Below are 46,044 nucleotides of genomic sequence, written 5' to 3' on the forward strand. Positions count from 1 at the left end.
AGAACAGACACCGCAAACGCAATGTCGTGGCCCGCTTCGCTTTTGGCTCCGGGGCCGTCCGAGTGTCGCTCACGCGGCTCTCTTGAATTCCTGCAGAGGGCAAACCTAGAAGCGAACTTCTCTGCCGCCAGCGGCGCACCGCCCTCGTTCGTGGGCCGTATATAGTCGGACCTCCCTCGACGCGTCAACACCGATTTCGAACTTTTTTGAATTTTTTGCGACGAATTTCTTGGTCGCCATTTTCAGTAGCCGACTGCCCTTGCGGCAGCCCCTGGGTCATCCACAGCGAGGCCCTATTGCCGCCGTATTGAGGCGTGAAACCGGCCCACATAAGGAAGGCGCGCGCGTGCACGTAAGGGCGCCCTCGCAGCTGACGGAATAGAGCGGTTCACGCCCAGCGTATGATTGGGGATATCGGCCCCGGCCTGCCGTTTCGTTGACTTCAACCGCCGTGACAGGCAAATGTCATGGCCACAACGAAAACGACAAGCCGTTCGCCCGGGGAAGAAGCAGCCTTTCTGGATGCCAGACACGGAAGATGTCATAGCCGAACTCGGCAACGAGCCGCCGCTGATCGCGGACGGCCGCAGCGGCCCGCCCGACCGCCGCGAGGTCTCGGCGCGCTGGCTGTCGGGCACATTCCTTACGGGCGTCACATCGAGTGTTTTGATGGGCGTGGCCTTGTTCGCCGCCCTTGATGGCCGTCAGCAATTGGCGACTCCGCCGGAAATCGCCGAGCTCATCAGCCTTGCCGGCGGCAGCGATGATTCCGGCGAGCAGGCAAAGACCACAAGGCTGGTCGCGCCGCGCCAGATCGCGCGTGCAAAGGACCGGCGGCGCATGGAAGTGTCGATGGTCACCAAGGTCGGCGACCGCGACGTTATCCACACCATGCCTTTCGTTCAGATCAAGATGGCGCTCGCCGCCGGCCACACCACCAACCGTCCCTACCCGCCATTCGACCCCATGCAGGTCTTCGGCGACGACGGCGACGACAATGCCCAGCCGGCAACGGCAGCCGCAGCGGCCGGACAGATCTACGGCGCCAAGGTCGAAAGCGAGATGAGCCTGAAGACGGTCGATTTTCCGATCGAGACGGCTTCCTTCGACGAAAAGAGCGACCTTTCCGCCGACGAGGTGGAAAAGGTGGTGCGCGACGCCGGCAGCGGCTTGAGCGACGGCGCCATCCAGGTGGCCGCTTTGCACTATATCGATCCGCAGCGGTTCGGCGACGCCTTCGCCGAATCGATGGCCGGCTCCTACGACGTGAAGATCACGCAGGAAAATGTTTCGGTGGCGGCGCGCGCCACGCCCGACGACCAGACGCCGGCCTTCGCCGAGGAAATCATCCCCTTCACCAAGGATACCGATATCGCCGAGGCCTACGCCGATTCGGGCTACACCGGCGATGACGCCACCGGCATGGCGGAGGCGATCAGCAAGCTCTTGAACGCCCCGGCGCTGAAGGCCGGAACGGTGCTGCGCGTCGGTCTCGAGGTGCGCGGCGACATCGCCAAGGTCGTGCGCACCAGCGTCTATGACAAGACCACCCACATCGTCACCATCGCGCTCGACGACCGCGGCCAGTATGTGCCGGCACAGGAGCCGGAGCCCAATCCCGAGCTTTTGACGGCGTTCGACGATTCGCAGCCGGTCGTGGTGCGCGGCAACCTGCCCAATGTCTATGACGGTATCTACCGCGCCGCTTATTCCTACGGCATGTCGAAAGCGATGACGCAGAAGCTGATCAAGCTTCTCGCCTCCGACGTCGATTTCCAGTCGCGGATCTCGCCGGCCGACCGGCTCGAGGTCCTGTTCTCGCAGCCCGACAACGACGACCAGACCTCCGACAATTCCGACCTCCTTTATGTCTCGGCGACCTTCGGCGGCCAGACGCGCAATTTCTACCGCTTCCAGATGCAGGACGGCAGCACCGACTATTTCGACGAAAATGGCTCGAGCGCCGAGCAGTTCCTGCTGCGCAATCCGCTGCCGGCCGGCAAGTTCCGCTCCGGCTTCGGCGCCCGTCGGCACCCGATCCTCGGCTATGTACGCATGCATACCGGCGTCGACTGGGCAGCACCCATCGGCACGCCGATCATCGCCGCCGGCAACGGCGTCATCGAAAAGGTCGGCTGGGCCGGCGGCTACGGCAAGCAGATCATCATCCGTCACGCCAATGGCTACGAGACCTCCTACAACCACCAGAGCGCCTTCGCCAAAGGCATCGAGCCCGGCATACGCGTCCGCCAGGGCCAGACGATCGGCTATCTCGGCCAGACCGGCCTCGCCACCGGCCCGCACCTTCACTACGAGCTGATCGTCAACGGCACCAAGGTCGACCCGATGCGGGTGCGCCTGCCGGTCGGCAAGGTGCTGAAGGGCGACGATCTCGTCGCCTTCAAGCGCGAGCGTGAGCGCATAGACGATCTTTTGAAGCAGGAAGACGGCAACTCGCTGAAGGTTGCCAGCGCCAAGACTGATTCGCAGCTTCCGAACTAATCCTGCGAATCGTCTGCCTGCCGCGGCCAGGGCGATGCCTGTCCGGGAACCGTGAACCAGGCGGTGAGTGAGGCGAGCACGCAAAGCAGCGTCGTGATCGCCGCGACCGCGGCGAAAGCCGAATCGCTTGCCGCGACCCTGACCGCATCGATGTTGGCGGCAAGACCGGACGCGGGCGGCTCGCCGAAACCCGGCACCCCGGAAGCGTCACCGACGATGCGTGCGTAGACCCAGGCCGCCAGCGAGCCCATCGCCGCCACGGCGATCAGGCCGCCGACGCGCGAGACCGCATTGTTGATGCCGGACGCTGCCCCGGTATCCTTGTCCTCGACGGACGTCATGACTGCGGTCGACAGCGGCGATACGACCTGCGCCATGCCAAGTCCCATCAGCGCCATCAGCGGAAAGGTTCCGATCCAGAAATCATGGATGCCGAAGTGGGTGAGCAAGGCAAGGCCGGCGAAGGCGACAGCCACGACCATGCTGCCGCTGGCAATCGGGAAACGCGGACCGATCCTGTCCGACCACTGGCCGACCGGTCCGGACAAAAGCGCGATCGACGCCGACAGCGGCAGGAAGATGAAGCCGACCTCGGCCTCGCTCAGCCTCCAGCCGGCGATCAGCAGCATCGGCAGGTAGAACAAATTGGCCGACAGCGCGAAATAAAGGAAGAACGTCGCCAGATTGGCGCCGGCGAAGGCCCTGATCCGAAACAGGCCGAGATCGATCATCGGGTCGCGCCGCCTGCGCTCGTAAAAGATGAAGGCAAAAAGCAGCGCCACGCCGGTGGCGATCGCCGGGCCCGACATCGATCCTGCGCCTTCGGCATTCATCGCCGTCAACCCGTAGGCGAGCAAACCGAAGGCAAGCGTCGCCAACGCGGCGCCGCCGAGATCGAGGTTGCGCTTTTCGGTCGGTCTGTCGGCCGGAACCTTGGCCAAAAGCAGATAGATCGAGATCAGCCCAAGCGGCAGGTTGATGGCGAAGATCGCCCGCCAGACTCCATTGCCGAAAGCCGACAGGACAAAACCACCCAGCACAGGCCCAAGCGCCGTGGTCAGCGCCGACGCCGCGGCCCAGATGCCGATTGCCCGGCCGCGCTCCTTCTTCGGATAGGCTTTGGCGATGATGGCGAGGCTGCCCGGCACCATGATCGCCGCACCGATGCCTTGGATGGCGCGGAAGGCGATCAAAACAGCCGGATCGGGCGCCACCGCGCAGGCGAGCGAAGCCGCGACGAACAGCGCGATGCCGATGACGAAGGCGCGCCGCAGGCCAAACCGGTCGCCGGCAGCGCCCCCCGCCAGGATGAGCGCCGACAGCGTCAGCGCATAGGCATTGGAAATCCACTGCGCCTGCGCCAGGCTGGCGCCGAGATCCGCGCGCAGCGCCGGCATGGCGATCGCCAGGATCGACCCATCGATGAAGCCGAGCGCCGAGGCGAGGATCGCAGCGACCAGCACGAATTTTCGCTGCGTCTGCGGACAGAACGTACCATTCGCCCGCGCGGGCGAATGCGAATCGGCATTGGTTTCGTTCGCGGATGACATGGACCCCTGCTTAGCCCCCTCGCATGGGCGCAACAACAAGCCAGAGCATCGCTGTTCTTGAAACCAGATGGCTAGGGCATGATGCCGAAAAGTGTGAAGCGGTTTTCGGGCGACATCATGCTCCACCTCTTCAATCCGGCCCTGGCCGGATGGCGAGGTCGGCTCAATCCTGATGCAAACCACCGGTGGCGTGCTAGGTTCCGCCATCATGCGTGGAGGGGAAGCCATGAAGCGGCCGCTCGAACCGTCGGCGGAGGGACGTGGACGCATCGTCGGCATAACCGACGGCGTCTTCGCCATCGCGCTGACCTTGATCGTGCTGGAGATCAGGGTGCCATCGCATGAGGCGGTGCATTCGGAAGGCGAATTGCTTGGAGCGATCCTGGCGCTGGCGCCGCGCTTCCTGACCTATGCGCTGAGCTTCCTGACGCTGACCATTTTCTGGTTCGGCCAGCAGGCGCAGCATGGCCTGATCGCGAAGTCGGACCGCAGGCTCGCGACATTGAACCTGTGCTTTCTCGCCTTCATCGCGCTGCTGCCCTTCTCGACCGACCTTCTTGCCGATTTTCTGGAGTTCAGGATCGCGATCGTCGTCTATTGGCTGAACCTGCTGATGCTGGGCGCAACGTTGTTCGCCAGTTGGTGGTATGCCGACAGGAACGGCATGATCGCCGAGGACGTGGACGCTGAAACGCGGCGCACCGTCTACAATCGTATCGTCAAGGCACAGATTCTGTGGGCGGTCGGCGCAGCGCTGTGCCTGATCACGCCGCTGCTCAGCATAGGCTTCATCCTGCTGGTGCAGCTCATCTATGCCGCCGCGCCGCGCGCCTCACTGCTGCGTAAACTCATCGGCTGAGGTCCCGCCGACATCCGCGATTGTTGGTCCGCCGACAAATTCCACCGTGACGCCCGGCGACACCAGCTTGGCGAGTTCGCGCGCATCCCAATTGGTCAGGCGCACACAACCATGGCTTTCGGTCTTGCCGATCTTGGAGGGTTCGGGCGTGCCGTGGATGCCGTAGGTCGGCTTATCGAGCGCGATCCACACCGAGCCGACCGGCCCGTTCGGACCCGGCGGGACGGTCAGGATCTTGTCGTTCTGGCCCTGTTTGAAATTGATGTTCGGATTGTAGGTGTAGTTCGGATCGAGCGCGATGCGCGAGACGGCATGAATGCCGGTTGGCGATGGCGTGTCGGCCGATCCGATCGTGGCCGGATAGGCCGCGACCAGCTTGCCGCTGCCGTCGTAAGCGTAGACTTCCTTCTTGGTCTTGTCCGCGACGATGCGCGCCACCGGCGTCGACACCAGCTTGCCGAAATTGGCGACCTTGATCATCGTGCCGGGGCGATTGAAGTCGACGCCTTTGTTGATCGACTTCAGATAGGTCTCGTCCATGTGGAAGCGTTCGGCCAGCGCCTCGGTGACGGAGGTATAGCACATGCAGTCGAGCTTGGCCTTCTGGCTGTAGTCTTCCGGGATCGAGGCGACGTAAGGGCCGGCGACATCTTCCGGCGTGATCGTGTAGGAGGCGAAGGGATCGCCGCCCGACTGGGCGAGCGCCGCCTGGATGCCGACCGCATCGGTCGATTTCAAATTGGTGCCGTTTATTTCGTTATAGGCGGCCAGCGCCTTGTCGACATTCGAGCCGAAGCGTCCGTCGATCACGCCCGGCGAAGCGCCGCCGCGATCGAGCAGCACCTGCAGCGCCGCAACGTCCTGGCGCACCCCGAGCGACAGCGATGGATCGACCGTGGCCTTGCCGCCTGTGCTCGGCAAGGACGGCTGGGCGTCCGGATTGGTCTGCAGCACTTCGCCTTGGCCCGGCTGCTCCGGATCGATCGACGCCTCGTTCAGCGGCTGGCGCTTGATGGTGTTGGACTTCGGCGCCTCCGGATAGGTGCTGGCAGAGCCCTCATCATTGTTCGGCGCCGGCGGATAGGCATCGACGGAATTATCGCCGTTGGGGTCATATTCGTCGACCGGCGGCGGGATGACCCGGCCGTTCTCTTCCAGCTGCCGGCGGCGGAAGCGCGCCATATCTTCGGAATTGTCGAGATAATAGCGGTCGTCGTCCTCAGGCTGCGCGCGGCCGAGCTCCTGCATGCGCATCTGTCGGCGAAGCGCGCGGCGATCGAGCCTGCTCCCCGGCGGTTGGATGGCGATCACCTTGCCGGTGTCGGCATCGACCAGCACGCGGTTGCCCCTGGCATCGTAATAGATGTCGATATTGCCTTCCTGGGCCAGCACCAGCGCGCCGCGCTCAGTCGGGCGGGCGCTCTGCGTGCCATCCACGCTCGGCGTGGCGAACGCACTTGATGACACCAGCCCGGCCGCGAGTGCCGAAAGGGAAAAGATCAAGCGCAGCATGGGGGTCTAGCTCTCCGGTCGACTGGGCTTCTGGCGGGCGAACCCTTCGCCAGCAAACCAGTCACCCAAGTTAAGGTTCCAATATGAACCGGGCATGAAGATGGCGGTTTTCCGTGCTTTGAGGAATATCGGCCAATGCATGTCGTGCAAAAGTATGCTGCGGTTTTACGAGAGCGACATGCGTAGGATCCTTAGGTCGCGGCAAACCCCAATTCCTTGCGTGCCTGTTTGGTCAGCTTGAGGACGACCAGTCGATGGCTCTCGCGCAGATAGTCCTCGAGCGCCGCATCATCCATGCTTTGGCTTGTCTGACGCTGGATCCATTTCATGCCCCGCGAGGCAAGATAGGGCGCTGGCCGGCAGCCCGGCTGATCCTTTAGAACGTCGAAAGCCATCTCCGAACATTTGAAGGTGACGAAAAGCTGTCCGCCCTCGTTCCAGCCGCCAATGGCGAACACCTTGCCGCCGACCTTCCAGACATGGGCGCCGCCCCATTGGACGACATGCGTCGTCGCCGGGAGCGAAGCGCAAAAGCCGTTATAATCGTCGAGCGTCAACGAGCCCCTCCTCAGCCATTTCGAATCGGCGGCTGATTATGCGCGGTCGCCATAAATAACAAAGCGCGCCGCATCTCCAGATGCGGCGCGCTCGTATTCATTCCAATCGCCCCGGTCAGGCGGCGGCTTCCGTCGCCACCACGGTCGGCTTCGAACGAAAGTTCAACCGATCGGAGCCCGCGGTGACCTTGACGGTCGAACCGTCGAGGATTTCGCCGAGCAGGATCTTTTCCGCCAACGGATCCTGCAACTCCTTCTGCATCACCCGCTTCAGCGGCCTGGCGCCATAGGCCGGGTCGTAGCCCTTCGAGGCCAGCCACTCGATCGCGTCATGATCCAGCGACAGCGTGATCTTGCGGTCGGTAAGCAGGTTCTCCAGCCGTTTGAGCTGGATTTCGACGATGCGGTCCATGTCCTGCCGGCGCAGCCGGTGGAACAGGATCACCTCGTCGACGCGGTTGAGGAACTCCGGCCGGAACGAGGCTTTCACCACGGCCATCACCTCGTCGCGCACGGCATCGACATCCTGGTCGTCGCTGAGACCGACCAGATATTCGGCGCCGAGGTTGGACGTCATGATGATCAGCGTGTTGCGGAAGTCGACGGTGCGGCCCTGGCCATCGGTGAGCCGGCCGTCGTCGAGCACCTGCAAGAGCACGTTGAACACGTCCGGATGCGCCTTCTCGATCTCGTCGAACAGCACGACCTGATAGGGCCTGCGCCGCACCGCTTCGGTGAGAGCGCCGCCTTCCTCATAGCCGACATAGCCGGGAGGCGCGCCGATCAGCCGGGCGACGGAGTGCTTCTCCATGAACTCCGACATGTCGATGCGCACCAGCGCTGTCTCGTCGTCGAACAGGAAGTTGGCCAGCGCCTTGGTGAGCTCGGTCTTGCCGACGCCTGTGGGCCCGAGGAACATGAACGAGCCGATCGGCCGGTTCGGATCCTGCAGCCCGGCACGGGCGCGCCGCACGGCCTTGGACACCGCCTGCACGGCTTCGCCCTGGCCGACGACGCGCTTGCCGACCTCGTCTTCCATGCGCAAGAGCTTCTCGCGCTCGCCTTCCAGCATCTTGTCGACCGGAATGCCGGTCCAGCGCGACACGATATGGGCGACGTGGTCGGGTGTGACCACCTCTTCCACCATGCCGGCCTTGCCGTCCTGCGCTTCGGCTTCCTTGAGCTTCTTCTCCAGCTCCGGGATCTTGCCATAGGCAAGCTCGCCGGCGCGCTGGAACTCGCCCTTGCGCTGCGCGATCGCCAGTTCGTTGCGCGTCTCGTCGAGCTGCTTCTTCAGGTCGGCGGCAAGGCCAAGCTTCTGCTTTTCGGCCTGCCACTTCGTGGTCAGCGCGGTCGATTCCTCCTCGAGACCGGCGAGTTCCTTCTCCAGCCGGGCAAGCCGGTCCTTCGAGGCCTCGTCTTTCTCGACCTTCAGCGCCTCGCGCTCGATCTTGAGCTGCATGATGCGGCGGTCGATCTCGTCCAAAGCCTCTGGCTTGGAATCGACCTGCATCCTGAGCCTGGACGCCGCCTCGTCGACCAGGTCGATCGCCTTGTCGGGCAGGAAGCGGTCGGCGATGTAGCGGTTGGAAAGCGTCGCCGCCGACACGAGCGCGGAATCGGAGATGCGCACCTTGTGGTGCTGCTCGTACTTCTCCTTCAGGCCGCGCAGGATCGAAACCGTGTCTTCCACCGTCGGCTCGTCGACGAAGACCGGCTGGAAACGGCGGGCAAGCGCGGGATCCTTTTCGACATGCTTGCGGTATTCGTCGAGCGTGGTCGCGCCGACGCAGTGCAGCTCGCCGCGCGCCAGCGCCGGCTTCAGCAGGTTCGACGCGTCCATCGCGCCGTCCGCCTTGCCGGCGCCGACCAGCGTGTGCATCTCGTCGATGAACAGGATGATGTTGCCGTTGGCCGACGTGACTTCGTTGAGCACGGCCTTCAGCCGCTCCTCGAACTCGCCGCGATATTTGGCGCCGGCAATCAGCGCGCCCATGTCGAGCGCCATCAACTGCTTGTCCTTCAACGATTCCGGCACGTCGCCATTAACGATGCGCAGCGCCAGGCCCTCGGCGATCGCCGTCTTGCCGACGCCCGGCTCGCCGATCAGGACCGGGTTGTTCTTGGTGCGCCGCGACAGCACCTGGATGGTGCGGCGGATCTCGTCGTCGCGCCCAATCACGGGATCCAGCTTGCCCGCCCGGGCGTCGGCCGTGAGGTCGCGCGCGTATTTCTTCAGCGCGTCATAGCTCTGCTCGGCGCTGGCCGAGTCGGCGGTGCGGCCCTTGCGGATATCGTTGATGGCCTGGTTGAGCGCCTGCGCGGTGACGCCAGCCTTGGACAGGATGTCGGCGGTCTTGGCCGACTTCTCCATGACGAGCGCCTGCAGCAGCCGCTCGACGGTGACGAAGCTGTCGCCGGCCTTCTTGGCTAGGTCCTCGGCAGTCGAGAACACCTTGGCGAGCGGCTGGGCCAGATAGAGCTGGCCATTGCCGCCTTCGACCTTGGGCATGGCCTCGAGCGCCGCCTCGATGCCGAGCTTCACGTCGCGGACGCTGCCGCCGGCACGCTCGATCAGGGACGCGGCAAGGCCCTCGTCGTCGTCGACGAGCACCTTCAGCATATGTTCGGGCGTGAATTGCTGGTGGTTGCGAGAGAGCGCCATGGTCTGCGCGGACTGGATGAAGCCGCGCACGCGCTCCGAGTATTTCTCAAGATTCATTTCTGTCTCCTTCCATCACCGGCCCGCTTTGCGGCACCGGATCAGATTGCGGTGACGGACCCGCCCATAAGGGCCGAGCCCAGTTTCCTGGCGAGATATGGTGCGCGGGCGGCAGGCTCTCAAGACGTCTGGCTAACGCAGTTCCAGGAAAAATGTGACGCGGTTAGGCTCGACGCCTTCCGTCCGGAATTGCGTAAAACAAAAAGATAGAGCAGTTCGCCGTTTTCGTGAAACGGTGAAATGCTCTATCGGCGCGCCATATTGTTCTACAGTCCGAAAAAACAAAAACGGCGGAGATGCATCTCCGCCGTTTGCAATGCCTGGAATGGCGTCCAGATCAGTTGTTCGCGTCGGCGGCAACAGGCTCGCCGGGAGCTTCGCTGGCAACCGGCGCCGGCTCGCTGGCGACGGTCTCGCCCGCCGGCCTCGCCTCTTCGACGGGCTTGGCGCCGGCCACATCGCCATTGTTTGCCGCCTTGTGCTCTTCGCCTGAAGGTACGGCATTCGAACCTTCGGGGCGAGAGCCCTCCGGCTGGTCGCCCTGCTCGCCATTGCTCGCCTGGTCGGCATAGCTGCCGCGCGGCCGGCGCGGACGCCGAGGTCGGCGAGCGCCATTGTCCATGGCGGCTTCGTTTAGCTCAGCCTGGGCGGCAAGGGCTGCCGGAGAGAAATTATCGAACTGCGGCGCGGCCTGCTCGGCCTGGGGCTCAGCTTCGCCGGCGGCCTCGGGCTGCGCCTGCGTCTCATTGCGGCGGTTCTGGTCGAACTGCTGGCCGCCCTGCTCGCCGCGCTGGCCATTTTCGCCACGCTGACCGTTCTGGCCGTAGCCGCCGTTGCGGCGGTCGCGATGCCGGTCGCGGCCATTGTTGTCGCGCTGTCCGCCATCGCGCTGACCACCGTCGCGACGATTGTTGTTGTCGCGGCCGTTTTCCTGGTTGTAGGCGAGTTCCGCCGGCGTGCCTTCGATCACCGGCTGCGGTCCGGAGCCGTTCGCCGCGGCCGGCGCATCGGCGCCATTGCCGGCATTATCGAACTCGTCGCGGTCATCATCGAGATCGTCCTCGAAGTCGTCGCGGTTCTGCTGGACGTTCTGGATCGGCATCTGCGCCTGGGCGGCGGCAATGATGCGATTGTAATGTTCGGCGTGCTGGAGATAGTTCTCCGCCATCACCCTGTCGCCGGAGCTTTGCGCGTCACGGGCGAGTGTGGCGTATTTTTCGGCGATCTGCTGAGCCGATCCGCGGATCTTCACGTCCGGGCCGTTGCTCTCGTAGGTGCGGGTCAGGGGGTTCGGCCCCTTGCGGTTGTTGTTGTTATTGCCACCGCCGCCGCCATTATTGTTGCGACCGCGCATGCGCCTGTTCTGCTGTTGTGGCCTCATTAGACTCTCTTCATAGTGAATTTTCGAAAAACTCTTCACGAACGGAGGCGCTCATGCAGCCAGCCGTTTCGTTTCTTCACCGGCGTTCGCCCGCATCAATTGCGTTGGCGCCACGTGCCATCCTGTTCCGGTTACATCACTTGCCGGATGATTCCCGCACGAAGCTTGGGCGTCGTTTGCGCAAGAAGGCAGCTATTTCCAAGGAAAACCGAATCGCTGGGAGCACTGCCTGCTTCGTCTCATCCGGTTGAGCCGGACCCTAACTGCATTCCCCGGTATTGCCAAGCGGTTTTTTCGCACTGCATCAGGGCTTTCGCCGCTCGAACACCAGAACTCTGTCATTCTTGCCGAGGTCGCGATGTGTCCCGGTTAACACATAGCCGGCTGCCGCGAATACCCCGGTGACCTCGATTTTCTGCGTGTGGCCGATCTCGACCGCTACCTTGCCTTGCGTTTCCAGAAATCCTGCCGCTTCGGCGGCGATGACCCTATAAGGGTCCAAACCATCCACACCGCCATCAAGGGCCCGGTGCGGGTCGAAATCGCGAACCTCGTCCTGCAGATTTCCAATGTCTCGCCTAGGTATATAGGGAGGGTTCGAGGCAATTACATGGTAATGGCCGGAAACTTTTTCGAACCAATTGGAATGCAAGGCTTTGAAGCGCTCGCCTAGCCCCAGGTCACGGGCGTTTCCGGCCGCGGTCGCCAGCGCCTCGGGCGAAACATCGACGCCCGTCGCTGTGGCCGCCGGGACAGCGCTGAGCAGGGCCAGCGCGATGGCGCCGGTGCCGGTGCCGAGATCGAGAATACGGCATTCGCCAAGCCGTTCGGCCGTTGCCCGGGCGAAGGGCAGGACGGCGTCGACCAGCGTCTCGGTGTCCGACCGCGGCTCGAGCGTCTCCGGCGAAAGCGCCAGGCGCAAACCGTAGAATTCGCGGTAGCCGAGGATGCGATGCACCGGCTCGCCTGCGACGCGACGCCTCAGGGCCGCTTCGATGGCTGAAAGTGCCGTGGAACCAACCTTTTGTCCCGGCTCGGCAATGGCCTGGGTACGCGTAGTGCCGGAGAAATGCTCGACGATCAGCCGGGAATCGAGCGCCGGATCGGCAATGCCGGCGGCGGCCAGGCGTTCGCGCGCCGCCCTGAGCAGCAGCCCGAGCGCGGCGGGCAGTTGATCAGCCATCGAGGCTCATATCGGCAAGCAGCTTTGATTGGTGGTCGGCGATCAGCGCGTCGACCACCTCGTCCAGTTCGCCCATCATGACCCGGTCGAGCTTGTAGAGGGTGAGATTGATGCGGTGGTCGGTGACGCGCCCTTGCGGGAAATTATAGGTGCGGATGCGCTCCGACCGGTCGCCCGAGCCGACCTGTGATTTGCGTGATTCCGAACGCTCCTCGTCGGCCCGGCTGCGCTCCAGGTCGTAGAGCCGCGCGCGCAGGATCTGCATGGCCTTTGCCCGGTTCTGGTGCTGCGACTTTTCCGCCTGCACCACCATGATGCCGGTAGGTAAATGGGTGATGCGCACCGCCGAATCGGTCGTGTTGACGTGCTGGCCGCCGGAACCCGAGGCGCGCATCGTGTCGATGCGGATGTCTTCGGCCCGGATATCGATGTCGACCTCTTCGGCCTCCGGCAACACCGCAACCGTGGCGGCCGAGGTGTGGATACGTCCGCTGGCTTCGGTCGCCGGAACGCGCTGCACACGATGCACACCGGACTCGAATTTCAGATGGGCAAAGACGCCCCTGCCCGACACCGTGGCGATAATTTCCTTGAAGCCGCCGGCGTCGCCGTCACTGGCCGACACCGTCTCGAAACGCCAGCCGCGCGAGGCGGCATAGCGCTCATACATGCGGAAGAGATCGCCGGCGAACAGCGCCGCCTCGTCACCGCCGGTGCCGGCTCGGATTTCAAGGATGGCGTTTCTTTCGTCGGCGGCGTCCTTGGGCAGCAGCAGGATCTGGATGTCCTTCTGCAGCGCCTCGATGCGCTCCTCGACATCCGGCAGGTCCGCCTCGGCCAGCGCTCGCATGTCGGCATCGGTCGCCTTGTCGGCGAGCATCGCCTCGAGGTCCGCCTGCTCCTGTTCGGCGGCGCGCAGCGCCCGGATCTTGCCTACCATCTCCTGGATATCGGCATATTCCGAAGCCATCTTCACATAGGCGTCGGCGGCGGGACCGGCCGACATCTGCGCTTCGAGCATGTCGAAACGCTTGACGACTTGATCCATACGGTCGCGGGGCAGGGAGATCATGATCTTGGAACTTCGATGGAATTCACGTCAGGGCGAGTCGAAAATGGCGAGTTTCGAGAACCGGAGCGGAATGTACATTTAGGTACATGAGCACAGGAAGCGCAGAAAATCGCCATTTGCAGACCGCCCTCACGTGAATCTAGAGGGGAATGGAGCGATCGTCTGCAAAGGCTTGCAGCAGCGCGCGCATCGGCAATTTCTGGCTGGGAGCCATCAGATTGTCGTCGAAAAAGGCCTTCAGCTCCTGCAGCGGCAGTTCGGTCAGCATCGCCTTGACCGGACCGATGGAGGCCGGCGACATCGAGATCGAGCGGAAACCGAGGCCGATCAGCGCCATGGCGGATATGGGTTTTCCGGCAAGCTCGCCGCACAGCGTCACCGGCGTATGGTTGCGCGAGCCGGCATCGGCGATCGTCTTCAGCACCCTGAGGAACGGCGTCGATAGGTTGTCGAAGCGGTCGGCCAACTGGGTGTTGCCGCGGTCGACCGCCATGACGAACTGGAAGAGGTCGTTGGAGCCGACCGAGACGAAATCCACCGCCTTCATCAATTCGTCGAGTTGGAACAGGAGCGACGGCACTTCCAGCATCGCGCCGAGCTTGAGGCTGGTGGGCAGGTGATGCGCGAAGCGCGACAGATGCCGGACCTCGCGGTCGATGATCTCGCGCGCCTGCGTGATTTCCGACAGCTCGGTCACCATCGGCAGCATCAGCTTCAATTCGCGGCCGCCGCTGGCCTTCAGCAGCGCGCGGATCTGGGTCCTGAGCAGGCCGGGACGGTCGAGCGTCAGCCGGATCGCCCGCCAGCCGAGCGCCGGGTTCTCTTCCTGGATGGCGCCCTTGAAGTAAGGCAGCACCTTGTCGCCGCCGATGTCGATGGTGCGGAAGGTGACCGGCTTGCCGCGCGCCGCGTCGAGCACGTCGCGGTAAAGCCGCTCCTGCGCCTCGGCGCGCGGGAAGGTCGAGGCGACCATGAATTGCAGCTCGGTGCGGAACAGGCCGATGCCGGCGGCGCCGGACTCGGTCAGCTGCGGCAGGTCGACGGCAAGGCCCGCATTCATCAGGAGATCGACCGGAACTCCGTCCCTGGTCAGAGAGGGCTTCTTGCGCAGCTCGCGATAGACTTCCTGCCGCCGCGCCCGGAAGCGGACCTTTTCGGCATAGGCGGCTTCCAGGTCGGATTGCGGTCTGAGATGGATGGTGCCTTCCTCGCCGTCGACGATGATGGCATCGCCATTTTCCGCCATGGAAACGGCGCCTTTAACCTGTCCGGCGACGGGAATGCCCATGGCGCGCGCGACGATGACGACATGGCTGGTCGCCGCGCCGTCCTCCAGCACCAGGCCGCGCAGCTTGTCGCGCGGATAGTCGAGCAATTCGGCGGCACCCATCGAGCGGGCGACGATGATGGCGTCCTTGGGCAGCGCGGCCGCCACATCCTCCGGGCCGCGCCCCATCAGCTGGCGCAGGAGCCGGTTGGCGAGATCGTCGAAATCGCTCATCCGCTCGCGCAGATAGGGGTCAGTCATGTGCAGCATGCGTGCGCGCATGTCGCTCTGCACCTTTTCGACCGCAGCTTCCGCCGTCAGGCCGTTGCGGATCGCCTCTTCCAGCCGCCGCACCCAGCCGCGGTCATTGGCGAACATGCGGTAGGCTTCGAGCACCTCGCGATGCTCGCCTTCGAAGGCGACGTCGCGGCGCTCCAGCATGTCGTCGATCGAAAGCCTGAGCGAGCCCAGCGAGCGGTCGAGCCGGCGCACCTCCTCCTCGCTGTCCTCGTTGAACAGGTTGGTGACGACGATGCGCGGCTCGTGCAGCACGACATGGCCGAGGCCGACGCCGTCGTTGAAGGAGAGGCCGGTGAAGCTTGCCGGGCGGCTGAGGTCGAGCTCCAGCCCCGGCTTGGTCAGGCGAGCGAGATCGCCGGTGGCGATCATCTCGGCGATCACCATCGCCGTCGTTTCAAGCGCTTCCACCTCGTCGTCGCGGTAGTGGCGCATGGTCTTGTTCTGCACCACCAGCACGCCCAGCGTGCGCCCTGCCCTCAGCACCGGCACGCCGAGGAAGGAATTGTAGATCTCCTCGCCCGTCTCCGGCAGGTAGGCGAAGGCCGGATGCTCCTGGGCGTTGGAGAGATTGAGCGGCCGCGCGCTGGCGGCGATCGTGCCGACCAGGCCCTGCCCGAGCCTGAGTTGCGCCAGGTGGACGGCGTTGGGGTTCAGACCCTCGGTGGCGTAGAGTTCGAGCACCGAGTCCGCGCGCAGCACATAGAGCGAGCAGACTTCGGCGACCATGTTGGAGGCGATGTCGCGCACGATGCGGTCGAGCCGCTCCTGCGGCTCCAGCGGCTCCTGCATGAGCTCGCGAAGCCGTTTGAGCAGAACGCGCGGGCCACTGGCCGTATCACGCATCGCGGCTTGTTCTCCAATGGGCATTTCGCCCGCCGCAGTTTCTCCCGCGGCCGGCGCTCACGCAACAACTGACTCAGTTCTTGCTATTGCTTATCCAGACCGTAGACGGAATGCAAAGTGCGAACCGCCAGTTCGGTATAGGGACCGTCGATCAGTATCGAGATTTTGATCTCGGAAGTGGTGATGGCGCGGATGTTGATCGCCTTGTCGGCCAGCGCCTTGAAGGCGGTGGCGGCGACGCCGGCGTGACTCCTCATGCCGATGCCGATGACCGAGACCTTCGACATGCCGGCTTCCGACTGCACGACGTCGTAGCCGACTTCCGGCTTCAATCTCTCCAGCACCGCAAGCGCCTTGTCGACGTCGCCCGAGGGCACGGTGAAGGTCATGTCGGTGAACTTGCCGTCCTCGGAGATGTTCTGGACGATCATGTCGACATTGATGTTGGCCTCGGCCAGTGGGCCGAAGATGCCGGCGGCGACGCCTGGACGGTCGCCGACGCGGCGCAGCGAAATCTGCGCTTCGTCCTTGGCGTAGGCAATTCCGGTCACGACCTGCTGTTCCACGATCTCTTCCTCGTCGCAAATGAGCGTTCCGGGCGGATTGAGCAAATCCCCCATTCCGGGCGCATCGGGATCGTCGAAGGACGACCGCACGAAGGTACGCACCCTGTGTACCATGGCAAGCTCGACCGAGCGCACTTGCAGCACCTTGGCGCCGAGCGAGGCCATTTCGAGCATTTCCTCGAAGGAAATCTTGGCCAGGCGGCGGGCTTTCGGCTCGATGCGCGGATCGGTCGTGTAGACGCCGTCGACGTCGGTATAGATGTCGCAGCGGTCCGCCTTGACCGCCGCGGCGATCGCCACGGCGCTGGTGTCGGAGCCGCCGCGGCCGAGCGTGGCGATGCGGTTGTCCGGCCCGATGCCCTGGAAACCGGCGATCACCGCCACCTGGCCCTCGCCGAAGCGCTTGATCAGGAAGGCGCCGTCGATGTCGAGGATGCGCGCCGCGCCATGCGCATTGTCGGTCTTGATCGGGATCTGCCAGCCCTGCCAGGAGCGGGCATGGACGCCCATGTTCTGCAGCGTGATCGCCAGAAGGCCGGCGGTGACCTGCTCGCCCGAAGCAACCACGGCATCATACTCGCGCGCGTCGTGCATGGGCGAGGCCTCGCGCGTCCAGCCGACCAGCTCGTTGGTCTTGCCAGCCATGGCCGAAACCACCACGGCGACTTCGTGGCCGGCATCGACCTCGCGTTTGACATGGCGCGCCACATTGCGGATGCGGGCGATGTCGGCGACCGAGGTTCCGCCGAATTTCATCACGATACGCGCCATGGAAGCGAAAAGCCTTTGACTGAAGCCGGCTCAAGGCCGGAACGGGAGGAACCGCCGGGTTGAAGCCCAGCGCCGAAATGCGCGGCCTCCTTAGCCAAAACGGCAAGGCTTCGCAAGCGAGCGCGGCCATAGCCGGCCCGGCATTGCCTATCCTGACGGATTCCTGTCGCCAGCCATGCCATAAGACGACCCAAACCGGCCTTTGGAGATTCTCATGACCGAGACCCTGGAAATCGTCACTTTCCGTCTCACGTCCGGCGCCGAGGCCGGCTTCGTCGCCAAGAACGGGGTCATGACGGCCTGGCTTGCCCGACAGCCGGGCTTTCTAAGCCGGCAGCTCGGCAGGCGCGAGGATGGAAGCTGGGTGGATGTCGTGCGCTGGCAGAGCCTGGAACAGGCCAGGGCGGCGGCGGACCGCATCATGGCCGAGATCGGCGACAGCGAGGCGGTGCAGGCGATCGAGCCGGCCAGTGTCGACATGAGCCACGCTACGGCCGCGGTGTCGCGTTGAACGGTGGTTAACCTCGCTTATGGCCGGCCGTCGAAATATCCCATCGCCGGGTTGCCGGCGCGCTCGTGGCAGCAGCCGAAAAAACCTGCCTTGACTTTCTTGGGCGAGAACCCGAGTTCTTGGCGTCTACAGCGCCGCGCGTCCGTTGGGACGCGCAAAGGATGACTTTGCGCATGATCCTTTTCCGAAAATCGATTCCGATTTTCGGGGTCATGCGCTGGAGACCCGCCCATGCCAGAGCCCCGCCGATCGACCATCGATGCCGGAGAAGTCGAGCGCTTCTCCGCCCTTGCCGCCGAATGGTGGAACCCGAACGGCAAGTTCCGCCCGCTGCACAAGTTCAATCCGGTGCGGCTTGCTTATATCCGCGACCAGGTGGCGGCGCGCTTTGGTCGCGATCCGCGCGCGGCGCGGCCTTTCGAGGGCCTGCGCTTCCTCGATATCGGCTGCGGCGGCGGGCTTTTGTGCGAGCCTATGTCCCGGCTTGGCGCCGAAGTGGTCGGCGCCGATGCTTCCGCCACCAACATCGAAGTCGCGAAACTGCATGCGGCGGAAGCCGGCGTTAGCATCGACTATCGCGCCACCACGGCCGAGGCGCTGGCCGATGCCGGCGAGACCTTCGATGTCATCCTGAATATGGAAGTCGTCGAGCATGTCGCCGATGTCGACCTGTTCGTCGCCAAATGCAGTGAGATGGTCCGCCCCGGCGGCATCATGTTCGTCGCCACCATCAACCGCACGCTGAAGGCGCTCGGCCTGGCCATCATCGGCGCCGAATATGTGCTGCGCTGGCTGCCGCGCGGCACGCATCAGTTCGGCAAGCTGGTGCGGCCGGAGGAACTGGCAAAAGCGCTGGGCGCCGCCGGCCTCACGGTGATCGACCGCACCGGCGTCATCTATCATCCGCTGGCCGACCGCTGGCAGCGCTCGAAGGACATGGACGTCAACTATATGGTTCTGGCGGAAAAGGCCTCGGCCTGAGCTGTAGCGGCCGGGCCCGCTCGTCTCATGCGTCGAGCGGTCGATAGCCGCCCCGCCAGTAGATCAGCGCCTGGCCGGCGTCCTCAGTCCTGACCGCTTCGACCGAGCCGATGACGATCGAGTGCGTGCCGCGGTCGATCATCTCGTCGAGGCTGCAGTCGAAGGCGGTAACCGCATCGGTGAGCAGCGATGCGCCCGTCCTCAGCGTCGTCCATCCGGCGCCGTCGTAGCGGTCCTTGCCCTTGATGCCGCCGAAGCCGGAGAACCGCTCGGCGACCCGCTGATGCTGAGGCCCGAGCGAATTGACGCCGAAATGCCGGTAGCGCTCGATGACCGGCCAGGTCGACGACGAACGGTTGACACAGGCGATCACCTTCGGCGGCTCCGCCGACAGCGACACCACGGAAATCACGACGAGGCCGGTGCGGTCGTCGCCAACGCCGGCGGTGATGACGCTGACATTGCCGACGATGAGCCGCATGGCGGCGCGGAAATCCGCGACGCTTACCGGACCTTCTGGGTTGGACATGGCTTTCTCCTCTTTCGGCAAGCCGTTCCAGAGTGCCTTGAGGCTTTCCGTCTGGAGTAGCGTCAAGACGAACTTAAGAGTGGATCAGCAAAGCCGGGCTAGCCTAAGCCGCCGACTGCATCGCGGCCGGCGCGATGCGGATGCCCCTCTGTTCAAGGATAGGCAGGACCGTGTCGCGGAAATAGGGGAATTCCTCGACATAATCGACGAAGGACAAGGTCGAGCCGCGGAAGCCGGCTTGGTGCAGTTGGGTGATCCCGTCGGCGACCTGCTCGGGCGTGCCGGTCAGTGGGAAACCGCCATGGCCCGCCGCCATGCGGTCGCGGATGAGCGCCAGGAGATCGTGCGGGAAGGACTGGGCATGGGCGAATTGCAGCCGCACCAGATTGTCCACGGCCGCCCAATCGGCATTGGCGCGGCCGAAATGCTCGAGATAGTCCTTGGCCTCCTTTTCCGTCGGCCGGCACACGACATGAGCGAAAGTCAGCACATCGACGTCCCTGCCCGCCGCTTTACCTTGCTCCTTCAGCGCCGCGATCTCGTCGTTCGAGCGCGAAAGGTCGATCGCCGGCGTGAACAGGAAATCGGCGTTGCGGACGGCGAATTTGCGCCCCTCTTCCGAGCCGGCCGCGTTGAGGATGGGCAGCGGTGACGACGGACGCGGATCGCCGAACACGTTTTTGAGCTTGAACCAGGTGCCGTCCCAGTCGAAGGCTTCCGGGCGGCTCCACAAGGCGCGCACGATATCGAACCATTCCTGCGCGTAGCCGTAGCGTGTGGTGTGGTCGTCAGGCAGCGTCAGCCCAAGCGCCTCATATTCCGGCTTGTTCCAGCCGGCGACGATGTTGAGCCCGATGCGGCCGCGGCCGATCTGGTCGATGGTCGCCAGCTGCTTGGCGACGACCACAGGGTGGTTCGCAGCCGTATGGGTGGTGGCAAAGACGGTGAGGTTGCGGGTGAGCGCCAGCAGCCCTGCCGCCCAGGTGATGGTCTCGAGCACGTTGCCATGGAAGTTGGTTTCGCCGCCATACCCGATCCAGCGGGCGATCGGCAGCATGAAGTCGATGCCGGCTTCGTCGAGCAAGCGGGCGAGCTTGAGATTGTTGTCCCAGGAATTGTCCCAGCGCTCGTCGACCTTCGTGACGGTCATTCCGCCGGAACAGTTGGACGCGAACGTGCCGAGAAAGAAAGGCTGCGTGCTGGGCGCGGACTTGTCGAGCATGCTCATGACGATGTTCTCCTCCGTTTTTCGTTATAATTTATGATAGAAAGTCTATCATAAATTCATGTGGACGCAATCGCGTGGATCAGCGCATCTTGGCGCGGAGGGAGAGGCGGATGAACGAGCGTCGCAAATCGCTGGAAACACAGGAAGAACTGCTCGACCGTGGCTGGCATCTGGCGCGCACGCCGCTGGAGATCGACGTCACCGAGGTCGAATATGCCCTGATGCGCTCCTACGAGGCTTTCGGCCACTGGCAGGCGGAATGTCTGGCGACAGTGATCGAGTTTTCGGCCAGCGGGCCGGAAAACGCGCTGCTCCACATCATCAGGATGAACGACCGGCCCAAGAGCGTCCGCGATCTCGCCCAGATGACCAACCGCGATGACGTTCCCAACATCCAGTACAGCCTTCGCAAGCTGTTGAAGGGCAGGCTGATCACGCGCACCGGCAGCGGCAGGGCCGGTGTGACCTATGAGGTGACGCCGCTCGGTCACCGGGTGACGGAGCGCTATGCCGATATCCGTTCGGTCCTGCTCATCGAAGCGGTGAAGCGCATTCCCGAAATGGCCGAAAAGCTCGAGGACGTCGCGCGCACCCTGGAGTTGATGACGGGCATCTATGAGCAGGCGGCGCGCGCCGCCGCCACCCATCGCCGCCGTCATCCGCAGCCGGAACCCGCCGGCAAGGAGGATTAGCTCCGGGACGAAGCCGGTTCGATCCGGACCGACGCCGACGCACCGGTCTGGCTCTGCGCTTTCGTCGTGATGAAAACGCCGGCGGTGATGATGGCCGCGCCCAGCCAGGTCAGAAGCTGGTAGTGCTCGCCAAGGAAGAGCGTGCCGGCGAACAGGCCGACGGCCGCCGCCACATAGCCGATCTGGCTGAGATAGACCGGCCCGCCGACTGCCTGCAGGCGGAAGAAGAAGGCGAACATCGCGGATGCAGACGCAACCTGGCCGACGACCACAAGCGGCACGGCCCCGAGCGGGACGAAGGCATGCGTGCCCAGAAGGCCGAGGATGCCGATCAGAAGCAGCGTGGCCGAGGCCAGGTGACTGCCGACCGCCAGCTCGATCGGGCCGGTGTCCTGCGGCCAGTCGACGGTACGGTAGATGTTGCCGGCGGCAAGACTGACCGGGATGAGCAGGCCGATCGCCACCCAGAAATAATCGGCCGGTTGGCCGGCTTCGCCGCGCGTCAGCGCGACCATCGCCGCGCCGACGAAGCCGACGGCGATGCCGATGACGCCGAGCAGATTGGGGCGCCTGACACCGAGCAGGATCGAGAACACCAGCGTGATCACCGGCGACAGCGTGAACATGATGCCGGTGTAGCCGGCGCCGAGATGCGGGATGGCCGAGAACATCAAAAGATTGGGGATGGCGTAGGAGATCGCCGCGGTGACGAAGAAATAACGCAGCTTGTGCGGCGTCAGCCGGATGCGTTCGCCGCGCAAGAGAAGCGCCAAAAGCAGCACGCCGCCGGCGCCCAGCGAAATGACGAAGGCCCAGACCATGGCCGGCACGCCAGCGGCGGTCGCGAGCTTGCCGAATGGCAGCGTCATGCCGAGCAATCCGCCCGTCACCACCAGAAGGCCGATCGCCGAGTCCCAGAGAAATTTCATCGGACTGTCCTGTCGCTGCGAGACCGCTTGGCGGCCGGTTCTTGTTGCGGTAAGATAGCGTAAAGATTCTTTATGTCAAGATACTTTGCGGTGAGCCATATGGATCGAGCGGGAAAGGCTATGGAGCAGTGGCGACGGGAGCGACCGGACCTCGACGTGTCGCCGATGGGCGTCATCGGGCGTCTGAACGAGGCCTCGTCGCTGATCGCCCGCGACCGGCTCGCGCCGGTCTTTGCCCGCTTCGGGCTGCAATCCGGCGAATTCGACGTGTTGGCAACGCTGCGCCGCTCCGGCGCGCCTTATGCGCTGACGCCGACGGAGCTCTATGAGGCGACGATGGTGACGTCGGGCGCCATGACCGCACGCCTCGATCGCCTGGAGAAGGCCGGCCTGACCCGGCGCGCGCCGCACCCCAGCGACCGGCGTGGCGTTGTCGTCGAGCTCACCGCGAAAGGCCGCGAGCTTATCGACGAGGCACTTGCCGCCCACGTCGCCAACGAGCATGAGATTCTCGCCGGTTTGACGCATGAGGACCATGAAATGCTGGCGAAACTGCTGGAAAAACTGATCGTCAGTCTTTGACCAAAAGCAATTCCAGGAAAAGTGTGAAGCGGTTTTCCGTTCGGAATTGCGCCAAAACAAAGAGATGGACCGGTTCAGCGTTTCCGTGAAACGGTGAACGTTCTAGCGGTTCGCGGCAAGCCCCAGCCGATCGGCCATCCTGATGAGGTCGGGCAGCGTGGCGGCTTGCATTTTGCGCATGACCTGCGCGCGATTGACCTTCACCGTGATCTCGCTGACGCCAAGCTCGCCGGCGACCTGCTTGTTGAGCAGGCCGGTGACGACGAGGGTCATCACGTCGCGTTCGCGCGCGTTGGGCGTGGCGAAGCGTTCTCGAAGCTCAGCCATGAGCCCCGCGTCGAGGCGCTGCGCCCGGTCCGTCTCGAGCCCCGCCCGATCGCGATCCTCGGCTTCGCCACCCTTGGCGGCCTCGATGGCATTGACGACGACCACGGCGACCCCGGAGCAAGGGCCGGTGACCGGCTGCCCCTGAAAGCTGACGCTGCCGCCGCTCGGCCGGATCAGGCCGGCGATGGCCCGCAGAAGCGTCGACTTGCCCGACCCCGAGCGGCCAAGCAGCCCGACGATTTCTGCGGAACGCAGTGTCAGGTCGACATTGTCGAGAACGACCAGCTGGTCGGACGCCCCTGCCGCCGTCGAGGCGGACAAGCATCAGGCGGCCCCACACCCAGCTGAAGGGCGCCATCAGCCGCTTCATCAACCGCGTGCGCTGCATGATGCTGTAGACCCAGGAACGCGGCTTGTCCTGGCTCGCCGTCTGCTCGAAGCGGAACTTCTCCGCCCAGGCGACGATCGGGCGGAACAGCAACTGGTCGTAGAGAAGGATCAGCACCGCCATCATGCCGACAGCCCAGGCATCGGCGGAAAAATTCTTCCGATCGATGGCGAGCGCCAGGTAGGAGCCGGATACCCGGCAGCTGGACAGTGGTGTTGCCGACGGTGATCGCCTCGGAGGCGACGACGAAGAACCAGCCGCCCGACATCGACATCATGGTGTTCCAGATCAGCCCGGGCGCCGCGAATGGGGGCTCCAGCCGCCAGAAGCGCTGCCGGGTGGAAAGCCCGTAGCCGCGGCTCACCTCGTCGAGGTCATGCGGAACGGTGCGCAGCGACTGATAGAAGGAGAAGGCCACGTTCCAGGCCTGGCTGGTGAAGATGGCGAAGATCGAGGCGCATTCGGCCCCGAGCTGGCTTCCCGGAAACAGCCCCATGAAGAAGGTGACGGTGAAGGTCAGGAAGCCGAGCACCGGCACCGATTGCAGGATGTCGAGCGCCGGGACGATGACCGGCTCGGCGCGACGGCTCTTGGCGGCCAGCGTGGCGATGATGAAAGTGAAGATGAGCGACGCGATGATCGCGGCGAACATGCGCAGCGTCGTGCGCAGCGCGTATTCAGGCAGATGGCCGATGTCGAGCGACACCGGGGCGACCGACAGCGCATCCAGCGAAGCGCGCATGTCTCCGCCGCCGCGCAGCACAAGGACGATCGCGGCGACCAGGAGAGCGAAGGCCACGAGGTCGTAGCCGTTGGGCAGCAAGCGGGCGCGGACAAGGGCGGCGACGGCGCTTCGCCTGGAGCGGTCGTTGGGAAGAAACACCATGGCGGGCCTCGGCGACAAGGAAGGCCGCCCGGACGCGGCAAAGCGCGTCCGCCAGAAGCTCGGGCGGCTATCCAGTTTCCATTTCTGATTGGGCAATCGCCGGTGGCGAAGGCACGCCATCCTTGTTTCACCGGCCCGCAGGCCAGTCAAAGCTGTGATGGTATAAGGCGGCTATACGAAGGTATAGGCGCCTCCGAAGAGATCTCTGGCTAGTTGCGGTCGTCCGGAAAGCTCGGGATCGGCATGAACTCGACGCCGTCCTCGGCGAGGCTCTGCGCCTCTTCGGGCGTCGCTTCGCCATAGATGCCGCGCGCATCGGTCTCGCCGAAATGGATCTTGCGCGCCTCTTCGGCGAACTTGTCGCCGACATAGTCGGCGTTCTCGCGCACCTTCTCGGCCAGCGCCTTCAGCTGCGCCAGCGCCTGCTTCTGCGCCTCGCCCATGGCGAGAGCGACCTTTTCCTGTTTGCGGGACGTCGAGACGGCCGGCGCCATCAGCGCCTTCTCGACCTTGGGCGATCCGCAGCTCGGGCAATCGACGAAGCCGCGCTTCTTCTGGGTGTCGAAGTCGTCATTGCTGCGGAACCACGCCTCGAATTCGTGCTCGTGCTCGCAGATCAGGGAAAAACGGATCAAGAGGCTGCACCCCTGAGACGCGGCGCCTCGCCTGCGCCGGCATTGACGGTGAAGTCCCGCGCGTTCTTCAGGTTGGGTATCTTGCGGCGCGCGGCAAGCGACTGCGCCGGATCGATCTCGGCGACGATCACGCCGGGCTCGTTATGCGCGGCCTCGGCGACGATGCGCCCCCACGGATCGACGATCAGCGAGTGGCCATAAGTCTCGCGCCCGTCCTCGTGCAGGCCGCCTTGCGCGGCAGCGACGACATAGGCGCCGTTCTCGATGGCACGGGCGCGCAGCAGCACATGCCAATGCGCTTCGCCGGTCTGGCGCGTGAAGGCGGCGGGCACCGTCAGCACTTCGGCCCCGGCCATCGCCTCGGCGCGGAACAGCTGCGGGAAGCGCAGGTCGTAGCACACGGCAAAGCCAAGCTTCGTCCCGTTGATATCGGTCACGGCCGCTTGCGTTCCCGGCTCGTAGGCCGCGGATTCGCGCCAGCTCTCGCCATTGTCGAGATCGACGTCGAACATATGGATCTTGTCGTAGCCGGCGATCGCGGCGCCGTCGGGCGAAAACAGGAAGGCGCGGTTGGCGAGCTTGCCGTCGGCGCGACGGATCGCCGTCGAGCCGATATGCAGGTAGATGCCGAGCTCCTTCGCCAAGCTGCGCGCCGTTGCCACGACGATGTCCTTATCCTCGGTGGTGAAAGCGGCCGCACCGGCTTCCTTGTCGCGCACCAGCGCACCGGTCATTTCCGGCGTCTGGACGTAGGTCGCGCCCTGCCCGGCGGCCTGGCGGACCAGGATCTCCATGTCGGCGGCGTTGCGTTCCGGGCTGGTGCCCGAACGCATCTGCACGGCGGCGGCCTTGAAACTACCCATGGTCATCTCCTATTGGCGAGCATTGCATCCAGCCGGCCCTGCGACTCCAGATCGTGGAGGTCGTCGCAGCCGCCGACATGCGTGTCGCCGATGAAAATCTGCGGAAAAGTGGCTCGCCCATGCGCTTTGGAGATCATTTCCTGGCGCAGTTCCGGCGAGAACGAGGCATCGTGCTCGGTATAGGCTACCCCTTTGCGGTCGAGCAGCCGCTTGGCGGCGCTGCAGTAGCCGCACATCATGCGGGTATAGATTGTCACATCAGCCATTGGCCGGCAATCCTCGCGCATGCCGTCCAGTGAGGTACGAAAACGACGTGCGGCAAACAACAAACTCAAACCTATATAGTCGCGGACTCATCGGGCCGAAAGTCCCCAGGCAGGACGCGGGCGAAAGTCAGGATGTCGACCGCTCCGGCGCCGCCCCGCTTCAGCGCCTTGGCGACCGCCCGCACCGTTGCGCCGGTGGTGTAGACATCGTCGACGACCAGCACCCGGCGGCCCGCTATCTCGATTTCGGCGTCCGGCTGCACGCGAAAGGCGGCGCGCACATTCTCCTCGCGCTCGTACCGTTCGAGCCCGACCTGCTGGCGCGTCAGCTTCACGCGCCTGATCGCGGATGGCGAGAAGGGCAGCCCGCCGAGCTTTGCAACGGCCCGTCCGAGCTCCGCCGACTGGTTGAACTGACGCCGGAAGAAGCGCCGCCAATGCAACGGCACCGGCACGACCAGGTCGGCCTCAGCGATCAGCTCCGCGCCAGCACGCATCATCCAGTTCGCCATCCAGGGCGCGAGGTCGGTGCGGTCCTGATATTTCAGCCCTTGCACCATCTGCCGCGCGACGCCTGAATAGACGACGGCCGCCCGCGCCCGCTCGAAGGGTGGCGGATCGGCGATCGCTTCGGCGGAAAGAAACCCCTCGCCCATATCGTGGGTGAAGGGCGTGCCCATCACCGGGCACCAGGGTTTCTCCAGCAGCCTCAGCTTCGGCCAACAGGCGCCGCACAAAACGCCGGGCTGCGACACATGGCGACGGCAGCCCGCGCAAACCGGCGGAAACAACAGGCGCGCCGGCCAGGCCAGCGCCTGCCGCGTCACATCCTGGACCGCTATGGTCTTGATCTTGCGCACTGGATCAGCCACGTGAAAAGAAACCCCGCGCCACCTTAGCACCACTCCGGCATGCGCGGACAACAGGAAGCTCTTCAGTGCAGCCCTTGATCGACACCGAGCTCTGGCTCGCGCGCAAGCGCAGGGCTCTCGCCCGCCCCGTCGAAGGCGTCGATTTCCTGATGCGGCGCGCCGCGGAAGACCTTGCCGACCGGCTGGACGCCGTCGAGCGCCGCTTCGGCAAGGCGGCGGCGCTGTTCTGCCAGACATCGGCGGCAGCCGACGTGCTTGCCCGCAGCGGCAAGGTCGGCGAAATCGTGCGCGTCGAGATGGACGAAGCGTTCCTGGCCGGCGGCCCCGGCCTGGTGGTGCCGCCGGAGACCGTGCCGTTCGAGGAGGGCAGCCTCGATCTCGTCGTCTCCCTGCTCTCGTTGCACGCGATGAACGACATTCCCGGCGTGCTCGCGCAAATCCGCCGGGCGTTGAGGCCGGACGGGCTGTTCCTCGGCGCTCTCGCCGGCGCGGGCACCCTCGCGGAACTGCGAGAGAGCATGCTTGCGGCCGAGACGGAGCTTCACGGCGGCGCGAGCCCGCGCATTCTTCCCTTCACCGACGTGCGCGACGCGGGCGCGCTGCTGCAGCGCGCCGGCCTGGCATTGCCTGTCGCCGATGTCGAAACGGTCGCGGTGCGCTACGATACGCTGTTCGATCTGGCTGGCGACCTGCGCGCTATGGGCGAAACCAGCGCTCTCCTCGATCGCAGCCGTCGGCCGGCCGGCCGGCGCCTTTTTGCCCGCGCCGCCGAAATCTATGCCGAGCGGTTCTCGGATCCGGATGGACGTATCCGAGCAAGTTTCTCGATTGTCTGGATGTCCGGCTGGGCGCCCGACGCCTCGCAGCAAAAGCCGCTCAAGCCCGGCTCAGCCAAGGTCTCGCTGAAAGCTGTCTTGGAGAATCCGCCCAGGCGTTGACTGCCTCGTCTCTGGAGCAATTCCAGGAAAAGTGTGAGCGGTTTTCCGCCCGGAATTGCGTGAAAACAAGAAGATAGAGTATTTCACTGTTTTTGTGAAACGGCGAAATGCTCTGGTGAATTTTCGGCTTCGTCAGTGGGAGAAGGCCTGGACCAGTCTGCTGTTGTTGTCGCTGAATAGCCACTGGAGCGCATCCATGGCCCTGCCGACGCCGCCGACGATTGCAAGCGACAGCACGGCAACGATCAGGCCATATTCGATGGCTGTGGCGCCCGTTTCATCTTGAATGAATTGCTGCAGCAGGTTTTTCATGGTCATCCATCCCTTATGCAGAAATTCTAATGTCCTACCCGTTAAGAAAGGTTAACGGGAAAGGCTTAACAGCGGGTGAAACGCCGCTGTGCAGGAAAATCATTAACCAAATCAGCACTCGCCGCTGCGGCTGCCGTCATTGCGGATGACGCAGATTGAACTGGGCAATGGCTGCAGCACGCTGCGGCGCACCGTATAAGTATTGGGGCGATGGCCGACCGATCCGGTGGCTGTCATGTCGAGCCCGCCGGAGAAGCCGTCACGGGTGCTCTGCCGGGTCTGGCTGTCCAGGAAAGGCGTTGCGATCAGCGCCAGCGCCACCGCGGCCGAGCCGAAGAGAAGCGTGATCCGCAGGATGCCCATGCCAGCGTCCACCGCGCGGAAGCCGCGGTCCGGCCGAATCGAGTCCCAGTCTCTTTCAAGGCTCATGCCGTGTTTCCCAGTCATCGACGGTATCGCCGCGCGAAACGGCCTCGTGCAATTTTTCACGTCGAGATAAATCTTCCATTAACGCTGGCTAAAGCGGCTCCGGGAAACGCGCGGAAATAGCCCCGTTTCCCGGGAAACGGTGACCTGCCGCGAAAGCTGCCGTGAACTACAGAAGGTCGATGAGGAACTGGATCAGCGGCGCGTCGGCCGGCGGCATCGGATAGTCGCGCATCTGCCGCGGCCTGACCCATTTGAGCCCCTGCCCTTCCCTGGGCTGGGCGATCCCGCGAAAGCGGCGGCAGACATAGAGCGGCATCAGGAGATGGAAATCGTCATAGGAATGGCTGGCGAAGGTGAGAGGCGCCAGGCACGGAATCTCGGTCTCGATGCCGAGTTCCTCGTTGAGTTCGCGAACCAGGCACTCCTCTGGCGTCTCGCCGGGCTCGACCTTGCCGCCTGGAAACTCCCACAGGCCGGCAAACTGCTTGCCCTCGGGGCGCTGCGCCAGGAGCACGCGCCGGTCGGCGTCGACCAGCGCGCAGGCGGCGACCAGGAGCAGGCGCTTTCCGGTTGGCTTGGTCTCGTTCATGCGCCCGGCGGCCGTCTATAGTGGTAGCGATAAACTTCCTCGAAACCGAGCGACCGGTAGAGCGAGAGCGCCGGTAGATTGCCGGCCTCGACCTGCAGCCAGGCCTCGCGTGCGCCGCGCAGCCGGGCCCATTTCAACGCCGACAGGATGAGATCGCGGCCATGGCCCTTCTTGCGCGCCGACTTTTCGGTGGCGACCTCGAACAGGCCGGCGAGATCGCCGTCATGCACGCAGATCAGCGTCGCCAGCGGCTCGTTGCCGTCCTCGAGCGCGAACAGCCCGGCTTCCGGCTGGATGGCGCCGATGACCTCCGACAGGCCGGGCCGCAGCGAGACGTCCGAGCCGCTGGTCCTGAGCGAAGCACCGATGAAGCGGCTGATGTCCTTGAGCGGTATCTGGTCCATGGCCGCGCCAAGCTCGAGGTCCTTCAGCGGCAGCCGCATGACCAGGGATTCGTCGAACCTGTTCCAGCCGGCCTTGTCGAGATGCGTGGACAGCACCTGTCCCGACAGCGGCGACATGCGAAAGGTCAGCGGCCTGCCATAGGCATCGAAGCGCCTTGCGGCGCGGCCGATGCGCTCTTCGATGGCGTGCGTGTCGCCCGGATCGAGCGGATTGACCGAGTTCAGCCGCTTGGCCGGGAGACCCGCGGTCAGCCGCACCACCCAGGTCCCGTCATAATGGACGGCGGCCGCCGGCCAGGCGCGAAATCCCGCCGCCTCGTAGCGGCGCACGACCGCCAGCACGCTTGCCGGATGCCTGGACACCGGCGCCATCAGCTCCGGTAGTCGCCATTGATGGCGACATATTCCTTGGTGAGGTCGCAGGTCCACACCGTCGCCTTGCCGCGGCCGATGCCGAGATCGGCGTGGATGCGGATATCGTCGCGCTTCATATAGGCCGAGGTCGCTTCCTCCGAATAGGCCGGATCGCGCTCGCCCTCATGCGCGAGCCGATTGTCGCCGAACCAGATCGACAGCCGGTCGCGGTCGGCTGGCTCGCCGGCCTTGCCGACGGCCATGACGACGCGGCCCCAATTGGCGTCCTCGCCGGCGACCGCCGTCTTGACCAGCGGCGAGTTGGCGATCGAAAGCGCGATGCGCTTGGCCGAGCGGGCCGATTTGGCGCCGGTGACCGTGACCTCGACCTGCTTGCGCGCGCCCTCGCCGTCGCGCACCACTTGCAGCGCCAGCGACTTCAGTACCTTGCCCAGCGCCCGGCGGAAGGCGCCGAGGCGCGCATCCTTGGCATCGCTGATCGCCGGCGCGCCACGCGCGGCGGCCTTGCCGGTAGCGAAGAAAAGCAGTGTGTCGCTGGTCGAGGTGTCGCTGTCGACGGTCACCGCGTTGAAGGTCTTTGCCGTGCCGCGCGACAAAAGGTCCTGCAGCACGGGGGCCGCGATCGGCGCGTCGGTGGCGATGAACGAAAGCATCGTCGCCATGTCGGGCGCGATCATGCCTGCGCCCTTGGCGATGCCGTTGATGGTGACGTCGGCATCGCCGAGCTTGACCGTCGCCGTCGCCACCTTCGGATAGGTGTCGGTGGTCATGATCGCCTTGGCCGCCTCGGTCCACAGGTCGGGCTTGCCGTCCTTGACCAGGCCGGCGAGCAGATGGCTGAATTTGGTGGTGTCCAGCGGCTCGCCGATGACGCCGGTCGAGGCCAGGAACACTTCGCTTTCGGAGCAGCCGGCGGCCTTGGCCGCCGCCTCGCCGGTCAGCGTGGTCGAAGCCTTGCCCTTCTTGCCGGTGAAGGCGTTGGCATTGCCGGAATTGACCACCAGCACCCGCGCCTTGCCGGCGGGCAGGTTCTGACGGCAATAGTCGACCGGTGCCGACGGGCATTTCGACCTTGTGAACACGCCCGCGACAGCCGTGCCCGGGTCGAAGACCATGGCGAGCAGGTCGGTTCTATTGCGATATTTGATGCCGGCTTCGGCGGTCGCGATGCGCACACCCTCGATGACCGGCATCTTTGGGTATTTCTTCGGTGCGAGCGGCGAAATCGTAGCGGACATCGGGACCCCGGAGCGGCAAGAACACGAAAGGAAGGCCGGTTTGCCCGATAGCGCGCGCCGGCGCAAGGGCGTTCTGGCCGCGCCGCATCGGCGGGACCAAGCGTCTGGCAGCCGAAAACGGAGCGTTTCGTTTCGCCCGCGAAGCCAATATGATTGGCGACAGATTCACCGGCTAAGGAAGAGCGGAATGGGCGAGGCCGCCGCCCGCGGGCGCAAGTCGATCGGCGCGAAACGCAATCCCGAGAGCGCCGATGCCATCGTCGAGGCGGCCGAAGCTGTATTGCGCGAGGCGGGCTATGCCGGCTTCTCGATCGAAGCGGTCGCCCGGCGGGCGCGGGCGGGAAAGCCGACCATCTACCGCTGGTGGCCGAGCAAGGCGGCGTTGCTGATCGAGGTCTACCAGCGGCAGAAGCGCGTCGAGACGCCCGACACCGGAAGCATCGAGGACGATCTGGCCGGCTTCCTCGAAAATCTGTTCGCGCATTGGCGCGACACCCCGTCGGGCAACATCTTCCGCTCGCTGATCGCGGAGGCGCAGTCGGACGAGACGGCCGCTGCGGCGCTTGCCGAATATTCAAAAGGACGCCGTGGCCATACCGGCCGGATGATCGAGCGCGCCAAGGCGCGCGGCGAGGTGGCGGCCGATGTCGATGCCGGGATCGTCGCCGATCTGATCGCTTCCTTCGCCTGGCGGCATCTGCTGACCGGACGGCTCGACGAGGATGACGAGGCGATCCGCGCCGCCGTGCGCTACATCACGCGGGGAATCCGAGCAATTCCAGGAAAAGTGTGAGCGGTCAGGCTCGGCGACTTCGCCGTAGCCTTCCGTTCGGAATTACTTAAAAAACAAAGAGGTAGCGAACGCCTGAGCCCAAAAGCAAAAGGGCGCCGAACGGCGCCCTCCGCAGGATATTCCAGCCGATAGCGGATTACTTGCCGCCTTCCAGCGTGTCGATGTCCTTCTTGAGCTTCTCGTCCGGGATCTCGACCTTGGCTGCGGCGCGCAGCTCCTTGACCATGGCGAAATACTTGTCGCGGATCACCGCCTGCTTGGCCTGGTCCTTGACGTCGTCGAAGGCCGGCGGCTGCTTGGCGCGCTTGTCCTCGAGCTTGATGACGTGCCAGCCGAACTGCGACTGCACCGGCTCCTTCGAATATTTGCCGACGTCGAGCGCGAAGGCCGCCTTGTCGAATTCCGGCACCATCTGGCCCGGGCCGAACCAGCCGAGGTCGCCGCCATTGGTCTTGCCGCTCGGGTCGCTGGTGTGCTCGTTGGCGAGCTTCTGGAAGTCGGCGCCGCCGTCGAGCTGCTTGATGATCGCCTCGGCCTCTTCCTTCGTCTTCACGAGGATGTGACGGGCGTGGATTTCGTTGACCGGCGGCGTGTTGGCGATCTCCTGGTCGTAGCGGGTGCGCACTTCGGCGTCCGTCACCTTGTCGACCACTTCCTTCTCGACGACCTCGCCATGCAGCGCACGAGCCTGCAGGAAAGCCATGCGGCGCTGGAAATCCGGATCCTTGTCGAGGCCGCTGTCCACCGCCTTCTTGGCCATCACGCGGATCTCGATCGCAGCCGAAAGCGCGGCCGCGCGGCGCTGCTCGGGCGGCAGTTGCGCAAATTGTTGCGACAGTTCGCCTTCGGCGAGCTTAAGGTCGGCCTCGGTCAGCTTCTCGCCATTGATGGTGGCGACCACGGCATTGGGATCGACCGGCGCCGCCGGAGCAGCCGCGGGCGCCGTGGCGTCCGGCTGGGCGGGCTTGGTCTCCTGCGCCATCAGCGGCGACAGGCAGAGAGCCGAGAACCCGAAGGCCAGACCGAGGCTGGCGAGCGAGGCGCGGCGGAATGACAGGGACATCAAGATAAACTCCAATGGGGATTGCCAATAAGGATCGCGTGAGCGGAAGGGTCCAGATCAGTCGGATTGTGGCGGAATTTGGCGCTGCCCATAGGGCTAACGCGGCGTTGACATCGATTGAGCCCCCTCTTATCTGTCCAACGACTTGGCGTCCAGAACCGTTTTCCGGGCGCTTTTTGCGTTTGTCCGCATTCACGCGGATTTGATAGGCCCGCCAGGTGCCTGTCGCAAACGGCCAAATTGCTATCGAAAGGACCATTGGATGGTCAGTCTCGGCGGTCTCGCCCGTAAGGTTTTCGGTTCTTCCAACGACCGCCGTGTCAAGTCGACCCGGCCCAGGGTCGAAGCCATCAACGCCATGGAAAACGAGATGCGGGCGCTCTCCGACGCCGAGCTTGCGGGGCGGACGCAAAAATTCCGCCAGGATCTCGCCAACGGCGCTTCGCTCGACGATCTGCTGGTCCCTGCCTTCGCCACGGTGCGCGAAGCGTCCCGCCGCGTGCTGGGCATGCGGCCGTTCGACGTCCAATTGGTCGGCGGCATGGTGCTGCACAACGGCGGCATCGCCGAGATGCGCACCGGCGAAGGCAAGACGCTGGTCGCCACCCTGCCGGTCTATCTCAACGCGCTTTCCGCCAACGGCGTCCACGTCGTCACCGTCAACGACTATCTGGCCAGCCGCGACGCCGAATGGATGGGCCGCGTCTATAAATTCCTCGGCCTGACCGTCGGCATCATCGTCCATGGCCTTTCCGACGACGAGCGCCGCGAGGCTTACGCTTCCGACGTCACCTATGCCACCAACAACGAGCTCGGCTTCGACTATCTGCGCGACAACATGAAGTACGAGCGCTCGCAGATGGTGCAGCGCGGCCATGCCTACGCCATCGTCGACGAGGTCGATTCCATCCTGGTGGACGAAGCGCGCACGCCGCTGATCATTTCCGGTCCGCTCGAGGACCGCTCGGAAATGTACAACACCATCGACACCTTCATGCTGAAGCTCGGTCCGGCCGACTACGAGGTCGACGAGAAGCAGAAGACGACGATCTTCACCGAGGACGGCACCGAGAAGCTGGAAAACATGCTGCGCGACGCCGGCCTGTTGAAAGGCGAGTCGCTCTACGACGTCGAGAACGTCGCCATCGTCCATCACGTCAACAACGCGCTGAAGGCGCATCTCTTGTTCCAGAAGGACCGCGACTACATCGTGCGCAACGACGAGATCGTCATCATCGACGAGTTCACCGGCCGCATGATGCCTGGACGCCGCTATTCGGAAGGCCTGCACCAGGCGCTTGAGGCCAAGGAGCATGTGCAGATCCAGCCGGAGAACCAGACGCTGGCCTCCGTCACCTTCCAGAACTATTTCCGCCTCTACAAGAAGCTTGCCGGCATGACCGGCACGGCGCTGACCGAGGCCGAGGAATTCGGCAACATCTACGGCCTCGAAGTCACCGAGATCCCGACCAACCTGCCGGTCATCCGCAAGGACGAGGACGACGAGGTCTACCGGACGGTCGAGGAGAAGTACAAGGCGATCGTCAAGGAAATCCGCGAAGCCAGCGCCAAGGGCCAGCCGACGCTGGTCGGCACCACTTCGATCGAGAAGTCCGAGCAGCTGGCCGAGCGCCTGCGCAAGGACGGCTTCAAGAACTTCGAAGTGCTGAACGCCCGCCACCACGAGCGCGAGGCGGCCATCGTCGCCCAGGCCGGCAAGCCCGGCGCCATCACCATCGCCACCAACATGGCCGGCCGCGGCACCGACATCAAGCTCGGCGGCAACGCCGAGATGCGCATCGCCGAGGAGCTTGGTGACATGCCGGCCGGACCCGAGCGCGAGGCGCGGGAGAAGGCGATCCACGAAGATATCGAACGGCTGAAGGAAAAGGCGCTGGCCGCCGGCGGCCTCTACGTGCTGGCCACCGAACGCCATGAATCGCGCCGCATCGACAACCAGCTGCGCGGCCGCTCCGGGCGCCAGGGCGACCCGGGCCGCTCGAAATTCTTCCTGTCGCTGCAGGACGACCTGATGCGCATCTTCGGCTCCGAGCGCATGGACGGCATGCTGCAGAAGCTCGGCCTCAAGGAAGACGAGGCGATTATCCATCCCTGGATCAACAAGGCGCTGGAAAAGGCGCAGAAGAAGGTCGAGGCGCGCAACTTCGACATCCGCAAGAACCTCTTGAAGTATGACGACGTCTCGAACGACCAGCGCAAGGTGGTGTTCGAGCAGCGCATCGAGCTGATGGACGGCGAAGGCCTGTCGGAGACGATCGGCGAGATGCGCGAAGGCGTCATCGAGGAGGTCGTCGCCAAGAACATTCCCGAAAACGCCTATGCCGAGCAGTGGAACGTCGCCGGCCTCAAGGAGGAAGTGGCGCAATACCTCAACCTCGACCTGCCGATCGAGGAATGGGTCAAGGAAGAGGGCATCGCCGAGGACGATATCCGCGAACGCATCACGGCCGCGGCCGACGCCGCCGCCAAGGAACGCGCCGACCGCTTCGGCCCTGACGTGATGAACTATGTCGAGCGTTCGGTGGTGCTGCAGACGCTCGACCATCTGTGGCGCGAGCACATCGTCAATCTCGATCATCTGCGCTCGGTCGTCGGCTTCCGCGGTTACGCGCAGCGCGACCCGCTGCAGGAATACAAGGGCGAAGCCTTCGAGCTGTTCCAGGGCATGCTCGGCAATTTGCGCCAGGCCGTCACGGCGCAGTTGATGCGCGTCGAGCTGGTGCGCCAGGCGGCGGACGCGCCGCCGCCCGAAGCCCCCGACATGTTCGGCTCGCACATCGACGGCACCACCGGCGAGGACGACTTCCAAGGCGGCGAGACCGCGCTTCTCATGCGCCAGGACACCAATGCCGCCGTCGCGCCGGAAAACCGCGACCCGAAGAACCCCTCGACCTGGGGCAAGGTCGGCCGCAACGAGCTCTGCCCCTGCGGCTCCGGCAAGAAGTACAAGCACTGCCACGGCACCTTCGCCTGACCCTCTTTTCCTTCTCCCCGTCACTATACGGGGAGAAGGCGCCCGAAGGGCGGATGAGGGACAGCACCAACGTCCGGCGACGTATGCCGGCCTGAAAGCCAAAGCTCACACCAGCCCCGATGCACGCGCCGCGGCCGCCGCCTCGCCGCGCGAGATGACTTCCAGCTTCTCCAGCACCGCCGAGACGTGGTGATCGACCGTCTTGGGCGAAATCGTCAGATGCGCAGCGATCTTCTTGTTGGAAAAGCCCCGATCGAGAAGTTCCAGGACTTCCATCTGGCGCTGCGTGAGGCCGGCCTGGTTGGCGCGCGTCGCCTGTCGGGGTCCTCTCGCGATGTGACTGACGCCGCTTTCCCGCATAAGGCCGCGGGCGTGCTGCGCGACCGCCCTCGCGCCAAGCTCCTCGAAGATGGCGAGCGCCTCGCGCTGCGCCGCTTCATCGCCGAGTAGCAAGGCCACGGCCCGTTCGAAAGGCGCGCCCATTTCGGCCCATAACGCGGCGGCGCCGCGCCAGTTGCCGCTCAGTTGCAGGCGGTGCGGCTCAGCCATGCCGTCCGTGTCGCCAGGTTTGGATCCAGGCGACAGCAGCTCGCGCCAGACAGCAAGTTCGCCGAACACGGCCGGCGTCGGCGCGAGGCTTTCGGCAACCGCGATCAGGCGCAGGGCTTCCTGCCTGTCGGCTTGCCCGAGCCAGGCCAATTCGGCCAGCACTGCGGCAAACGCCACAAGCCGCTGCAGTTCCATGCCCTTGTCCAGGAACAGCCTCATCTCTTCGATGATCGGCTCGGCCGACGGGTCGCCGCGTCGGATGCGCAATTTTGCCAGCGCCACCAGCGACGGATAGCGCACGAGCGGCGTCGTTGCGTCGTCGTCGACGACCTCATGCGCCATTGCCGCGGCATCGTTCCAAAGGCCGCGGCGAAGCCAAAGCTGCGCCTGCACGCCGCGCATATAATCGCGCCATGTCGCGAGATCGTTCTCGACGCAATAGCCGATGCCGCGCTCCAGGAACGACGCCGCCTCCTTGAAGTTGAGCCTGTTCATCTCGACGCAGGCGCAGTTCGTGAAGGCGCGCGCCGCATGCTCCTGGAAGTTGCCCGACAGCGCAATGCCGAGGCTGCGGGCGAGATCGCGCCGCCCCTTGGCAAAGTCCAGCCATTGTCCGGCGGCGCCGACATTGTTGAGCGCGTGGCAGAGGATGTCCGGCCGGTTGAGACGCTCCGCCAGCTCGATCGCCTTGCCGCCGAACGAAAGCGTGTCGTCGAGCCGCTCGGCGAGCATCGCCAGTTGCGAGAGGTTCGAATAGGCCATCGCCAGTTCGGCGCTGTCGGGCGCGGTCTCCAGAAGCTCCACGGCCTGCTCGCCGAAACGGTCCGCCGCCTCGCGATCGCCGACCAGATAGGCAAAGCGCGACAAGCACCTGAGGCTGTCGCCTTCCTTGAGCCGATCGCCCAGTGCCTGGCGCAATTGGCGCGCCCGGCCCTGCGCTTCCATCGCCGCGTCGATGCGGCCGATCAGATGGCACTCGAAGGCGTGGCCTTCATGGAGCTCCGCCCGCTTCTCGATGGGCAGGATATCCGCGTAGCGCAGCGCGACCTCGTAATAGCCCGCCGCATCGCGATGCGCGCCGACGCGGGAAGCCTCGCGCGCCGCGACCGGCGCGAGCTCTCGCACCACGTCCAGGCTTTGCGCTTCCACGGCATGATGCACCAGCCTTGCAGTGGCGACTTGCGGATTTTCGCGCAAGGCCGCCAGGGCGCGTTCATTGTACTCCCGCCGTTTGCTGGGCGTCAGCGCCATTTCGATCGCCGTGCGGGCGATCTCGTGCCGGAAGGCATAGCCGTCGCCGAAATCCTCCAGCAGGCCGTTGGCGACGCATTCGGCAAGCTGGCCGGCGGCGGCGATCCCGCAAAGGCCGCTGAGCGCCCAACCGTCGGCGCGGCGTGGGAACACCGAGACCGCGTCGAGCATCGAGCGGGCGCCGGACGAGAGCTGTTCGGCGCGCGCGAGCACCGCATCGCGCACGCTGACCGGAAGCAGGCTGTCTTTTTCGCCGGCCAGCAACTCCGTCACGAAGAAAGCATTGCCCGCCGTGGCGCGGTAGATGGCGCCGCCGTCGCGGCCGGCGGCCTCGGCGAGCGACAGAACGGCCGTCTCGCTGAGCAAGGGGACCTCGATACGAAGGATGTTGCCGGCCGGAATTTCGCCGAGCGCCCGCCGTACCCGCATCTGGCCCTCGCTGCGGTCGGTCCGCGCGGTGACCACGAGCAGGATGTGGGTGCCTGCGATGCGCCGGCCGAGGAATCGGACAAAGTCGAGCGTCGCGTCATCCGCCCAATGCAGGTCCTCGATGACCAGGACGCTCGGCCCCCTCGTCTCGAAAACATCGAGCGCGTCGGAAAAAAGCGGCATCCTTTGCCCCTGCCGGGCGTCGATAGCCTGCGGCAACTCCCATCCCGCCTCGCGCGCGAGATCGTAGAGCGCGCCGAGCGGATCGGGGATCGAGAGGTCCTCGCAGGCGCCGCGCAACAGCTTCACGCCTTCCGTCAGCCTCTCCATGAACGCCTCGACCAGCGTCGTCTTGCCGGCACCGGCTTCGCCGGTCAGCGCCACGACGCGGCCGTGGCCTTGCACGGTGCCGGCCAGCACGGCCTCCAGTTGCTGCAGTTGCGTCTGCCTTTCCAGAAGCATCGTCACTCTCGCGAATTGGGATTCTTGGGCGCGGCGGATGCCGCTGGATAATAGGTACGAAGGGGCGGAAATGTGACCTTCCACACATTCGAGTGCTCACTTCCACATAGAACGCTCCAAAGATAGGGAATCGTCCCGTCGAATATGGGGAAAGGTTCCGATGCGCGCCTTTCGCGAAGGTGATTTCTGCTGGGTCGCGCTTGAACCGAGCGCAATTCACCAATGAAAGGAAATCGATCGTGCCTCGCTACCTTGTTGAACGCACCTTCCCGGAAGGCCTGAACGTGCCGATGAACGATGCCGGCGCCACCGCGATGGGCGGCGTCATCGCCCGCAATGCGGAGAAAGGCGTCACCTGGGTGCAATCCTTCGTCTCGCCCGACAAGTCGAAGAGCTTCTGCATCTATGACGGGCCCTCGCCGGAGGCGATCCGCAGCACGGCGCAGAAGAATTCGCTCCCCGTCGACAAGATCACGGAGGTTCGGGTCCTCGACCCCTACTTTTATCGCTGATCGGGCAGACCATGTCGGGCAGATCAGTCCCGTCGCTGGCGGACCAGACGCCGTGCCGGATCGCGAGAGTCTACCCGCCGCGGCGGACAACCTCCCGCCACGGCGCGGCTTCATGCGACGGGCTCTGTCGGCGCTGCTTTCGCCCTTGCGAAATCAGCGCCGCTTGCCGCCGCAGGACGATTACCTGAGACGCGACATCGGCCTGCATGAGCGGGAAAACCCGCGCGAATACTGGGAATATTGGTGGCATCACCGCTGATCCTGCCTCATCGGATCAGCGATCATCCCTTTTAACGACAGGCGCTGCCGGCGGAGTTGGCCTTGACAGGCTGACCCGCCGCTTGCGCGCCTCAAATCGAATTGGAGAGACAAATGAGCATTCAGACCCTAACCAGGTGCGTTATCGGCGCCTCTGCCGCGATCATGATGCTGATGACGGGCGCCGCCACGGCGGAATCCGTCAATCCGCTGGCTGAAAAAGTGCGGGCGCTGGACAGCCGCTTCGAGGACGTCGCGGTGGCGAAGGCTGAAGGCTACACGCCGATCCCTTGCGCCAGCGGTCTTACCGGCGGCGCCATGGGCATCCATTACGTCAACGCCGCCTATCTGAAGGACGACGCCGTCGAAGTCGCCAAGCCGGAAGCCGTGATGTACGAGCCGATGGCCGACGGCACGCTGAAGCTGATCGCGGTCGAGTACATCACCGCGAAGGGCCCGGCCTCGCTCGAGGGCCATCTGTTCAACTTCAACACCGCGCCCAACCGCTACGGGCTCGGCCCGTTCTACGAGCTGCATGTCTGGGCCTGGAAGCAGAACCCGACCGGCACCTTCGCCGACATGAACCCGAACGTATCCTGCGACGCGATGAAGGGCATGTAAGGGGCGCCTCTTCCTTCTCCCCTTGTGGGAGAAGGTGGATCGGCGCGCAGCGCCGAGACGGATGAGGGTGTTCCAGTGGAGTGAGGCGTCGGCGTTCCCTAGCACCCCCTCATCCGTCGCCTTCGGCGACACCTTCTCCCCTAGGGGAGAAGGTAAGGCCCCGCCCTCTCCACCCAACCGTTTCTTAAGGTGTTTCGGATAGACCGGAACGCTGGAAAGAGGCGGAAAACGGAGAGTTCTGGGTGCGCTTTTCCGCGGCGACGACTGCCGGGCGGTTCCTGCCGCAGCGCTGGGCGCTGCGCATGCGTCCGTTGCTTGGCCGCATCGACGCCGTGCTGTTCACCGCCGACGAGCGCGGCGAAGCCGGGCGCATGTCGCTGATCGCCTTCTCCATCCGCATCATCAGCGCCTTCATCGCCTTCGTCAGCCAGGTGCTGATGGCGCGCTGGATGGGCTCGTTCGAATACGGCATATCGGTGCTGGTCTGGGTGACGATGGTCATCGTCGGCAATCTCGCCTGCCTCGGCTTCCACACCTCGGTCATCCGTTTCATTCCCGAATATCGCGAGCGCGGCATGCTGGCCGAGCTGCGCGGCATCGTGCAGGCGAGCCGCCTCTTCGTGCTCGTCGCCTCGACGCTGGTGGCAGGCCTCGGCGCGCTTGGCGTGTGGCTCGCTTCGGACTGGATAGAGAACTACTATGTCATCCCTTTCATCCTCGGCGTCATCTGCCTGCCGATGATCGCCATGGGCGATCTCCTGCAGGGGCTGGCGCGCGCCAATTCCTGGGCGCTGCTGGCGCTGTCGCCCACCTATCTGGTGCGCCCGGTGCTGATCCTGCTGTTCATGGCGCTGATGCTTGGCATGCACTATGTGCCCGACGCCAAGACCGCGATCTTCGCCTGGATCGCCGCGACCTATGTCACCACGCTCGGCCAGCTGATGGCCGTCACGTCGCGCATGGAAAAGAAGATCCCGCCCGGGCCTATGGCGGTGCATTTCGGCCAGTGGATCCTCGTCTCGCTGCCGATCTTCCTGGTCGAGGGCTTCTTCTTCCTGCTCACCAATGCCGACGTGCTGATGGTGGGCGCCTATCTCAATCCCAATGACGTCGCCGTCTATTTCGCCACGGTGAAGACGCTGGCGCTGGTGCATTTCGTCTATTTCGCGGTCAAGGCCGGCGTTGCCCAGCGCTATGCGCAATTCACCCATGGCGAGCCGCATAGGCTTGCCGCCTTCGCCCGCGAGACCGTCTCCTGGACCTTCTGGCCTTCGCTTTTGATGGCGCTGCTGGTGCTGGTGCTCGGCGAGCCGATGCTGGTGCTGTTCGGCCCCGAATTCACCGCCGGCTACCCGCTGCTGTTCCTGCTGGTGCTGGGCGTCGTGGCGCGCGCCGCCGTCGGCCCCTGCGAGAGCCTGCTGACCATGAGCGGCAACCAGAACATCTGCGCCGCCGTCTATGCCATGACGCTGGCGCTCAACATCGGCCTCAATGTGATCCTGATCCCGCTGTTCGGCCTTTGGGGCGCGGCGATCGCCACCAGCCTCGCCATGGTTTTCGAGGCCAGCGCGCTGTCCTTCACCGTCTGGCGCAAGCTCGGCATCGTGATGGCGATCTTCGTGCCTGCAAAGAAGGAAATCGCCTGATGGCCGCAGTCCCGTTGCTCGAAGAGACCAGCGGCGGCCCAGCCGGCGCCATGGTCTCCAACCTTGCCGGCCTGGCGCGCGAGGCCGACCCGGCCCATATCGAGCTCTTCGCCAGCAACAGGCCGGAACGCAAGCTCGCCATCTATCCGGCCTCGGCCGGCTTCGACCTCGTCGAGGAGCTCGACTATCTCAGCGCCCGCACGATCGAGCCCAACGTCTTCTTCAACCCGCGCTTCCTGGCGCCGGCGATGCCGCGGCTGGAAGACCGCGAGGTGCGGCTGGCCGTCATCCGCGACGGCGACGAGTATCGCAATCGGCTGCGCCTCCTGGTGCCGTTCTCGGTCGAGCGGCCGGCGATCCCGCTCGGCGTCCCGGTGATGCGCACATGGTCGAGCCCGTTCGGCCCGCTCGGCACGCCTTTGGTCGACCGCGACGACCCGGTCGGCGTCATCGAGGATTTCTTCTCGATGCTGTCGAGGCCGCATCTCAAGCTGCCCAAGGTCTTCGTGCTGCCCGACATGCGGCTAGACGGCCCGGTGGCGAGCCTGCTCACCTCCTTTGCCGACAGCCGCGGCCTGACCCTGGTGACCACCGGCAAGGTCGAGCGCCCGGTGCTTGAAAGCGATGCCGACGGCGAGGACTATCTCAAGGCTTCGCTGCGCGCGCATCACTATCGTGAATTCCGCCGCCTGAAGCGGCGTCTCGCCGATCAAGGCAAGCTCGAGCACATCGTGGCGCGCGGGCCGGACGAGATCCGCCATGCCATCGAAAGCTTCCTGACGCTGGAAGCGGCCGGCTGGAAAGGCCGCGAGCGCACCGCGATGGCGATCGACCGCTACCGCGCCGCCTTCGCCCGCGAGGCCGTGCACAGGCTGGCCGAGCAGGACATGTGCCGCATCCATCTCTTGACGCTCGACGGCCGCACCATCGCCTGCCTGGTCGTCTTCGTCGAGGCCGGCGTCGCCTACACCTGGAAGACTGCATACGACGAGGCGCTCCCCGCCTATTCGCCGGGCACGCTTCTGATGATCGAGGTGACCAAGCAGCATCTCGACGACCCCAACATCGTCATGACCGATTCCTGCGCGGTTCCGGACCACCCGGTGATGAGCCGCCTGTGGAGCGAGCGCAAGCCGATGGGCACGCTGGTGGTCGGGTTGACGCCGGACGCCGACCGGCTGGCCCGCCAGGCCGCCTCGCAACTGCATCTCTACCGTGAGACCCGCAACATGGCGCGCATCCTGCGCAACCGCATGCGGAGCTTGCTGAAGCGTCGCTAGCGCAATTCCAGGAAACCCAGGGCATGCTTGTCGAGATCGGAAGGCGCGCACTGCGGCGCATCCTGGCTGGCGCCGCGCTGCTGCTGTTCCTGCCGGCGGTCAATCCGGCAAGCGCTTCGGTGTTCCTGGAAGACCTGACCTGGACCGAGTTGCGCGACCTCGTCGCGGCGGGAACGACCACGATCATCGTTCCGATCGGCGGCACCGAGCAGAGCGGCCCGGCAATAGCGCTGGGCAAGCACAATGTGCGGGTGAAAGCTCTCGCCGAGAAGATCGCCGCGAAGCTGGGCAATGCGCTGGTCGCGCCGGTCATCGCCTATGTGCCGGAAGGCAACATCGATCCGCCGACCTCCCACATGCGTTTTCCGGGAACCATCTCCATCGGCGACAAGACTTTCGAGCAGTTGCTCGAAGCCACAGCCCGCAGCTTCAGGCATGCCGGCTTCAAGACCATCGTGCTGATCGGCGACCACGGCGGCTATCAGGCCGACGAACGTCAAGTAGCCGACCGGCTCGATGCGGAATGGAAAAGGACGCCGGTGCGGGTCTTTGCCGATGTCGATTACTATCGGCTCTCGCGAGGGCCCTATACCGACAAGCTGCTGGCCGCCGGCGCCGCCCGCGCCGAAATCGGCACCCATGCCGGCTTGGCCGACACCTCGCTGATGCTCGCCGTCGACCCGTCGCTGGTGCGCAAGGATCGTCTCGCAGGCCCATCAAAGCTCGGTGCCGGGGATGGCGTTTATGGCGGCGATCCGGCAAGGTCTTCCGCGGAATTCGGGCAACTTGGGGTGGATCTCATCGTCGACGGGACGACGGATGCGATCCGCGCTTTCATTGCAAGTCAGCCAAAATGATCGAGACTTCCCTGCGCTTCATCCGTGTTTGCGTGCCGCTTGCGCTGCTTGTCTCGCTCCAGCCCGGCGCCTCGCATGCCGGCTCCTGCCCGGAGGATTGCTCCGATCCGCCGCCTCCCCCGGTCAACATCTACAGCCAGACCACGGCCAGCCATCTGAGTCCTGCCACGACCGGCGCGCTGCCGCGCGTCTATGTGCCCAACCGCTCCTCCAACAGCGTCTCGGTGATCGACACCGTCGCCTTGAAGGAGGTCGGCCGATTCCCGGTCGGCAGCAAGCCGCAGCATGTCGTGCCGTCCTGGGACCTCAAGACGCTGTGGGTCGCCAACAACGGCACCGGCAGGAACGGCAGCCTGACGCCGATCGACCCGATGACGGCCAAGCCCGGCCAGCAGATTGCGGTCGACGACCCCTACAATCTGTATTTCATGCCGGACGGGAGCGCCGCAATCGTCGTCGACGAGGCGATGAAGCGGCTCGATTTCCGCGACCCGCACACCATGGCATTGAAATCGAGCCTGCCGACGCCGACCTGCCCCGGCATCAACCATGCCGATTTCGCGGTCGACGGCTCCTATGCGATCTTCACCTGCGAATATGGCGATGGCGGCCTGGCCAAGATCGACCTGAAAAACCAGAAGGTGCTCGGCCACCTCGACCTCTCCAAGATGGGCATGCCGCAGGACATCCGGCTCTCGCCCGACGGCAAGGTCTTCTACGTCGCCGACATGATGAATGACGGCGTGTTCCTGGTCGATGGTGACAGTTTCAAGGAAATCGGCTTCATCCACACCGGCATCGGCACGCACGGCTTCGTCGTCAGCCGCGACGGCAAGCGCCTCTACGTCTCCAACCGCGGCTCGCACAAGATGGAGCAGGGCAAGGCCAAGGGTCCGGGCGGCGTCACGGTGATCGACTTCGCCACCCGCGCCGTCGTCGCGCAATGGCCGATCCCCGGCGGCGGCAGCCCCGACATGGGCAATGTCAGCGCCGACGGCAGGCAGCTATGGCTCTCCGGCCGCTTCGACAGCGACGTCTACATGATCGACACCACCAGCGGCGCGGTGACGAAAATCCGCGTCGGCGTCGAGCCGCATGGGCTGACCGTGTGGCCGCAGCCCGGCAGGTATTCGCAGGGGCATACGGGGAACATGCGGTAGCAGCCGTTCTAACGGAGCAGTCCACGATCGCGCCGACGCCCGATCGGCACAAGTTTGCCGGTGAGCTCGCCGAGCCGAACGCGCTCCCCGCGAAGTTGTCCGGCCCGGCTCGGAATGGCCCGACACAGCGTCGGCATCGCGACTTTTCCGTCGACCGATCAGGGTGCCTATCGAGCCGACCAAGGCGGCAATCCCGACGATCCCGACTTCGTGATGTCCTCGTGTTTGCACAAATGGCACATCGTCACATAACTGAAATCCGGCGCGCCTAGCGGGTTCCTCGCCGCATCGCCGGCACATCTCGCCACTTCCTACATCGAGGAAAGACCATGTTTTTTCGTGCCATCGTCGCGCCATTGGGCATCTCACTGTCCATGGCATCATCCAGCTTCGCCGCCGACATCGTCGAAGCGCCCCCGCCGGCAGCGCCGACCTGGACCATAGGGATAGAGGGAAGTCCCGAATTCTACGCCATCGACAACGGCAGCAACAAAGCCCGATCGCTTGCCGACACCTACTTCAAGCTCAGCGTCTCGCACAATTTCGACGACAATTTCGTCGGTGGCGTATTCATCCAGCCAACCTTCAAGACCGGTGGAAAGACGCATTATTATGGCGAGGCGAGCCTCGGCTACAAGATCAAGCTGACGGACGCCTTCACGCTGACTCCAAGCGTAGCTCTTGGCTACACCTGGCATGACACCGGCATCATCAAGGATGCGGACGCCAACGCGAACGTTCCTTACTACGCGTTGTATCTGGCGGGCGACTGGAAACTGTCCAAGCAATGGACGTGGAACGTTTTCAACTTCCGCTACCGCAACGCCTTCAATGCCACCTGGGAAACGCCGAAGCTGGCCACAGGCGTGACCTACAACATCGATTCCACCAATGCGGTCTATGCCAGCGTCGGTTACGCGTGGAAGAAGACCGACACGACGTCGGCGCCTTACGACGATCTCGCCGGCGACAAGCTCAACATCGCGATCGGCTACAAGCACTCGCTCTGACCGCAAGAGCAATTCCAGGAAAAGTACGTAGCGGTTTTCCGTCCGGAATTGCGTGAAACAACAAAGGCGCGGGCTGGCCGTCGTCAGCCTGCGCCACAG

At 64.6% G+C, this 46,044-nt stretch carries 41 protein-coding genes and 1 pseudogene; 17 read left to right on the plus strand and 25 right to left on the minus strand.

The genetic code is table 11. From position 1 onward, the window contains the following. Nucleotides 1–522 precede the first annotated feature (522 nt). Nucleotides 523–2,502, plus strand: coding sequence for a M23 family metallopeptidase (locus tag FJ471_RS15645; RefSeq protein WP_140804476.1), 1,980 nt, complete (start codon nucleotides 523–525; stop codon nucleotides 2,500–2,502). Here the strand turns inward: FJ471_RS15645 and FJ471_RS15650 are convergent. Next, nucleotides 2,499–4,052 carry an MFS transporter gene (locus FJ471_RS15650; RefSeq protein WP_140804478.1) on the minus strand — a complete coding sequence of 518 codons (1,554 nt, stop codon included), beginning with the start codon at nucleotides 4,050–4,052 and terminating at the stop codon, nucleotides 2,499–2,501. The two genes, FJ471_RS15645 and FJ471_RS15650, sit on opposite strands and share 4 nt — an antisense overlap. Nucleotides 4,053–4,278: 226 nt before the next feature. Between FJ471_RS15650 and FJ471_RS15660 the strand changes: the two genes are divergently transcribed. After that, on the plus strand, nucleotides 4,279–4,911 hold the full coding sequence (locus FJ471_RS15660) for a TMEM175 family protein (RefSeq protein WP_140804482.1): 633 nt from the start codon (nucleotides 4,279–4,281) through the stop codon (nucleotides 4,909–4,911). Here FJ471_RS15660 and FJ471_RS15665 read toward each other — a convergent pair. The 8 genes from FJ471_RS15665 to FJ471_RS15700 all read right to left on the minus strand — a co-directional run bounded on the left by FJ471_RS15665 (nucleotide 4,885) and on the right by FJ471_RS15700 (nucleotide 17,085). Continuing rightward, a complete protein-coding gene (locus FJ471_RS15665) occupies nucleotides 4,885–6,423 on the minus strand; it encodes a L,D-transpeptidase family protein (RefSeq protein WP_140804485.1) in 1,539 nt (512 codons plus the stop codon). The genes FJ471_RS15660 and FJ471_RS15665 overlap by 27 nt on opposite strands. Before the next feature lie 191 nt (nucleotides 6,424–6,614). Beyond that, nucleotides 6,615–6,980 (minus strand): MmcQ/YjbR family DNA-binding protein, encoded by a 366-nt coding sequence (locus tag FJ471_RS15670; RefSeq protein ID WP_140804487.1) that lies wholly within the window; start codon nucleotides 6,978–6,980, stop codon nucleotides 6,615–6,617. Between the two features lie 115 nt (nucleotides 6,981–7,095). Next, complete coding sequence (gene clpB / locus FJ471_RS15675) at nucleotides 7,096–9,702, minus strand: ATP-dependent chaperone ClpB (RefSeq protein ID WP_140804489.1); 2,607 nt, start codon at nucleotides 9,700–9,702, stop codon at nucleotides 7,096–7,098. A gap of 337 nt (nucleotides 9,703–10,039) precedes the next feature. Beyond that, nucleotides 10,040–11,083 carry a DUF4167 domain-containing protein gene (locus FJ471_RS15680; protein ID WP_140804491.1) on the minus strand — a complete coding sequence of 348 codons (1,044 nt, stop codon included), beginning with the start codon at nucleotides 11,081–11,083 and terminating at the stop codon, nucleotides 10,040–10,042. Nucleotides 11,084–11,387: 304 nt separating this feature from the next. Next, nucleotides 11,388–12,266 (minus strand): peptide chain release factor N(5)-glutamine methyltransferase, encoded by an 879-nt coding sequence (gene prmC / locus FJ471_RS15685; protein WP_140804493.1) that lies wholly within the window; start codon nucleotides 12,264–12,266, stop codon nucleotides 11,388–11,390. Beyond that, nucleotides 12,259–13,338 carry a peptide chain release factor 1 gene (gene prfA, locus FJ471_RS15690; RefSeq protein ID WP_140804495.1) on the minus strand — a complete coding sequence of 360 codons (1,080 nt, stop codon included), beginning with the start codon at nucleotides 13,336–13,338 and terminating at the stop codon, nucleotides 12,259–12,261. The genes prmC and prfA overlap by 8 nt, the downstream gene beginning before the upstream one ends. 139 nt (nucleotides 13,339–13,477) lie before the next feature. Then, nucleotides 13,478–15,748, minus strand: a complete 2,271-nt coding sequence (gene ptsP / locus FJ471_RS15695) for a phosphoenolpyruvate--protein phosphotransferase (RefSeq protein ID WP_140804497.1) — start codon at nucleotides 15,746–15,748, stop codon at nucleotides 13,478–13,480. Nucleotides 15,749–15,831: 83 nt separating this feature from the next. Further along, the gene (locus FJ471_RS15700; protein WP_140804499.1) at nucleotides 15,832–17,085 is read right to left on the minus strand and encodes an aspartate kinase; all 1,254 of its coding nucleotides are present in this window, start codon (nucleotides 17,083–17,085) and stop codon (nucleotides 15,832–15,834) included. Between the two features lie 214 nt (nucleotides 17,086–17,299). Between FJ471_RS15700 and FJ471_RS34805 the strand changes: the two genes are divergently transcribed. Then, nucleotides 17,300–17,596, plus strand: a complete 297-nt coding sequence (locus tag FJ471_RS34805) for a hypothetical protein (RefSeq protein ID WP_181179416.1) — start codon at nucleotides 17,300–17,302, stop codon at nucleotides 17,594–17,596. A gap of 231 nt (nucleotides 17,597–17,827) precedes the next feature. After that, entirely contained in the window at nucleotides 17,828–18,577 is a 750-nt protein-coding gene (gene ubiG, locus FJ471_RS15705; RefSeq protein WP_140804501.1) for a bifunctional 2-polyprenyl-6-hydroxyphenol methylase/3-demethylubiquinol 3-O-methyltransferase UbiG, read from the plus strand. Between the two features lie 25 nt (nucleotides 18,578–18,602). Here the strand turns inward: ubiG and FJ471_RS15710 are convergent, their stop codons facing one another. Beyond that, nucleotides 18,603–19,106 carry a flavin reductase family protein gene (locus FJ471_RS15710; protein ID WP_140804503.1) on the minus strand — a complete coding sequence of 168 codons (504 nt, stop codon included), beginning with the start codon at nucleotides 19,104–19,106 and terminating at the stop codon, nucleotides 18,603–18,605. 103 nt (nucleotides 19,107–19,209) lie between these two features. After that, nucleotides 19,210–20,334 (minus strand): LLM class flavin-dependent oxidoreductase, encoded by a 1,125-nt coding sequence (locus tag FJ471_RS15715; protein WP_140804505.1) that lies wholly within the window; start codon nucleotides 20,332–20,334, stop codon nucleotides 19,210–19,212. Between the two features lie 110 nt (nucleotides 20,335–20,444). Here FJ471_RS15715 and FJ471_RS15720 point away from each other — a divergent pair, with 110 nt between their 5' ends. Further along, nucleotides 20,445–21,026: a winged helix DNA-binding protein gene (locus FJ471_RS15720; protein WP_140804507.1), complete on the plus strand. Its 582-nt coding sequence runs from the start codon at nucleotides 20,445–20,447 to the stop codon at nucleotides 21,024–21,026. Here the strand turns inward: FJ471_RS15720 and FJ471_RS15725 are convergent. Beyond that, nucleotides 21,023–21,955: a DMT family transporter gene (locus tag FJ471_RS15725; protein WP_140804509.1), complete on the minus strand. Its 933-nt coding sequence runs from the start codon at nucleotides 21,953–21,955 to the stop codon at nucleotides 21,023–21,025. The genes FJ471_RS15720 and FJ471_RS15725 overlap by 4 nt on opposite strands. A 99-nt stretch (nucleotides 21,956–22,054) precedes the next feature. Between FJ471_RS15725 and FJ471_RS15730 the strand changes: the two genes are divergently transcribed. Further along, entirely contained in the window at nucleotides 22,055–22,537 is a 483-nt protein-coding gene (locus tag FJ471_RS15730) for a MarR family transcriptional regulator (protein WP_140804511.1), read from the plus strand. Between the two features lie 102 nt (nucleotides 22,538–22,639). Here the strand turns inward: FJ471_RS15730 and FJ471_RS35080 are convergent, their stop codons facing one another. The 6 genes and pseudogenes from FJ471_RS35080 to FJ471_RS15760 all read right to left on the minus strand — a co-directional run bounded on the left by FJ471_RS35080 (nucleotide 22,640) and on the right by FJ471_RS15760 (nucleotide 26,774). After that, on the minus strand, nucleotides 22,640–23,185 hold the full coding sequence (locus tag FJ471_RS35080; RefSeq protein WP_140804513.1) for a LuxR C-terminal-related transcriptional regulator: 546 nt from the start codon (nucleotides 23,183–23,185) through the stop codon (nucleotides 22,640–22,642). Beyond that, nucleotides 23,175–24,138 (minus strand): annotated as a pseudogene (locus FJ471_RS15740) (ABC transporter permease subunit); the annotation flags it as partial. The gene FJ471_RS35080 and the pseudogene FJ471_RS15740, both read right to left, overlap by 11 nt. A gap of 209 nt (nucleotides 24,139–24,347) precedes the next feature. Continuing rightward, a complete protein-coding gene (locus FJ471_RS15745; protein WP_140804515.1) occupies nucleotides 24,348–24,773 on the minus strand; it encodes a DUF1178 family protein in 426 nt (141 codons plus the stop codon). Continuing rightward, a complete protein-coding gene (locus tag FJ471_RS15750) occupies nucleotides 24,770–25,636 on the minus strand; it encodes a carbon-nitrogen hydrolase family protein (RefSeq protein ID WP_140804517.1) in 867 nt (288 codons plus the stop codon). Before FJ471_RS15750 ends, FJ471_RS15745 begins: the two co-directional genes overlap by 4 nt. 2 nt (nucleotides 25,637–25,638) lie before the next feature. After that, the gene (grxC, locus tag FJ471_RS15755) at nucleotides 25,639–25,902 is read right to left on the minus strand and encodes a glutaredoxin 3 (protein ID WP_140804519.1); all 264 of its coding nucleotides are present in this window, start codon (nucleotides 25,900–25,902) and stop codon (nucleotides 25,639–25,641) included. A gap of 71 nt (nucleotides 25,903–25,973) precedes the next feature. Next, a complete protein-coding gene (locus tag FJ471_RS15760; RefSeq protein ID WP_140804521.1) occupies nucleotides 25,974–26,774 on the minus strand; it encodes a ComF family protein in 801 nt (266 codons plus the stop codon). Between the two features lie 65 nt (nucleotides 26,775–26,839). On the opposite strand from FJ471_RS15760, the gene FJ471_RS15765 reads away from it, so the two are divergent. Further along, a complete protein-coding gene (locus FJ471_RS15765) occupies nucleotides 26,840–27,712 on the plus strand; it encodes a methyltransferase domain-containing protein (RefSeq protein ID WP_140804523.1) in 873 nt (290 codons plus the stop codon). A 132-nt stretch (nucleotides 27,713–27,844) separates the two neighbouring features. Here the strand turns inward: FJ471_RS15765 and FJ471_RS15770 are convergent, their stop codons facing one another. From FJ471_RS15770 to argJ, 5 genes are all read right to left on the minus strand, one after another. Continuing rightward, nucleotides 27,845–28,030 carry a Flp family type IVb pilin gene (locus FJ471_RS15770; protein ID WP_140804525.1) on the minus strand — a complete coding sequence of 62 codons (186 nt, stop codon included), beginning with the start codon at nucleotides 28,028–28,030 and terminating at the stop codon, nucleotides 27,845–27,847. A gap of 105 nt (nucleotides 28,031–28,135) precedes the next feature. After that, the gene (locus tag FJ471_RS15775) at nucleotides 28,136–28,453 is read right to left on the minus strand and encodes a hypothetical protein (protein ID WP_140804526.1); all 318 of its coding nucleotides are present in this window, start codon (nucleotides 28,451–28,453) and stop codon (nucleotides 28,136–28,138) included. Between the two features lie 166 nt (nucleotides 28,454–28,619). Next, the gene (locus tag FJ471_RS15780; RefSeq protein ID WP_140804528.1) at nucleotides 28,620–29,042 is read right to left on the minus strand and encodes a (deoxy)nucleoside triphosphate pyrophosphohydrolase; all 423 of its coding nucleotides are present in this window, start codon (nucleotides 29,040–29,042) and stop codon (nucleotides 28,620–28,622) included. After that, on the minus strand, nucleotides 29,039–29,818 hold the full coding sequence (locus FJ471_RS15785; protein ID WP_181179421.1) for a GNAT family N-acetyltransferase: 780 nt from the start codon (nucleotides 29,816–29,818) through the stop codon (nucleotides 29,039–29,041). Before FJ471_RS15785 ends, FJ471_RS15780 begins: the two co-directional genes overlap by 4 nt. Further along, entirely contained in the window at nucleotides 29,818–31,059 is a 1,242-nt protein-coding gene (gene argJ / locus FJ471_RS15790; RefSeq protein ID WP_140804530.1) for a bifunctional glutamate N-acetyltransferase/amino-acid acetyltransferase ArgJ, read from the minus strand. The genes FJ471_RS15785 and argJ overlap by 1 nt, the downstream gene beginning before the upstream one ends. A gap of 187 nt (nucleotides 31,060–31,246) precedes the next feature. On the opposite strand from argJ, the gene FJ471_RS15795 reads away from it, so the two are divergent. Then, nucleotides 31,247–31,852, plus strand: coding sequence for a TetR/AcrR family transcriptional regulator (locus tag FJ471_RS15795; RefSeq protein WP_140804532.1), 606 nt, complete (start codon nucleotides 31,247–31,249; stop codon nucleotides 31,850–31,852). Nucleotides 31,853–31,988: 136 nt separating this feature from the next. Here FJ471_RS15795 and FJ471_RS15800 read toward each other — a convergent pair whose 3' ends face one another. Beyond that, nucleotides 31,989–32,915, minus strand: a complete 927-nt coding sequence (locus FJ471_RS15800; protein WP_140804534.1) for a peptidylprolyl isomerase — start codon at nucleotides 32,913–32,915, stop codon at nucleotides 31,989–31,991. 262 nt (nucleotides 32,916–33,177) lie between these two features. Here FJ471_RS15800 and secA point away from each other — a divergent pair, with 262 nt between their 5' ends. Beyond that, entirely contained in the window at nucleotides 33,178–35,910 is a 2,733-nt protein-coding gene (secA, locus tag FJ471_RS15805) for a preprotein translocase subunit SecA (protein WP_140804536.1), read from the plus strand. Nucleotides 35,911–36,015: 105 nt separating this feature from the next. Here secA and FJ471_RS15810 read toward each other — a convergent pair whose 3' ends face one another. Then, on the minus strand, nucleotides 36,016–38,601 hold the full coding sequence (locus FJ471_RS15810) for a LuxR family transcriptional regulator (protein WP_140804538.1): 2,586 nt from the start codon (nucleotides 38,599–38,601) through the stop codon (nucleotides 36,016–36,018). 239 nt (nucleotides 38,602–38,840) lie between these two features. Between FJ471_RS15810 and FJ471_RS15815 the strand changes: the two genes are divergently transcribed. The 8 genes from FJ471_RS15815 to FJ471_RS15845 all read left to right on the plus strand — a co-directional run bounded on the left by FJ471_RS15815 (nucleotide 38,841) and on the right by FJ471_RS15845 (nucleotide 45,945). Further along, the gene (locus FJ471_RS15815; RefSeq protein ID WP_140804540.1) at nucleotides 38,841–39,113 is read left to right on the plus strand and encodes a DUF4242 domain-containing protein; all 273 of its coding nucleotides are present in this window, start codon (nucleotides 38,841–38,843) and stop codon (nucleotides 39,111–39,113) included. A 112-nt stretch (nucleotides 39,114–39,225) separates the two neighbouring features. Next, nucleotides 39,226–39,372: a hypothetical protein gene (locus tag FJ471_RS34815; protein WP_181179423.1), complete on the plus strand. Its 147-nt coding sequence runs from the start codon at nucleotides 39,226–39,228 to the stop codon at nucleotides 39,370–39,372. A 164-nt stretch (nucleotides 39,373–39,536) separates the two neighbouring features. Beyond that, nucleotides 39,537–39,992, plus strand: coding sequence for a hypothetical protein (locus FJ471_RS15820; RefSeq protein WP_140804554.1), 456 nt, complete (start codon nucleotides 39,537–39,539; stop codon nucleotides 39,990–39,992). Nucleotides 39,993–40,234: 242 nt separating this feature from the next. Then, nucleotides 40,235–41,638, plus strand: a complete 1,404-nt coding sequence (locus tag FJ471_RS15825) for a lipopolysaccharide biosynthesis protein (RefSeq protein WP_140804542.1) — start codon at nucleotides 40,235–40,237, stop codon at nucleotides 41,636–41,638. Next, nucleotides 41,638–42,918 (plus strand): GNAT family N-acetyltransferase, encoded by a 1,281-nt coding sequence (locus FJ471_RS15830; RefSeq protein ID WP_140804544.1) that lies wholly within the window; start codon nucleotides 41,638–41,640, stop codon nucleotides 42,916–42,918. The genes FJ471_RS15825 and FJ471_RS15830 overlap by 1 nt, the downstream gene beginning before the upstream one ends. Nucleotides 42,919–42,941: 23 nt before the next feature. Beyond that, a complete protein-coding gene (locus FJ471_RS15835; RefSeq protein ID WP_140804546.1) occupies nucleotides 42,942–43,775 on the plus strand; it encodes a creatininase family protein in 834 nt (277 codons plus the stop codon). Then, nucleotides 43,772–44,935 (plus strand): YncE family protein, encoded by a 1,164-nt coding sequence (locus tag FJ471_RS15840; RefSeq protein WP_140804548.1) that lies wholly within the window; start codon nucleotides 43,772–43,774, stop codon nucleotides 44,933–44,935. Before FJ471_RS15835 ends, FJ471_RS15840 begins: the two co-directional genes overlap by 4 nt. 329 nt (nucleotides 44,936–45,264) lie before the next feature. After that, on the plus strand, nucleotides 45,265–45,945 hold the full coding sequence (locus FJ471_RS15845; protein ID WP_140804550.1) for a hypothetical protein: 681 nt from the start codon (nucleotides 45,265–45,267) through the stop codon (nucleotides 45,943–45,945). Nucleotides 45,946–46,044: the final 99 nt, after the last annotated feature.

Source organism: Mesorhizobium sp. B2-7-1 (assembly GCF_006440735.1).
GTDB lineage: Bacteria > Pseudomonadota > Alphaproteobacteria > Rhizobiales > Rhizobiaceae > Mesorhizobium.

Bases quoted from the DNA above. Each gene is read 5' to 3' on its own strand.
- FJ471_RS15775 (WP_140804526.1), bottom strand. From the start codon at position 28,453: ATGAGCCTTGAAAGAGACTGGGACTCGATTCGGCCGGACCGCGGCTTC.
- FJ471_RS34805 (WP_181179416.1), top strand. From the start codon at position 17,300: ATGACCGAGACCCTGGAAATCGTCACTTTCCGTCTCACGTCCGGCGCC.
- FJ471_RS15725 (WP_140804509.1), bottom strand. From the start codon at position 21,955: ATGAAATTTCTCTGGGACTCGGCGATCGGCCTTCTGGTGGTGACGGGC.
- ubiG (WP_140804501.1), top strand. From the start codon at position 17,828: ATGCCAGAGCCCCGCCGATCGACCATCGATGCCGGAGAAGTCGAGCGC.
- FJ471_RS15660 (WP_140804482.1), top strand. From the start codon at position 4,279: ATGAAGCGGCCGCTCGAACCGTCGGCGGAGGGACGTGGACGCATCGTC.
- FJ471_RS15800 (WP_140804534.1), bottom strand. From the start codon at position 32,915: ATGTCCCTGTCATTCCGCCGCGCCTCGCTCGCCAGCCTCGGTCTGGCC.
- FJ471_RS15795 (WP_140804532.1), top strand. From the start codon at position 31,247: ATGGGCGAGGCCGCCGCCCGCGGGCGCAAGTCGATCGGCGCGAAACGC.
- FJ471_RS34815 (WP_181179423.1), top strand. From the start codon at position 39,226: ATGCGACGGGCTCTGTCGGCGCTGCTTTCGCCCTTGCGAAATCAGCGC.
- grxC (WP_140804519.1), bottom strand. From the start codon at position 25,902: ATGGCTGATGTGACAATCTATACCCGCATGATGTGCGGCTACTGCAGC.
- FJ471_RS15820 (WP_140804554.1), top strand. From the start codon at position 39,537: ATGATGCTGATGACGGGCGCCGCCACGGCGGAATCCGTCAATCCGCTG.
- ptsP (WP_140804497.1), bottom strand. From the start codon at position 15,748: ATGCGTGATACGGCCAGTGGCCCGCGCGTTCTGCTCAAACGGCTTCGC.
- FJ471_RS15845 (WP_140804550.1), top strand. From the start codon at position 45,265: ATGTTTTTTCGTGCCATCGTCGCGCCATTGGGCATCTCACTGTCCATG.
- FJ471_RS15840 (WP_140804548.1), top strand. From the start codon at position 43,772: ATGATCGAGACTTCCCTGCGCTTCATCCGTGTTTGCGTGCCGCTTGCG.
- FJ471_RS15730 (WP_140804511.1), top strand. From the start codon at position 22,055: ATGGATCGAGCGGGAAAGGCTATGGAGCAGTGGCGACGGGAGCGACCG.
- FJ471_RS15780 (WP_140804528.1), bottom strand. From the start codon at position 29,042: ATGAACGAGACCAAGCCAACCGGAAAGCGCCTGCTCCTGGTCGCCGCC.
- prmC (WP_140804493.1), bottom strand. From the start codon at position 12,266: ATGGCTGATCAACTGCCCGCCGCGCTCGGGCTGCTGCTCAGGGCGGCG.
- argJ (WP_140804530.1), bottom strand. From the start codon at position 31,059: ATGTCCGCTACGATTTCGCCGCTCGCACCGAAGAAATACCCAAAGATG.
- FJ471_RS15700 (WP_140804499.1), bottom strand. From the start codon at position 17,085: ATGGCGCGTATCGTGATGAAATTCGGCGGAACCTCGGTCGCCGACATC.
- FJ471_RS15680 (WP_140804491.1), bottom strand. From the start codon at position 11,083: ATGAGGCCACAACAGCAGAACAGGCGCATGCGCGGTCGCAACAATAAT.
- FJ471_RS15715 (WP_140804505.1), bottom strand. From the start codon at position 20,334: ATGAGCATGCTCGACAAGTCCGCGCCCAGCACGCAGCCTTTCTTTCTC.
- FJ471_RS15645 (WP_140804476.1), top strand. From the start codon at position 523: ATGCCAGACACGGAAGATGTCATAGCCGAACTCGGCAACGAGCCGCCG.
- FJ471_RS15720 (WP_140804507.1), top strand. From the start codon at position 20,445: ATGAACGAGCGTCGCAAATCGCTGGAAACACAGGAAGAACTGCTCGAC.
- FJ471_RS15650 (WP_140804478.1), bottom strand. From the start codon at position 4,052: ATGTCATCCGCGAACGAAACCAATGCCGATTCGCATTCGCCCGCGCGG.
- FJ471_RS15785 (WP_181179421.1), bottom strand. From the start codon at position 29,818: ATGGCGCCGGTGTCCAGGCATCCGGCAAGCGTGCTGGCGGTCGTGCGC.
- FJ471_RS15665 (WP_140804485.1), bottom strand. From the start codon at position 6,423: ATGCTGCGCTTGATCTTTTCCCTTTCGGCACTCGCGGCCGGGCTGGTG.
- FJ471_RS15750 (WP_140804517.1), bottom strand. From the start codon at position 25,636: ATGGGTAGTTTCAAGGCCGCCGCCGTGCAGATGCGTTCGGGCACCAGC.
- FJ471_RS15770 (WP_140804525.1), bottom strand. From the start codon at position 28,030: ATGACCATGAAAAACCTGCTGCAGCAATTCATTCAAGATGAAACGGGC.
- secA (WP_140804536.1), top strand. From the start codon at position 33,178: ATGGTCAGTCTCGGCGGTCTCGCCCGTAAGGTTTTCGGTTCTTCCAAC.
- FJ471_RS15810 (WP_140804538.1), bottom strand. From the start codon at position 38,601: ATGCTTCTGGAAAGGCAGACGCAACTGCAGCAACTGGAGGCCGTGCTG.
- FJ471_RS15830 (WP_140804544.1), top strand. From the start codon at position 41,638: ATGGCCGCAGTCCCGTTGCTCGAAGAGACCAGCGGCGGCCCAGCCGGC.
- prfA (WP_140804495.1), bottom strand. From the start codon at position 13,338: ATGATCTCCCTGCCCCGCGACCGTATGGATCAAGTCGTCAAGCGTTTC.
- clpB (WP_140804489.1), bottom strand. From the start codon at position 9,702: ATGAATCTTGAGAAATACTCGGAGCGCGTGCGCGGCTTCATCCAGTCC.
- FJ471_RS15710 (WP_140804503.1), bottom strand. From the start codon at position 19,106: ATGTCCAACCCAGAAGGTCCGGTAAGCGTCGCGGATTTCCGCGCCGCC.
- FJ471_RS15835 (WP_140804546.1), top strand. From the start codon at position 42,942: ATGCTTGTCGAGATCGGAAGGCGCGCACTGCGGCGCATCCTGGCTGGC.